Genomic DNA, 56,918 nt, shown 5'->3' with positions numbered 1-56,918 from the left:
TATTTCTGCGTGAAGTTCTTCATGGTCTGCTCGGCGAGCGCATAGTCCTTGCGCTGCATGTAGCCGATGCCGAGGTCGAACTCGTCGCGCGGCGTCGCCGAGGGCGGCAGGGTGGTCAGGCCGGCGCCGCCGGCCGGCGGATAGCCGGGCTGCGCGGCCGGGGGAGCGGCCTGCTGCTGATAACGCGGGCCGGTATTGGCGAGATCGAGCGGCTCGCCGGCGCCGCGGCCACCGGGTGCTCCCGACGGCATCGGCTGCGGGCCGCCGCCAAGCGCGCGCGGCGCACCCGGCGCGTTCGGGTTCTGGTTCGGATCGAAGGCATCGCCGCGGCGACGGGTGCCGGGGGCGCCGGGCGCCGGCTGTTCCTGAACGATCGGCGCAGAAGCGGCGCTCTGCGGCTGCTCGTAATTCGGCTGCACGGCCTGCTGCTGAGGCTGCTGGCGATAGCCGGGCGCGACCTGGCCTGGTCCGACCTGGGCGGGCGGCATCGCCGCGACGTTGGGCGCCTGTCCGGGCGCACCTTGGGCGCCGCCCTCGAGCGCCCGCAGCCGCTCTTCGAGCTGGCGGTTGCGGTATTGCAGCTCTTCGTTCTGGCCAGTGAGCTGGCGCAGTTGGTTCTCCAGCCGCTCGATCCGCATCTCGGGGTCGGCATCATCCGACTGCGCAAAGACTGACTGCGCAGTTGCGGGCGAGCACAAAGAGAGCAGCGCGACGGTTGCCACGGTGCCGGTAATTGCCTTGAATTTCGATGACATCTTGCCCTGACGACAAAAGCGACGTGGCACACGGCGGACCATTCGCCGCGCCACATAATGAGGAAGGGAGTACGCCAAAACCGTGACTTGAACCAAGGGGTTTTAGGTCACGGTTTGCTGAAACGAAACCGGCGCCCGAGAGGGCGCCGGCATAATCGGTTCTGGAAGATGAACGGCGCCTGACTGAGCGTCAGTATCTCGGCGTCAGGAGCTCGCGTTCAGCACGGTGACGGCGCGACGGTTCTGCGACCAACAGGAGATGTCGTTACAGACGGCGACCGGCCGCTCCTTGCCGTAGGAGATCGTGCGCATGCGATTCGGATCGATGCCGCGCGAGGCCAGGAACGAACGCACCGACTGGGCTCTCCGGGCGCCGAGCGCGATGTTGTATTCGCGGGTGCCGCGCTCGTCGGCGTGGCCTTCGACGGTGAAGCTGTAGCGCGGATAGGTCTGCAGCCACTGCGCCTGCTTCTCCAGGGTCACGATCGCCTGCGGGGTCAGATCGGTCTGGTCGCTTTCGAAGAACACGCGGTCACCCACGTTGACGACGAAATCCTGCTGACTGCCAGGCGTTGCCGCATTGGCCATCGCATCCGTCGCAGCATTCTTGTTGGCGCAGGCGCCCATCGACAGCGCGACGGCGAGCACCGCGACCAGCTTCAATCCCTGGAGGATACGCATAGGATGTTTCATTCCGGAGCCTCCACGCTCACGTTAGTCCACTGCTGTCCGGTCTACAGGGGGTTGGTTAAGCGAACGTTCCGTCAACCTTGACGGAACCTTGCCTCAGCCGATCAAATGCCCCCAACCAGCGAAAAGCACCCGTCATGGTTAATGGGTTGTAAATGTGGCGCGAGGGTGAAGGCAAGTCGCGCCGGCCGGCAAAAACGCCGGCTTTCGCCGGAATTTTGGGCCCAGGGCGTGATGCGTGGCGACGCGTGACGGGTAAAGGGCCGAGCCCAGACTCAAACCTGGAGCCGCGTCAACGCCACCGCCGACTTTAGGCGTGCGCGGCATCCGCCACGAGCACCGGCCGCTGCGGCACCTGGCGCTGGCCGCCGCGCCCGAACAGCATCCGCCGCTCGAAGGCAGTCGACCGCATGATCGGATAACGCTCGAACACCTTCTTGCGGAAGGTCGGGAAGTCCGCGGCCATCAGTCCGAACGGCTTGGTGAGGCCGGGAACCAGGCGGGGCTCGGCGATCGTCTCGTGCAGGAACACCCGCCGGTAAAAGGCCTGATGCTCGGGACGCACGATGGCGAGGCCGAGATCGGCATTGAAATGCTCGCAGGCCATGTAAGCGAGACGCGTCGTCAGATAGGGCAATTCCGGAACCCGCTTGACCTGGTCGGGATCGGCGACGAAGCGGGTCGGGTCGATCATGACCTCGCCGCGATCGAGCCGCGGCAGCAGGATGTCGGGGAAGACATCGGCCGAGGTGGACTCGCGCCATTCCGAACTCAGCACGCTGATGCGCACCGAGCTGCAGAGCTCACCATGAAGATAGACGCCGAAGGTCCACGCGTTCGGCAGCTCGTCGTAGCGGTCGGTCACCCGCGCATCGGCCGAGGGCTTGACCGCGCCCTCCCGCAGATAGGCGCGGTAGCGGAGATTGTAGATCTCCTCCTTCTCCGCGACGGTTTCCGCAAGATGATAATCGACGTCGGTCAGAAGCTCCGCTCCCCGTCCAACAGCCGAAATGACAGATCTGGCTGAGGACTGCATTCCAACTCCTTACCCACACTCACGTCGCGAAATCAGAGGCAATTCCCGCAAGACAACTTGCGCGCGCGCCATGATTTATTAACACCTTCTTAACAAGTATGCAAAGCAATCGAAGGGTTAGGGTTAACCTCCGTAGCACTACGGTACCCTGCAACAGCCTGAAATGTTGGGACGTTTCGAGAAACGGACTTAAGCGAAGGAGCGCGAGCTGGCGACGTGGAGCTGGCCTTCACCGCGCCGTCCATGCGAGGCGTTGAGCAGCTGGCGCATCCGCACGGCGGGCACCGGACGGCTGAACAGATAGCCTTGCGCCTCGGAGACGGTGCCGTCGGCGCTGATCAGATCGAGCTGCTCGTTGGTCTCGATGCCCTCGACCACGACGGCCATGCCGAGATCGGCGGACAGCCGCGCCACGCCGCGCAACAGCGTCAGCGGGCGGTCGGTGTCGATGCCTTCGAGGAAGGAGCGGTCGATCTTCACCTTCTGCATCGGGAAATTGTGCAGATAGCTGAGGCTGGAATAGCCGGTGCCGAAATCGTCGAGCGAGATGCGCACGCCGAGCGCATGCAATTGCGACAGGATGTCGTGGGTCAGTTGGGTGTTGCGCAGCAGCGAGGACTCGGTGATCTCGATCTCCAGCCGATGCGCCGGCAGGCCCGACACCTCCAGCGCGTAGCGGATTTCGCTCAGCACGTCGCGCTGGTGGAATTGCTGCGGCGAGAAGTTGACGGCGACGCTGACGCCCTCCGGCCACTTCATGCATTCCATGCAGGCGCGGCGCAGGATCCAGCGGCCGAGATCGACGATCAGGCCCATGTCCTCGGCGACCGGGATGATGTCGATCGGCGAGACCGTGCCGCGCACCGGATGATTCCAGCGCAGCAGAGCTTCGCAAGTGGTGATCTTGCCGGACTTCAGATTGACCAGCGGCTGGTAGAACAGCTCGAATTCCTCGTTGGCGAGCGCCTTGCGCAGGTCGAGCTCGAGGATGCGGCGGGCCTCAACGGTCGCCGCCATCTCGTCGCGGAAGAAGCAGAACGTGCCGCGGCCGTCGGCCTTGGCGCGGTACAGCGCCATGTCGGCGTTCTTGAGCAGCGTATCGGCACTGGCATCGCCCGGCGAGGTCAGTGCGATGCCGACGCTGGCGCCGATCTCGACCAAATGATTGTCGATGCGGTAGCGCTCGCTCAGCCGCTCGACGATGCGGCGGGCCAGCGCGGCGGCGTCCTCGGGCGAGGAGATGTTCTGCTGGAACACGACGAATTCGTCGCCGCCGAAGCGGGCGACGAAATCTTCGGGGCGCAGCATCTCGCGCAGACGGTTGGCGACGGCGCACAGCAGCTGGTCACCGCAGGGATGACCGAGCGTGTCGTTGACCTGCTTGAACTGGTCGAGGTCGACGAAGAGCAGCGCGGAGAGCCGCTCGGCATGATGCGAATTCTTCAGCAGCCGCTCGATCTCGTCGTGAAAGCTGACCCGGTTGGGCAGCGCGGTGAGCTCGTCATAACGGGCGAGATGGCTGATGCGGGCTTCCGCATTGGTGCGTTCGGTGATGTCTTCCAGCAGCAGCACCGTGCCGCCGCCGGTCATCGGCTGGAACGTCCAGGCCAGGGTGCGGCCGCGCGAGGAATCCGGATCGGCGGTGACGATCTCGCAGATCCGCGCATGCTCGATCTCGGCCAGGATGTGGTTGCCGCTCTCCGTCGAGATCGACCCGGCGGACACGCAGGCCGCCGCGATATCGGCGGCCGTGGCGCCGCGCTTGACGAGGTCCTCGGGCAAGCCCATCAGCTCGCCGAAACGGTGGTTCATCACCGCAAGGCGGCCGTCGGCGCGGAACATGCACAGGCCGTGCGGCATGTTGTTGAGCGCGGTGTCGAACTGGCTCGCCAGCGCGGATTCGCGGAAGCTCGAGGTCAGCGCCTTGACGAAGATCGCATGCAGACTGAGGTTGATGTTCTTGAGCCCGATGAAGAAGAACACCAGCAGGATGGCAAGACCGATGTGGTAGAAGCCGCCGTGCAGCAGCAAGGCGAGCGACATCGGACCGCAGGCCAGTGCGACGTGCCACTGGATCACCCGGGGCTGCCCGTAATTGCGGGCGGCGCCGCCCGCAGTGTAGCCGATGCCGATCGCGACACAGAGCATGTCGGCGACCGGATCGTTGTTGTTGTAGATGACGACGAAGGCCCACACACCGAGCACCGCCGCATAACTCAGCGCGCCGATCCAGTAACGCGGCTCCAGGTGCTTGGCCTCTTCGAATGACAGCACCTGGGTGCGGTTTTCATATCCGCGCATCTGGAACGCGCGCGCGGTGCCGATAGCGATCAGCAGAAAGGCGAGCGGCCACAGCCAGACATCGCCCGTCTTCAACGCAGTCATCACCGCGGCCACGGCCGCGGAGGCCGAGCCGAAGAAGATCGCCCAGAAATTCTGCACCATGGAGTTGATGAGAGCGGCGTAGAGTATCGGCTCCAGCTCGTCTCGATCACTCTGCTTCTGGTCGGCCAGTTGCATTGGCTTGTTACGCGTCCTGTTTGGCGCGTAGTCTTACCCAGCCCAGATGAAGTCTTTCTGAGGGAACATCGTTAAAGTCGAGTTGTTTTTCGGTATCAGCGAACCAATTTCCGCTTAAATATCAAGCAACTAGGCAAGCCTTGCCGGGCACAAGGTGAAGGAAGGCTTGCTTTGCGCAGAAAAGTCGAAAAAATCGGCGCGTTTTTCGACAACATCGCGCGTCTGAACGCGCGATGTTTTAGCGCTCTCTTGTCAACCCGCCGTCGAGGATAGCAGCGGCGACCATGCCGGGTCTGAGGCGAAGCCGGGCGTCGGCACCTTGAGCTCGTTGCGGCCCGAGATGTCGACGCTGTACAGCGACGGCCCGCCATTGCCGCCGGGATCGCGGAAGAACATCAGCACGCGGCCGTTCGGCGAGAAGGTCGGGCCTTCATTGTGGAAGCCGGAGGTCAATAGCCGCTCGCCGGAGCCGTCCGGCTTCATGACGCCGATCGAGAACTGCCCACCGCCCTGCCTGGTGAAGGCGATGTAATCGCCCTTCGGCGACCACACCGGGGTCGAATAGCTGGCGTTGGTATCGTCCTTGGAGAAGGAGATCCGCTGCGCCTGTCCGCCGCCCGCGGCCATCACATAGATCTGCGACCTGCCGCCGCGATCGGACTCGAAGCAGATGCGGGTGCCGTCCGGCGAGTAAGACGGAGACGTGTCGATCGCCGGGGTGTCGGTAAGGCGCGTGGTCGAGCGCGAGCGCAGATCCATCACGAACAGGTTGGAATTTCCGCCCTGCTGCAGGCTCATGATGACGCGCTGGCCGTCCGGCGAGAAGCGCGGCGCAAAGGTCATTCCCGGGAAGTTGCCGACGATCTCGCGCTGGCCGGTCTCGATGTTGAACAGATAGACCTTCGGATCGCCCTGGCCGAACTCCATATAGGTGATCTCTTGCGAGTTCGGCGAGAAGCGCGGCGTCAGCACGAGATCGGAGCCGCGGGTCAGGTAGCGCACATTGGCGCCGTCCTGATCCATCATCGCGAGCCGCTTGACGCGGCGCTCCTTCGGGCCGCTTTCGTCCACGAACACCACGCGGCTGTCGAAATAGCCCTTCTCGCCGGTCATCCGCTCGTAGATCTGGTCGGAGATGATGTGGGCGATGCGGCGCCAATATTCCGGCGAGGTGAAATATTGCTGGCCGGCGAGCTGCTGGCCGGAGACCACGTCCCACAACCGGAATTCGGCCTTGAGCCGTCCGTCTGACTGCCGCGTCATGCGGCCGGTGACGAGGGCCTGCGCGTTAATGGTCTTCCAGTTCTGGAACTGCGGAGCGACGTCGATGTTGCTGATGCGCTCGATGAAGGCGGCCTGATCGATCGGCGCGAACAGGCCCGAGCGTTTCAGATTGTTGGTGATGACTTGCGTGACGCCGTTGCCGACGTCGCCGTCGGACGGCGAGCCCGGCACAAAGCCGGTGATCGCGATCGGGATAGGCTGAAACTCAGTCGGGTCGATACGAATTCGCGGCTGGGCCTGCGCGAAGGCTTGTCCGCCCCCGAGCATCGCGAGCGTCGATCCGGTCAGGGTCATGAAGCGGCGGCGGTTCATCGATCGGACGTCATTCATTGCAAAATTCTTTTGTTCGGATGTCACAACATATCTTTCAGGCCGAAAGTCATCGGAATGAGCTTCCAGCTCTCGTACTGCTGCTTCGGCATGAACGCGTAGACCTGACACTGCACGATGGCGCGCCTGGCGCTCTCCGCCACCGCCTGGGCGATCGACCGCGACGGCCCCCTCACCGCGACCACGATGGGTTCGGACGCCAGCGATCCGTCGATCTTCATGGGAATGTCGATGTCGGCTTCGTACTGGTCGGCGTCCTGCCCGTTATAGGTCGGCGTGAAGCAGCGCTTGACCGCGGCCTGGAACGCACCGCGCCAGGTCGCAATGTTGTTGGCGGCAGTGCCGGTCGCCGATCCCAGCGAGGCCGACGCGTTCAGCGCCGTTCCCGTGAGCTCGTGCCGGGTCGCGGCACGCTTGTCGAGGTCGCGCTGGATCTGCGCGGGATCGAAGCTGCGCTCCTTGGGCTTGGGCTGTTGCTGCGGCTGCACCGCCGCAACCTTTTGCTCCACGGGCTTGGGCGGCGGCTTCTTGGTCTCCAGCTTCTTCTGCAACTCGGCGATCGGATCTTCCTTGGCCGGATCAGGCTTCTTTTCCTGCGGCTTCGGCTCTTCCTTCGGCTTCGCCTCGGCGACAGGCTTCGGCGGCTCGGGCTTCTTCTCCACCGGCTTCTCGACCGGCTTCGGCGGCGGCTCCGGCTGCGAATTGGTCTTGATCAGCTCTTTCTTCTCGGTGACCTTGCCGACGGCGTCTTCCTCCGGCTTGGGCTCGGCGATCTTCTCGACCTTGGGCTTGGGCTCTTCCTTCTTGCCGGTCTTCTGCCCGGCCATCATCTTCGCGAGCTGATCGGTCGAGATGATGTCGATCGGGAGTGACTCTTCCGGCGCGACGTAGGCCTTGCTGCTAAAGGTGACCAGCCCCCATCCCAGCACGAGGACATGCAGGGCAATCGACGCAACGAGTGTCTTGTCGACCTTCACCTTCACGGCCTACCCCTGATCCGCTTCCGTGACGAGGGCGAGCTTCTTGAACCCGGCGCCGGACAACTGGCCCATCACCCTGGCCACCGTGCCGTAATCCGCCTTCTTGTCGGCGCGCAGATAGATGCGTTCCTCGAGCCCGCCGCGCGCGTCGGTGATCGCCTTCAGCTTGGGCACCAGCTCGTTGATCGCGATCTCGGCGTCGTTGATGAACACCTTGCCCTTGATGTCGATCGACATCTGGATCGGCTTCTGGTCGTTGTTTTCGAGGCTCTTGGCCTGGGTCTGCGGCAGGTCGAGCGGCACGCCGACAGTCAGCATCGGCGCCGACACCATGAAAATGATGAGCAGCACCAGCATCACGTCGACCATCGGCGTGACATTGATCTCGGCCACGACGGGCTTGCGCCGGCCACGGCGCCCGCCGCCTCCGGACGAACTCGCAACGTTCATCGCCATGATCGCGTGCCCAAATTGCCCTTCACACTATACATGCCGCCCGTCAGCCCCGCTCGTCGATCTGACGCGACAGGATGGCGGAAAATTCATCAGCGAAGCCTTCGAGCCGCTGGGCCTGCCGGTTCACCTCGGAAGTGAACTTATTGTAGAAAATAGTGGCAGGAATGGCGGCGATAAGGCCGACCGCGGTCGCAAACAGCGCCTCCGCGATGCCCGGCGCCACCACCGCCAGAGAGGTATTTTTCGACGCCGCGATCGACTGGAAGCTCGACATGATGCCCCAGACGGTGCCGAACAGGCCGACGAAGGGGCCGGCGGAGCCGACGGTCGCAAGCACCAGCAGGCGGCGTTCCAGCCGCTCGACCTCGCGGGCGATCGAGACGTTCATGACCTTGTCGATGCGCATCTGAAGGCCGGCGACCGAGCGGGCCTGGTTCTCGAACGAGCGCTTCCACTCGCGCATCGCCGCCACGAAACAGGCCGCCATCGAATGCGTCGGCTTGGCCGAGAGGGTGCGATAGAGCTCCTCGATCGATTCGCCGGACCAGAACGCCTGCTCGAAACGGTCCATCGAGCGGCGGGTACGGGCAAACAGGAAAATCTTGTCGATGGCGATCGCCCAGACCCAAACCGAGCAGGACAGAAGTCCCAGCATCACCGCTTTCACGATCCAGTGAGCCTGCCAGAACAGCGCGATCAGCGACACGTCCGCGGAAGCGGCAACCGGAAGGGCTGACTGAGCCACGTCGGCCGGATTCATAAGCAGTATCCTCTCAAGGCGATCGTTACCCGATGTGCCGGCCAGCAAATGGCTGCCGGTTCCCCCAATGGCCGCGCTAGAACCGGCGCGGCCGGCAAGCCCGCTCAAAGCCTTGTCTTTCTGGGTGCAGGGGCTCGTCCAAAGCCGGCCGTCTGCTTTCCCTGCCAAGATGTCAAAACTATGGGCCTTTGGCCCCGGGCCTTGACGGGCCCCGACTTCGGGCTTTGGGCGCGACTGTCCGCCCTTACCAGAGCCCGGCGTTGGTTAATGCGAGGTTACCGCAGGCGAATTTGGCTGCGGGAAAGGTAGGCGACGCAGGCAGTTGGATCGGCTTGTGTCCCGGACACCTGGTCCCGAGGAACCACCCCTCGCCCGAAAAATTGTCCCAAAAATCACTTTCCGCGAGGTGTTGCCATGTCCATCAACCCCAAGACGACCGCCGCCATCGGCGATCACCCGCTCCACCCCATGCTCATCCCGTTCCCGGTCGCATGTCTGGTCGGCGCGCCCATCGCCGATCTGGCCTTCATCGGAACCGGCGACAATTTCTGGGCCAGAGCCGCGATGTGGCTGATCGGGGCTGGCATCGTCATGGCGCTCGTCGCGGCCGTGGCCGGCTTTACGGACTTCTTCAGCGAGCCCCGCATCCGCCGCCTCAACGATGCCTGGTACCACATGGTCGGCAATCTCGCGGCGGTCGTGCTGGCCTTGATCAATTTCTACCTGCGCTACGCGCAAGGCGCCGAGGCTGCGATCAAGCCGTGGGGCGTGGTGCTCTCCCTGATCGTGGTCGGCATCCTCCTGTTCACGGGATGGAAGGGCTGGGAGATGGTCTATCGTCATCACGTCGCGGTGCTGGATGCGCCGGGCCAGACCAGCGCGGAACCGGTCACGCCCCAGCATGGCGGCGAGAGCCATCGTCGCGCCGCCTGAGGCAACGGGATGTCGCCGGGAGCAGATCTCGGCGACCATGCCTTCGCTGCTGATCAGGTCGCGCCCCCGCCGCATCTCATGACGTGACGGCGCCTCAGGCCGCGGAAGCGGGTTCGGGGCAGTTGGTCAGACGCGCGGGATTGCCGATTGCCGTGCAGCCGGCGGGCACGTCACTGATCACGACCGTCCCGGCGCCGATCTTGGCGAAATCGCCGATCTCGATGTCGCCGAGGATGGTCGCGCCGGCGCCGATGAAGACGCCGCGGCCGATACGCGGCGAGCGTGTCGGCAGCTCGCTGCTGCGGCCGATGCTGACATTCTGGAGGATGGTGACGTCGTCGCCGATCACCACATTGGCGCCGATCACGATGCCGGTGGCGTGGTCGAGATACACGGACGAGCCGATGCTGGCTGCCGGGTGAATGCTGACCTGCAAGAGGTTTGACGCCTCGTTCTGAAACAGCAGCGCCGCATCGCGATGGTCATGACGCCAGAGCCAGTTCGAGACGCGCCAGGCTTGCAGCGCGACATAGCCCTTGAAATGCAGCAGCGGCGCCAGCGGGCCGGCAATGGCGGGATCGCTATGCACGATCACCTGCAGATCGCGGCCGGCCGCTTCGATCAATTCCGGCGCGCCACGAAAGGCGTCGATAGAAAAGGCCGTGAAGCGTGCCTGCCCGGCGGCGTTGCCACCAAGCCTGCGCCCGATCAGATCGGCCAGAGCCGCGGCGAAACTATCATGCGCCAGCACTGCATCGGCAAGCGACTGGCCGAAGACGGGATCGGATGCGCAGGCGCGCTCCGCCTCCGCGCGTATATTCTGCCAGAGGCGATCATTCGTTGCGGTCGCAGCTGCCATCAAGGCCGCCTCCGGTGCTTTGGTGCTTCCTTCACGTGTCGAATATAGGCCGCGGACAACCCGCGCGCCACGCGGTGGCCGCCGTGACTACCTGAGCACCATGCCGCAGCTCCCCGTGAGGCTACGAGCTTGCATGCCAGCCATCCGCGCCCATATAGTCAGTCGGTTTTCGGCCGAAGCCCGCGGTGGTCCATCATCCGCGGGTTTTTCGTACCCGGCAGCCGCCGACGCGAATTCCTGATCCCCTCAACCGAGGTTACGCTGACATATGACGCCCAACGCGCCCGCCGACGACCACCACGACGACGTCATGTACCCCTCCGCAATACCGTTCGTGCTGGTCCATCTCGGCTGCTTTGCGGCGATCTGGTCAGGCGTCACGTGGCAGGCCGTCGCGATCTGTGGGGCGCTGTATGTCGTGCGGATGTTTGCGATCGGGGCGGGCTATCACCGCTACTTCTCGCATCGGGCTTTCGCCACCGGCCGCGTGTTTCAGTTCATCCTGGCCTGCCTTGCGCAAAGCACCGCGCAGAAGAGCGTGTTGTGGTGGGCGGCCAAGCATCGGCATCATCATCTGCATTCCGACACCGAACTGGATGTGCATTCGCCGCGTCAGCGCGGTTTCCTGTACAGCCATCTCGGCTGGATCTTTTACCGGGAGCACGATGGGACTGATCTCGTGAAAGTCGGCGATCTCACGGTCTTTCCCGAGCTGATGTGGCTGCATCGGCTGGAGCTGCTGCCGGCCTTCGTGCTTGCAGCGCTCTGCTTCCTGGCGGCGGGCTGGTCGGGTCTGATCGTCGGCTTCCTGTGGAGCACGGTGCTGGTCTATCACGCGACCTTCTGCATCAACTCGCTGGCCCATGTGCACGGACGCAAGCGCTACGTGACGGGCGATGATTCCCGCAACAACTGGCTGCTGGCGCTGCTCACTATGGGCGAGGGCTGGCACAACAATCACCACGCCTATCAGAGCAGCGTGCGGCAGGGTTTTCGCTGGTGGGAGATCGACGTCACCTATTACGTGCTGAAGGTGTTGTCCTGGTTCGGAATCGTCTGGAACATGAAGGCGCCGCCTGAACAGGTGCTGCGCAACGAGCAGCCGCTGGGCGCCCGCGTCATCAATCGGGCCGCCCGCGAGCTTGCCGGGCGGTTCGACGCGCCGAAGCTTGCACATGCGATCTCTTCGGCGCTGCACCGCGCCGACCCGACCCAGCTGCAGCTGCCGACGCTGCACGACATCCTCAACCGCGCGCATGACGGCGTCGACGCGCTGACCCACCTGCATCTGCCGAAGATACCGACCCGCGAGGAGTTTCTCGCCGAGGCCAAGGCGATGTTCGCGCGAACGCGATCGCTCAACGAGATCGTGGATCACGCCTACGAACACTTCCTGGCTTCGGTTCACGCGCAGCTCGCCACCGCGCGCTGAAGCTGGCGGTCATGCGATGCAGCCCGGCGCGAGTCATGGCGCCGGGCTGCCTCCGTCGCGCGCGCGGCAGGTGAAAGAATCGCGCCGATCCCTAGAGTTCGATCTTCAACCGTTTTGCCGTCTGCGGTCCTACCTGTCCGTCGACAATGAGTCCTTTGGTCGCCTGAAACGCTGCGACCGCCGCCACCGTCAGGTCATTGTATTCACCGTCGATCGGCCCCGGATTGAATCCCAGCTCTTTCAAAGCGCGTTGAATGTCCCGAATGACGGACGCCTTCATGTTCGGCTGCCCAAGCGCATACAGCAGGCTCGGCTCAGCCAGGTCGAGTGCTCCACCCGCCGCCCCATACGTAAAGTTCGGCAGCAAGACGCCGGTATCCCAATTCCGGCCCGACACCTTGCCGCGACGAACGCCATAGGCGGTGCCCATCGCCTCCACGGTGCCGCCCTCGCCGTCACAAACGACGATGTGCCCCATCATGCCCGGTCCGGGCGGATAGCGGAGAAGAATGCCTCCCACCGTTGAGGCTGCCTGCCGCCACGGCACGCGCTTTCCAAGTTTTTGTGAATCGCTCTTCCAGGCGCCGGTATAGGCCTCAACCGTTGCCGGATTGCCGTTATTGTCGACGCATCCGTACAGGAATCCACCGACCTGATACACCAACCAGGACATGAACTCCGCGCAGTCCCATGGACCGTGCCAGTTCTTGTTGTTCTTGGGAACGCAGACATTGACGTATTTCTCGCCGATGCGGGACTCGGCCAGCTTCAGCATCTTTTCGCCGTCGGTCATGCTCAATTCCTTCTGCGTAATAAGACTTGCTAAAATTCGACCCTCAATAATCGAGACATCTATTTGCGAAGCTCCGGCGACCTTCGCGCGTCAAAGGCGGCACGCTCTTAGGGGCGCTCTGAAGCCGTCCGGGAATTCAGGCGGAGATTCAACGCCGCCTGCGTCACCACGCCTGCATTTCCATCGACCGGGATTTTGGCGCGGTTTTGAAACCACTCGACCGCCTGCGCGGTGGCGGGACCATATCGTCCATCCACGACAAGCGCCGGCTCAGCCCCGAGATCGTTCAGGGCTTCCTGAAGCTCGCGCGTTTCATCCGACGTGGTTGCGGCTTTCCAGGCCACCTGGTTCGCGCCGCTCTTGCCTATTGCGCTCCACACGACCTCGAAGAGCTCCGTGCGACCGCTCAGGCCGTTGTAGCCACCGTTGATGAGCCGCGTGATTGTGCGGATATCGTTCCGATCCGCGTACGCGTTCAGGCCTCCCTCATTCCATTCGTGCAGGGCGGGAAGCAAAGCCGCTTCGGGTGAGACAATCAGATCCGGGTTATTGTAGAAGTCCACGCCTGCGAGTTTGCCCATGCGCAGGTAGTTGGCGCCGCCCGTCGTCTGCAACAGGCCGCCGCCGCGATATTTGTATCCGTCTCCTTGCTTGGTATTGCCGAGCTCCTTCGCCTTCTTCGGATTACCCAGTCCATAGACGCGCTCGGCCAAGGCACGATCATTGTTGAGATATTGATCGACCTCTTCGGGCCGGATGGCCGCGCTATGATGGCCGATGCCGAAAATCTCGAGAAGTCGCGCCGTGGTTTTGTATTTGAGGCTCTCGAACAGAACCGTACCGCGGCCGGTCTCATATAACGCCTGAGCGAGGAAGTGCGCGATGCGAAGCGGAGTGTTGATCTTGAAGCGGTCGAAGATTTCGTCGCCGTCTTCAAAAGCCTTGAGGTAATTGGGATAGCAGCGAGGGGCTACCTTCCGAACGATCGTTACGATCCGCACGAAAATACTCCCTAATATTCAGCCAAATATCATCGATTGAAAACGTACTTAGATTATGCATAGCACCCTTTGGTTGCAAGAGGAGATTCGATTTCGGGACAGGCCGCATCGCCGCAACCCGGCGGCATTTTGCAGCAACGTCCGGTTTAGTGACTGTCAGTTGCTACTGCCATCAATTGCAACCCGCATCTCGCGACAGGGCTAGGCGCGGCACGACGAGCAATGCGAACAACGATGGCGTCGAAGCCGGCCGATGCCTGCTCTCGCGCACGCGAGAGATCGAAGCAGATCCCAAAAACCAAACCGCCCGCCTGCGGGTTGCGCAGACGGGCGGCTCGGGGCCATCAGGACTTTGGGGGCATGCGCCTGAAGGCTTTGAGAGGTGTCAGCCTTGAAGGTCAGCCCTGCTGCTGGTCGGTCGGCGGCGGGGTCGGACGCGTCTTGTGCTGCGCCATGAACTGGTCGAACTCTTCCTTGTCCTTGGCGTGACGCAGACGGTCGAGGAAGTTCTTGAACTCGACCTGCTCCTCCTCGAGCCGCTGCAGCGTCTCGGTGCGGTACTCGTCGAAGGCGCGGTTGCCGGAGGACGGGGGGCCGAAGCCAAAGCCGAAGCCGCGGCGCTCCATGCGGCCGCGCATGCGGTCCATCTTGTACTGCATCTTTTCCATCTTGTTCTGCCAGCGATCTTGGTGGCTCCAGCACGACATTCTTCTGCTCCCGAGTGTGAAAAAGAGAAGGGCAAGTCCGATCGGCCACCAGATGATGAAGCCGAGGATGGTCACGGCGATCCAGCCGGGATGCCAGGGCGTATCGAGCATGCGGGGACGTTCGTACTGTTGGTATTGGTCCGAAGGGCCGCGCCAGCGATTAACGTCAGCGGTGTAGGCCATTTCCCATCTCCATCACGGCACCAGCGCCGTTGTGAATGTAAATAACATTTACATAGCTAGACCATCCCGCGATTTTGTCAAGCTGGCCGCCAGACACGCCCGCGTGATTATTTTGCGCAATTTTATTTCGGCTTGCCCCAAGGACCACCAGGTGTGCCGCCGGGCGGCACGCCTGAACCGGAGGGCGCCTCCGGGGGCACCGGCGGCGGCTCGGCGCCCTTGCCTGCAGGACGGCGGTCGGTCGGGAAGCCGAGGCCGCGCAGATAGATCAGCACCTCGGCCTCGAGCAGTTCGTCCGGCGACATCGGCAGTTTTCGTCGCGCGGCGTCGCCACGGGAGAAGAGCGAGGCCACGCCGTGCGCCATCGACCAGATGTGCAGCGCCATCATCATCGCCGGCGGCCGCGGCGTACCCGGCGGCGTCAGCGCCGCGAGCCGCTCGGCTGCAGCGCGAATGATGTTGAAGGCGCGTTCGCTGGCGGCCTGAAGTGCGGGATTGGCGTCGACTGGCACGCCCGATTCGAACATCGCGTTGTAGAACGCGGGCTCCTCACGGGCGAAGGCGAGATAGGCTTTGCCGACGCGCTCGAACGCGGTGACCGTGTCGGGACGCCCGTCGTCCCAGGCCGCGGTCAGGCGCTGCTCGAACTGCTCGAAGCCGCGCTGGGCAATCGAGGACAACAGCTCGTCACGGTCCCGGAAATGCCGATAAGGCGCCGCTGCGCTGACGCCGGCCATGCGTGCGGCATCGGCGAAGGTGAAGCCGGCCGCGCCCTTCTCGGCGATCAGCCCGAGAGCGGCCTGCAACAGGGCTTCCTTCAGATTTCCGTGGTGATAGCCGCGCTCGGCGCGGCGCTGCTCCTTGCGCCAGCTCATGTGAACGATCTTTACATGAGCCGGCGGTGAAGGTCACTAGCAGGAATCGGGCGTGATTAACCCCGTACTTTCACGGGCGATGCCGGGCCGAAGCGACGGCATCGCACCCGGAATTCGCCTCGTCCGCAGCTACATCTGCGGAATCGGCAGCACGGGCATGACCTCGATCGCCTCGCCCGGGAAGATCGCAAAATGCGGATGGTTCTCGAACAATTTTGCAGCTTCCTCCTGCGAGGCGGCCCGCACCACCGTGAAGCCGGTCAGCGCATTGCTGATCTCGGCAATGCCGCGTCCGTCGATCCGGCGGGTCTTGCCGAGCGGGCCGCCCATCTCGACGATGACGTCCTTGTGCTTCTCGACCCAGCCGTGCCAGGCGGCCATGCCCTCGCGCTCTTTTGCCTTCCGTTCCGCCTCGGGCATCGCATGCCAGGCCTTCATCTTTTCGCCGCTCATGCTGCCGAGATAGACGGCGAGGAATTTATGTTCGGTGCTCATCGGTTCTCTCCTTGCTGATTGACTGACGACAGACGCGATTTCATCGCGATCGCTGTGGCTACCTCTTCAGGTCGCCGAAACCGGCCGCGGCCTCCTGCACGTCGGGCGGAAAGTCGCTCATCTCCTGGACTTGCCGGATCTCGATGATCTCATTGGCCGAAGCCGGACACTTCTTCGCCCAGGCAATCGCCTCGGCGCGCGAGGCGACCTCGATCATCCAATAGCCGCCAAGGACTTCCTTGGCTTCGGTGAATGGGCCGTCGGTCACGACAGGCTCGCCGGTCGCAAACGAAACCCGCGCGCCCATCGACGGCGGATGCAGGCCATCGAGCGTGATCAGCACGCCCGCGTCCTTCAGCGCCTCGTTGTAGCGCATCATCGCCGCGACGCGCTCGGGATCGAGCTGGACGTCCGGCGGCGCGGCCTCGTAGCCGAGCGGGATCATCAACATCATGAATCGCATGGGTCGTATCCTGCCTTCTGCGGTGGTTCCGGGATGCGCCGTGAGGCGCAGGCCCGCTCGCCTTCAAGACGAACGAACTCTCACGGAACCGACACGCCCGCGGAAATAATCTGGAGGGGCCCGGCCCTAGCGCGGCTGGGGCAGGAAACGACCGTCCTGGCGGGCTGCTCCGAAATAGACCTCGATCCGGCGAACCTTGCCCCCGGCCAGGGTGAAGAACTCGGTGTTACGGAAGCTCCTGCCGTCCGTTGCCTGGCAGCGATAGGTGACGAAGGCCTCGTCGCCACGGACGAAGATACGCTCGATCTCGTGACGCGCGATCCAGCCGGTATCCCTCCAGCAGCGTTCGAAATAGGTCGGCTTGTCGAGTTCGTCGTCGAACGGGCTGGTGAAACGGAAATCGTCGGCGAGCGCATCGCTCACTTGTTGCCGGTCGTTGGCGAGGTAGGCGGCGAACAGGCTCCGAATCATGCGCTCATTGTCGTCAGGCATCGATCGTCTCCGTAGTGGCATCCCGATGAAAGACGGTTCGCGATTGTCCAAGCCGACAACGAACAGACCCGGCCTGCGGCAACACGCCGCGAAAATGATGCCTGCGCAGTTCCGTAAAAATACCGCCCGTCTATGAACTGCTCCGTGCACATGAAGCGAGAACGCTCGCAAGTTGAAATAGATGATCCAAGCAAGTGAGAACGCGGACCCGTCGCGGTTTTTCGCCAAGGTTTACAGATGCTCAAGAAGAGCATGCAACTTTTGGTCTCAGCGGAGCACTACGATCATGCTCCCGATTATCACCGGAATATTGCGGGGCTCACGTGTTCAATTTCCAGGGCAAGAAGGTCAGGCACGCCATCGCGGAGGTCGAGGCGCTCGATCGCTCGCAGGCCGTGATTGAATTCGATCTCGACGGCACCATCCTCGACGCCAACGAAAACCTTCTCAAGATGAGCGGCTACACGCTTGCCGAGATCAAGGGAAAGCATCACAGCATCTTCGTCAGCCCGGCCGAGCGCGAGAGCGCTCGCTACCGCGATTTTTGGGCCAGCCTGAACCGCGGTGAGTTCCAGACCACGCAATACCGGCGCTACGGCAAGAACGGCAAGGAGGTCTGGGTCCACGCCTCCTACGCGCCGCTGCGCGACGAGAGCGGCAAGGTGGTCAGCTTCATCAAGTTCGCCACCGACATCACGGCCTACAAGATGAGGGCCATGGAGGAGGCCGGTAAGCTCGCCGCGATCAGCCGTGCGCAGGCCGTGATCGAGTTCAACATGGACGGCACTATCGTCACCGCCAATGAGAACTTCCTCAAGGCGATGGGCTACTCGCTCGACGAGATCAAGGGCAAGCACCACAGCATGTTCGTGACACCGGAGGATCGCGCGAGCTCGGCCTATTCCGATTTCTGGGCGCGGCTGAACCGCGGCCAGTTCGAGGCGGCCGAATACAAGCGGCTCGGCAAGGGGGCTAAGGAAATCTGGATCCTCGCGACCTACAACCCGATCCTCGACGAGATGGGCAGGCCGCTCAAGGTGGTGAAGTTCGCCACCGACGTCACCGCGCAGAAGATGAAGGCGGCCGACAATGACGGCCAGCTCGCCGCGATCCAGAAGTCGCAGGCGGTGATCGAGTTCAACATGGACGGCACGATCCGCACCGCCAACGAGAATTTCCTGAAGGCGATGGGTTATTCGCTGGCCGAGATCAAGGGCCAGCACCATTCCATGTTCGTCGAGCCGAACGAGAAGAATTCGGCCGCCTACCGCCAGTTCTGGGAAGCGCTCAATCGCGGCGAATACCAGGCCGCCGAATACAAGCGCATCGCCAAGGGGGGCCGCGAGATCTGGATCCAGGCGTCCTACAACCCGATCTTCGATCTCAACGGCAAGCCGTACAAGGTGGTGAAATACGCTACCGACATCACCGCGCAGGCGATCGGCCGCAAGAAGGCCGACAACGCGCGCGGGATGATCGAGGCGGTCGCCGCCGGCAGCGAGCAGATGAGCGCATCGATCCGCGAAATCTCCGAGACCATGACGAAGTCGCGCGAGACGTCCAAGGTCGCGACCACAAGGGTCGAGTCCGCCGACCTCCAGGCCCAGAAGCTGACGGCCGCCGCACAGGCCATGAGCGGCATCGTCGAGATGATCTCGGGCATCACCAGCCAGATCAATCTGCTCGCGCTCAACGCCACGATTGAATCGGCCCGCGCCGGCGAAGCGGGACGCGGCTTTGCGGTGGTCGCCTCCGAGGTGAAGAACCTCGCGAGCCAGGCCAAGCAGGCGACCGACACGATCACGTCCGAAATCGACGCGCTGAACACCATCTCCGGCGACGTCGCGAGCTCCCTGACCGCGATCAAGGCCGCGATCGCAGGCGTCAACGAGTTCATCGCCTCCACCGCAGCCGCGGTCGAGGAGCAGAGCATCGTGACCGCGGACATGTCGGCCAACATGCAGCGTGCCTCGGCGGAGCTGGCGTAAGGACGACTTCCCCTCCATGTTCGTCATCCTTCGAGGGCCGCGAAGAAGCGGCCGCCTCGGGTGACGGATTTGGCATTTTGCCAGCTGTACGCAGCCCTCGCCTGCCCCTTCCTCGTCAGCACAAAAGCGCAGTAAAAGGAGCCGGCACTCCCGCGCCCATATGCTACTCGAGGACAAATCTCCCATGCCGCAAGCCCCGCAAAAAATCGCCCTCGTCACCGGAGCCGCCCGCGGCATCGGGCTTGCGACCGCGAAGAAGTTCCTGGCCGAGGGTTGGCGCGTGGCGCTGCTCGATATCGAGGGCGAGTTGCTCGGCCGCGCCGTCACGGAGATCGGTCAGGACGAGGCGACGCTGGCGCTGACCTGCGACGTTTCGGACGCCGCCGCGGTGAGCGATGCAATGGAGGCGGTCGAGCGCCGGTTCGGCCGGCTGGATGCACTGGTCAACAATGCCGGCATCGCGGTGTTCGCACCGCTGATGGAGACGTCCGAGACCGAATGGCGCCGCGTGCTCGAGGTCAATCTCACCGGCCCGTTCCTCTGCACCAAGGCCGCGGTTCCCTTGATGCGCGAGGGCCATGGCGGCGCCATCGTCAACATCACCTCGATCTCGGCGGTGCGCGCCTCGACGCTGCGCTCGGCCTACGGCACCAGCAAGGCCGGGCTCGCGCACCTGACCAAGCAGCTCGCTGTCGAACTCGCCTCCCTCAACATCCGCGTCAACGCGGTCGCGCCGGGACCGGTCGACACCGCGATGGCGAAGCAGGTGCACACCAAGGAGATCCGCGCCGACTATCACGACGCCATTCCGCTCAACCGCTACGGCCTGGAGGAGGAGCTTGCGGAAGCGATCTACTTCCTGTGCTCGGCAAATGCGAGCTACATCACCGGCCAAATTTTGGCCGTTGATGGCGGCTTCGATGCGGCAGGTATCGGCCTGCCCACGCTGCGCGGCCAGCGCCGCAACGGATAGGTCCGGAAATTGTAGGGTGGGTTAGCACTGCCGCTGCGCGGGCCGCTGGGCGTAACCCACCCTACGGAACCGATTTAGGTGGAGACTTCATGCGACGCATCTCTTTGCTCAACGCCCTGATGCTTGCATTCGCGCTGCTCGCCACCGCGCCCGCGTCCGCTGAAATCCGCATCATCCAGTCTCCGGGCGGACAGGTCGGGCCGTTCCTCGATTTGTTCGAGAAGGTGCGCGAGAGCGGCGAGCGCGTGGTGATCGATGGTCCCTGCCTATCGGCTTGTACCCTGGTGCTGAGCATCGTGCCGGGCGAGCGCATCTGCGTCACCAAGCGCGCCGTGCTCGGCTTCCATGCGGCACGTTCGGTCGACCGGCGCGGGCGCTTTTATGCCGAGCCGGAAGCATCGGTCGCGGTGCTTGCCGCCTATCCCGGCCCAGTGCGCGACTGGATCAGCCGCCGTGGCGGCCTCACCTCGCGGCTACTCTTGCTCAAGGGGCGCGATCTCGCCGCGATCTATCCGCGCTGTCGCTGACGAATGTGGCAGCCGCCACGCATGTGACGTGAATGAGTTCTGTGAACCGCGTCACGTCACATCAAAGGCATTTGGCTTGGCCGGCCCGAGGCCACACGGCAGGTTCCCTGTGCTCGCACCCAATGTGCGCACCGGGGTCTCCACGCCATCACGCTTTGGCTGCCGTCAGTAAAGAGTCTGGATCACCGGCCCCAGCTTCATGCTGACGCAGATAAGCATCCCCCACAGGGCAAAATTGATCTGTAGCGCCGCCGCCATCGGTCGCTCCCCTTCCAAGTGACGTCCACCCCAGCTTTTTAGATTTTGTGAGTCACCAATAGCGATTCTGACGTGCAGATTACAGCCCAATATTGCGTCAATTGTTGTGCGATGCAGTCCGCATGGTTTCACGAAGCGGCCTCACTGCTCCCGCAAAGTGATGCGAATCGTGCGTTCATTCCTCGGCCACGCCGGCCAATCGTTTGCCTTAAGTTCCATTTGACCGACGCGATGCAAGTTTCCCGTGCGGAAGCTTGCGCACTGCGCATCGAACTTTGGGTCCGGCATGATACGACGCGGCTTCATCTTGCTTACTTTCTGCACAGCGCTGCTTGGATGTGCAGTCGCACCGGCGCAGGAGCGTCGCCCGATCGCATGGGATGGCCTCGGCCAGGACCCCAACAAAGGCTCGAACCGCCCGCATGTCGCGAAACGGCGCGCGACGAACCCCGCGCCCGCGGCAGCTGATCCCAATCAGGAACGGGAACGAGTGCTCGGTACCTTGCGGCCATACTCGGAGGCGTGGTGGGCGATCCATGACGAGATCGAAGCCGAGAACGACAAGCAGCTCGGCACCAAGCTCGTGATCTGCCCTCGCTGCGTTCAGTCGCCGCAGCAAAGCGAGGACGCGACCGGATCGATCCGTTGAGCGAGCTCACGACCGATCCGGGTTTGACGCGATAAATCCAGGCGTCCCTCTCCCGCGACAGTGCAGATAGGGGATTGCGGGATTGCGGCTCAACAGATCATGCAGGCGGTCGCGCCTGTCACATCCCTTCGGCCGGGCAGTTCACCATCCAGGGGATGCCGAACTTGTCGACGCACATGCCAAAGCCCTTGGCCCAGAACGTCTTGCTGAACGGCATGGTGACGCTGCCGCCCTCGGCGAGCGCGTTGAACTTACGCTCGCCATCTGCGGGGTCCTTGACAGTGAGCGAGATCGAGAAGCCCTGCGGCTTGTGAAAGTGCTCGGCCGGCGCATCGGAGGCCATCAATATGCTGCCGTCGGGCAACGACATCCGCGCATGCATGATCATCTTCTCGCGGCCGGGCGCGGCGGGCATGTCCGGCGGCGCGTCCGATGACCGCATCATGGCGTCGATCTTGCCGCCCAGGACCTTGGCGTAGAAGTTGAACGCAGCTTCGCAGGTGTCCTGATAGAACAGATAAGCGTTGAGCATCGTTTCTCTCCTCTTCGTTTGCAGTGAGGCTTATTACTTCTCCGTCAGCTTCTTCAGGCTGGCGAGGCCGGCATCGAAATCCTTGCCGATCATGCTGTCCATGTTGATGAACACCTGCATGATCTTGGACATGAACGGAGCCGGACCGTACATCGCCCATGTGACCAGAGTGGCATCGCCTTGCGGCACAAAGGTGAACTCGGCGGTGTTGTGACCTTCGAACGGCCGCTCGAAATCGAGCTTGATGCGAAGCTTGGACGGCCCGGTCGCCTCGAGGATCTCCATGCGGCCGGCGCCGACATTGTTGTTGCCGTCCCAGGCATAGGTCGCGCCCTTGCCTCCCTCAGATCCACCGAAGGTGCGCTTCATGGCGGGATCGCGGGTCTCATAGGGCGACCAGTTGGTCCAGCGGCGGAAATCGGCGACCTGCGGATAGATCGCACCGGCTGGCGCCTTCACCGCGAGGCTCCGCTCGACGCGGAAGGTGTCAGGTTTTGTCAGGGCAAAGGCGAGGACGCCCGCAAGTGCGGCGGCGAGCAGGATGGCGATAATGGCAACGGCTTTCAGCATCAGGAGCTCCGTGGATACGGGCTTAGGACGAACGGGAACGGGGGAGGCCGACAATTGAAGACGAAATTATTCTGCCGTCATTCCGGGGCACACCCGAAGGGTGAACTATGGTGCGCTATTGCGCACCTGAGAATCTCGAGATTCCCCGGTGCGCAAGTGCGCACCTGAGGTCTGGTCCTTCGGACCATCCCGGAATGACGCGTGCGGCGTCACTTCACTTTCGCGCCCTGCCGCGCGCCGGACTTCGGCTGGCTGTCCCGGATCAGGCGGTCGATGTGCATGCGGATGTGGGCCGCCTCTGCGGACGTGTTGGCAAGCGCGATGGCGCGGTCGAAGGCGACACGCGCCTCGTCGTTGCGGCCGAGCTGCATCAGGAAGGCGCCGCGCACGCCGTAGAAATGGAAGTAGTTGGCAAGCTTCGGCGCAAGCGGCTCGATCAGATCGAGCGCGGCTTGCGGCCCTTGCACCTTGGAGACCGCGACCGCACGGTTGAGCGTCACCACGGGAGACGGCTGCACGACTTCAAGCGCGCCATAGAGCAGGTCGATCTGCGCCCAGTCGGTCTCCTCCGGCGTCGGCGCGCGGGCATGCAGCGCGGCGATTGCGGCCTGGATCTGATAGGGCCCGCTGCGGCGATGCCGCATTGCCTTGTCGATCAGCGCCAGCCCTTCCGCGATCATGGTGCTGTTCCAAAGCGAACGGTCCTGGTCGTCCAACAGGATCAGCGAGCCGTCGGCGGCAAAGCGCGCGGCACTGCGTGCATGCTGCAGCAAGATGAGCGCCGTGAGCCCCATGATCTCCGGCTCGCTCGGAAACAGCCTGAGCAGCAGGCGCCCCAGCCGGATCGCCTCCTCGCAGAGTGGCTTGCGGATCTCCGCGGTGTCGCCGCTCGCCGAATAGCCCTCGTTGAAGATCAAATAGATCATCGCCGCGACACCGGCGAGCCGCTCGGAGCGCTCGATTGCGCCGGGCGCTTCGAACGGCGTCCCGGCTTCGGCGACCTTCGCCTTGGCACGGGTGATGCGCTGCTCCATCGCCGCGTCCGAAACCAGGAAGGCGCGCGCGATCTGCTTCACGGTGAGGCCCGAGACGATGCGCAGCGCCAGCGCGATCTGCTGCGTCGCCGGCAATTGCGGATGGCAGCAGATGAACATCAACCGCAGGATGTCGTCGCGGTAGTGCGAGCCGTCCAGCCGCTCGGCCAGCGCGCCTTCGGCGTCGTCGAGATCGGAGATCGCCTGATCGTCCTCCGGCAGCGGCTGCTGCTTGCGGGTCCGGCGCACCTCGTCGATGGCGGCATTGCGGCCGACCATGATCAGCCAGGCCGCAGGATCGCGCGGCGGCCCGTTCTGCGGCCAGGACTTGAGCGCGCGCAGGGAGGCGTTCTGGAACGCCTCCTCGGCGGTGTCGAGATCGCGGAAATAACGCAGCAACGCGCCGACCGCCTGGGGTCGCGCCGAGGTCAGCGCGGTCTCGATCCAGCCGGTGTCGGTCTCGCTCACGTTAGGTTTCCTCCGGGCCGGAACACGCCGACGGGACGCACCTCATAGGCGCCGCCGGGATTGGCAGCGCCAAGGTCGCGGGCGACGTCGAGCGCCTCATCGAGATTCTTGCAATCGACGATGTAGAAGCCGAGCAGCTGCTCCTTGGTCTCGGCATAGGGGCCGTCCAGCACCAGCGGCGGATCTTCCTTGCGCAAGGTCGCAGCTGCCGTGGTCGGCAGCAGCCGCGCGACCGGCCCGAGCCGGCCCTGCTGGGTGAGCTTCTCCTGCACCACGGCGAGCTTCTTCATCACGGCCTCGTCCTGCTCCTTGCTCCAGGAGCCGACGAAGTCCTCATCGTGATAGCAAAGGATGGCATAAAGCATAGGCGACACTTTCCTCGTCTGTTCTAAAGACGCGCCAATATGCCCCGCCCCGACAGGACTGCGCAAAAAATTTGCGAGAAAAATCCGGCAGATCGTGCCAAGGAGGGCGTTCGTAAGCGGAACCCGACGAGGCACTTCGAATGACCAAGGGCACACTGGCCGTCCTGATCAACAGCACGCAGCAGAACTGGTTGCCGGAGCGCTGGAAGGCCCGGTTTGATGCTGTCTGCGGCGGCCGCCGTGTGGTGCTGCTGCCGGATTCCACGCTCGATCCCGCCGAGGTGCACTATGCCACGGTGTGGAAGCCGGTGCCCGGCGATCTCGGCGCCTTTCCCAATCTGCGGGCGATCTTCAATCTCGGCGCCGGCGTCGATGCGCTGATGGCGGACAAGAGCCTGCCCGATGTGCCGCTGGTCCGGGTCGCCGTACCCGACCTGACCGGCCGCATGACTGAATATGTCGTGCTGCACGTGCTGATGCATCACCGCCAGGAGCTCTATTTGCGGGACTCGCAGCGGGCAAAACGTTGGGAGCCGAAATATCAATGGCCTGCGAGCGCGGTCACGGTTGGGGTCATGGGGCTTGGCACGTTAGGAGCGGACGCGGCCGACGTGCTGCGCCGGCTCGGCTTCCGCGTCGCCGGCTGGAGCCGCAGCCCGCGCACGATCGACGGCGTCGAATGCTTCCATGGCACCGCCGGCATGGATGCCTTCCTGCGCAAGACCGACATCCTGGTCTGCCTGCTGCCGCTGACGCCCGACACGCACGGCATCCTCAACCGCGACGTCTTCACCAAGCTCAACCGCAACAGCCCGCTCGGCGCGCCGGTGCTGATCAATGCCGGCCGCGGGGGCTTGCAGAACGAGGCCGACATCCTCGCCTGCCTTGATGACGGCACGCTGGGCGCCGCCTCGCTCGATGTCTTCGTGCAGGAGCCGCAGCCTGCGGACAGCCGGTTCTGGACCCATCCCAAGATGGTGCTGACGCCGCACAACGCAGCCGACACCGACGCGGACGCGATCTCGGCCTATGTCGCCGAGCAGATCGCACGGTTCGAGGCCGGCGGCGCGCTGGAGAACGTGGTGGACCGGGCCAGGGGGTATTAGGCACTCGGGATTTTGCGAACGCTGGCGCCTCATGTTCAGTGTCGTCCCCGCGCACGCGGGGACGACAGCTGTGCTCTTGGCCGGCACCCCGCTCCCCCACAACCACAGCGCTCCGCCGGTATCCCGTTCACCCTCTCTTAGCGAGAAGTTGATAAGCGTTGTTAACCAACGCTCAAACAACGAGTCGAACATGCGCGCGAGCCTCGGCCTCAGGATGCGGATCACGGTTGCCCTCGCGGTGACGGCGGCGGCAACCGCCCTGTTTGCGGTGCTCGGGGCGATGTGGATCATCGCGGGGATCATCGACCGCGCCGACCAGCGCGAGCTGCAGAGCCATTATGATGCCCTTCAGTCGCGCATCGCCGAGGAATCGCACCGGGCCGCCGCCATGAGCACGGTCGTGGCCGCGATGCCGGCGACGCAGGATGCGATGGCCAAGCAGGACCGCAACGCCCTGATAGCCCTGTTCGGGCCGGTCTTTGCCGCGACCAAATCGGAATACGGTGTCGAGCAGTTCCAGTTCCATGTGGCGCCGGCGACCTCGTTCCTGCGCGTGCACCAGCCCGCCAAGTTCGGCGACGACCTCAGCGGATTCCGCAAGACCGTCGTCGTCGCCAACCAGGATCGCAAGGTCGTGGTCGGCCTCGAAGGCGGCGTCGCCGGGCTCGGCATCCGCGGCGTGGTGCCGATCGCGCAAGCCGGCAAGCACCTCGGCTCGGTCGAATTCGGCCTGACCTTCGGCCAGTCCTTCCTCGACGATTTCAAGACCAACCGCCATGTCGACGTCGCCTTCCACCTCGCCGACGGCTCGGGCTTCAAGCTGTTCGGCGGCACGCTGAAGGGCAAGAGCTTCTTCGACGCGGCCGATTACGGCCGCGCTACCACAGGCAGCTTCACGGTGAAGCGGGCCAAGCTCGACAACACGCCGGTGGCAGCGCTGCTCGGACCGATCAAGGATTTTTCCGGAAAGCCGCTCGGCGCCGTCGAGCTGGTGATGGACAATGCCGATTACGAGGCCTCGGCCGACCGTGCCTGGATGCTCGCGATCGCGATCGCCGCGATCGGGCTCGTACTTGCCGCCATCGTCGGCTATCTCATCGCCCGCAGCATCTCGCGTCCGATCCTCTCCATCACGTCCGTCATGCGCGAGCTCGCAGACGGCCGGACCGACGTCACCATCCCCGCCAGCAAGGCGAATGACGAAGTCGGGGCGATGGTGAAGGCGGTCGCGGTGTTCCGCGACAACGCCGTCAACTTTGGCAAGCTTCAGGCCGAGCAGCTGGAAGCCAAGGCGCAGTCCGAAGCGGAGAAGCGGCGCGCCTTCGCCGCGCTTGCCGACAATTTCGAGGCCAGCATCCGCGACGTCGTCACCACGGTGTCCGCGGCTGCGGTCGAGATGGAGCATACGGCGCGCTCGATGTCGGCCATCGTCGAGCAGTCCCGACAGCAGACGCGCGCGGTGTCGTCGGCCTCGACACTGGCCTCGGAGAATGTGCAGACCGTCGCGGCGGCGGCGGAAGAACTGTCCTCGTCGATGACCGAGATCAGCCGGCGCCTCGCCCACGCGACCGAAGTGGTGGGCAAGGCCGCGAGCGACGGACGGCGCTCGAACGAGCGCGTGCAGAGCCTGGCGGACGCGGCGCAGAAGATCGGTGACGTCGTCTCCTTCATCAACGGCATCGCGGGCCAGACCAATTTGCTGGCGCTGAACGCGACGATCGAAGCGGCGCGCGCGGGCGAAGCCGGCCGCGGCTTTGCCGTGGTCGCCTCCGAGGTCAAGGCACTGGCGACGCAGACGGCGAAGGCGACCGAGGAGATCGGGGCGCAGGTCAACGCCGTGCAGGGCGAGACATCAGGCGCTGTGGACGGCATCCAGTCGATCTGCGCGACGATCCAGCAGGTCGACGAAATCTCCGCCGCGATCGCCGCAGCCGTCGGCCAGCAGGGCACGGCGACGCAGGAGATCGCACAGAACGTCCAGCAGGCGGCCGCCCGCACCGGCGAGGTCTCGCAGAACATCTCCGGTGTCACTGCCGGCATCGCCGCAACGGGCACGGCGGCGGAGGAAGTGCTGGGTTCGGCGATCGAGCTGTCGAAGCAGTCGCAGCGACTGCGGGACGAGGTGGATCGCTTCCTCGCGCAGATTCGCGCGGCGTAGCTCGACGGGATCGCGCCACATCCCGGCTCGTCTCCGCGAAGGCGGGGACGACAGCTAGGGCTTGGCCCCCACCATCACATCGATCGCGCCCTTCACGATCGCCTCCAGCTCCTTGCGCGACACGCGCGCGCGCGAGCGGATGGCGATGGTGTGGACTGTGGCTGATGCGACCTGTGCCAGCACGACCGGATCGGCGCTCTCCGGCAGCTCGCCGTTCTCCTTGGCGCGGCGGAAGCAGTTTGCAAAAGCCTTGTCGAGCTCGGTGAGACCGTCGAGCACCATGGCGCGAATCTCGGGATCGCCAACGGCTTCTGACGCCGCGGTCACCACCGTAAAGCAGCCGCGCGGACCGGTCTCGCCCGAGAGATAGATGTTCAGCGCGGAGGCGAAGATGCGTTCCAGCCGCTGGCGCACCGGCATCTCCTCGCGGAAGATCGCGGCCATGGAAGCCCGCGCGTCCTCGCGGTAGCGCTGATAGCTCTTGATGTAGAGCTCCCGCTTGTCGCCGAAGGCGCCGTAGAGACTCGGGCGGTTCATTCCGGTCGCTTCGCTCAAATCATCGAGCGAGGTCGCGGCAAAACCCTGCCTGCGGAACAGGTCGAGCGCCTTGCCGAGTGCAACGTCGGGCTCGTAGGCGCGCGGACGGCCGCGGCGCTTAGGTTGGCCGCGGCGCTCGGGTTCACTGGCAGCAGCTGGCGGCTTCGATTTTTGTACCATTTCGCAAATTAATCCTTGACCGATCCCATATTATGCAAGATGGTACAAAAATCAATCTGGCCAGGTTGAGCGAAACCTAAAGAATTGCCCAAGGAGGCTACAGATGGATCTCTATTTCTCGCCGCTCGCCTGTTCGATGGCAACCCGCGTCGCGCTGTATGAAGCCGGTGCCGAGGCGAACTATCTCGAGGTCGACCCGCCGACCAAGACCGTGCTGAGCGATGGCTCCGACTTCCGCGCCGTCAATCCGATCGGCCTGGTGCCGACGCTGCGCACCGACGAGGGCGTGGTTCTGACCGAGAACGCGGCGATCCTGCAATATGTTGCCGACCGCTTCCCGCAATCCGGGCTGGGCGCCGCGGCAGGCATCGATCGCACGCGCCTGCATCAATGGCTCTGCTTCATCGGCACCGAGCTTCATAAGGGCCTCTTCATCCCGCTGCTCGACCGCAAGGCGCCGCAGGAGACCAAGGCCTATGCCCTCGAGAAGAACCTGTCGCGGCTCGACTATCTCGACAACTACTTGAAGGGGCGCGACTACCTGCTCGACCATTTCAGCGTCGCCGACGCCTATCTGGTCACGGTCATCAACTGGACCATGGCGACGCCGCCGATCGAGCTCGCGAAATGGCCGAACGTGAAGGCCTATTACGAGCGTCTGCGCCAGCGGCCGTCGGTTGCGAAGGCGGTTGCGGAAGAGTTCGAGCTGTACAAGGCCGAGCTCGCGCGCAAGAAGGCGGCGGCGTAGGCTGGGCCGAACACCCCTTCGCTCTTGCTCGCGCAAGACGTCCCGGTCGACAAGCCGGGACGACGTTTGGCGCGCCTCTCTCGTGTCGAACGCTATTGCGCAGAGCCGGGACCCAGAAGGCTACACACTTCGCTGATGCATGGGCCCCGGCTCTGCATCGCACCGCAACCGTCGATGCTTCGCATCGCCGGCGGCGCTGCGCTGCGTCCGGGGCACGAGACCGTTGTTTGGCGATGGTCCGTAGGCTGGGTAGAGCGAAGCGAAACCCATCAACGCTTGTTCCACGTTGAAACATGATGGGTTTCGCAAGGGCTCTACCCATCCTACGACGTCGTTTCATCTGCACATACCTTCGCGTTCTCGCGGCTTGTTTCGCCCGAGCTTTGCTGGCTTCTTCCGCCCTCTTCGAAAGCAAGGGCGCAGGGAAGGCCGGGCGCCGGCTGGCACCCGAAGTCCCGCGTGTGCGAGAGAACGCGCACGGGGTGGACGACAGGTGATGCCGGTCGCCCGGCCTTCCCTGCGCGATGGTTTTCACGGTGTCCTTCGTGCTCTCCCCGGGGAGCGATGCACTATTGCCCCCGTCGCCTTGCGGATGTGTGATGCGCGCGCCGGTTGGCCGCCACATCTCCGCAGGACTTGACGCACAGACCCCGGGCGTCAGGACCACACGACTTCTCCGTCCGCGCACATCCTCGCTGGGTTCTCCACGGCTGGCGTGCGCTCGCCGTCGAGGCCATTCGAAGATGCTGTCAGCGCCGTGTCGTATCGCGCCTGCCGCTGCTCACGGGATCTCCGCCCTGCAACCAACATTGCGCGCCGACGCCGTCGCGGCCACCGCATCCCGGCCCGCGCTTCGTGACGATCGCGAAACACCCCTTGTGGCGAGCGGGATGCTTCGGCTTGTACGGCAAAACCGAAGTTCTGTAAATTCGAATATTTTTGCAGGGAGCTCTCGACCCAGCGCTGGCGTGTTTTGGCCGTCGGGCAACACAACGGATGGTAGGCGGGGCGGGCGGCCCTGAGACACTCGGCGCCGTGGACGTCGTTTTGCCGGGCGCGCGGCCGCCTTCCGGAAAGGCTGAGGGTTCTGTGGGGAAGCAGGAGCCCACGTCAAGATTCTGCACGCAAGAGTTGCGCGAAACGCAAATCGCGCGATAGGATGCTCGCAGCCGAAGATTATCGGCCAAATTGCTGGCGGCGAAGTCTCCAGAGACTCGCTGCGCCATATATTCATTGCAACCAGAGGATTTTCACCATGAAGCGGGGTATCATTCACATCTGGTCTTGCGCAGCGGTTGGCGCTGCGCTGTTTTCCGTCGGCGAGGCGCGGGCCGCCTGCGATCCGCCGAGGGACATGAGGGACTGCGCCCGCATTCCGAAAGAAGTATTCGCGCAAGAGAATCCTGCCCTCCCCGAGCCACCGTTCCTTGTCGTCTATCCGGGCACGGCGAACCAACTCGCGCTAACTCATTTCGATCTCTTCCGATCCCCGGATTCCGTGCCGGCAAGCAACGGATGCAGCCCGCTGAACCAGAGCGCATGCGCCACGGTGTCGTCGGCGGATTTGACGAAGAGCACAGTGGCAAAGAAATCCACTCCCTTCGTGGTGCGATTCCAGAACGGCCGGTCCTTGCTCGCTGCCCCCGTAGCCGCCGCTCGCTAAGCGTTACCAACCCCGGTCCGCGAGCGGAGACACACGGTGCCGAGTCTCACCCGCGCAGCGACGATGCTGCGAGCCCTTCTGAACGCCGTGGCCCCGCTGCGGTATATTCCCTATGGCCTGCGGGATGTGTTCGTCTGCCTCAGGGTCCTGCTCATCCCCGCCTGCCTGAGCGGATTTGCATCGCTCGTTCTGTTCCTGCCGGATCAGACGCGCGACTATTATCGCTTGGTCGTCGAGAATCTTGCCGAGCAGATCGGCGTCACGCGGTGTGCCGCCGTCGCCGACGCAGTCTTGCCCATCGTATTTCTGCTCGGCATGGCCGCGTGCCTGACATTCAGCACCATGGTGCTCCTGGTCGATCGAAACCGGCCAAGCCTGTACCGCACGGCCTCTGCCCGCTATATTGTTCCATTCCTGCCAATCTTGTTCGGGACACTTCCACTCGTTGCCGCCATCGCGGGCTTTGCGGCCGGCGCAGACGCAATCAATCTTAGAGTCGAAACGACATCAATCGATCAGATCAATGCATTCGGGGATCACGACTTCGCCGATCAGCTGAAGAAGCTCTTTGACTGGGCCAAGCGGGGCGACTGGTACTTCCGATTGGGGCTATGGATTCTAGGCGCCGTCACCCTGCTGTTCTTTCTGAGGAGCGTTTTTGTCGTGCGCCTCAGCCGCCGGCTCGCTGCACCTCAAAAGGTGAGGCTCCGACATATCGCATATCGGACCTTCGCCGCCTCGCTCATATTGTCTCTCGTCGCGATCGTCCTGATCGCTGCATTTCCAGTGCCTATCGGTCAAACCTTGGGGTCGATCTCCATATTTGCGATCTTCATTGGCTGTCTTACGCTGAATGCTACGGGCTTGAGCATATGGTCCCGGCGTCTCGACTTTCCCATTATTCCGACACTGCTCGCCGTGGCGGCCCTCCTGGCGTGGACCGACATCAACGACGATCACGAGCTGCGCCGCATCGACAAGAGCGGCAGGAAGGTCAGTTCCTCCGCCACGCCTACGGCTCGTCCTTCGGGCGACGTCGAAGGCGAATTCGAGAAATGGTTTGACCTGCGGCCCGACAAGAAGAACCCCGAGTTCAGTGGGGAACAAGGCTATCCGGTCTACATCGTCGCCGCGCAGGGCGGCGGCATCTACGCGGCCGCGCAGGCCGTGCAATTCCTGACCAAGCTGCACACGACCTGCGAGCGGTTCGCCCAGCATCTGTTCGCGATCAGCGGCGTGTCCGGAGGCAGCGTCGGTGCCGCGTTCTATGCCGCGATGACCGAGGAGTTCAAGCCGACGACGCTACAGTGCCGCAGCATTGCGGAAATCGGGAGCAGCGGTCCCCGCAGCCCGGAAATGCGCGAGGCGCAGCAATCCGCATTTGAGCTCGTGCGCAACGATTACGACTTCCTGTCGCCGCTGGTCGCTTCGGCCCTCTTTCCCGATTTCGCACAACGTTTCTTCTGGCCGGCCAATCCAGCCTTGTCACGGGCCCGCGCCCTCGAAGGATCGATCGAGGCCGCGTGGGCGGATGTCGCAACCCGAAACTTCGGCGGCACCGGCCGGGATGCTCTGAAGAGCGGGGTGCTGGCGTCCTGGAATCCAGCGGGCCTCAAACCGGCTCTCTTCTTCAACACGACCGAAGTCGCGTCCGGACGGCGCCGCGTCATCGCGCCGTTCGGCTTCGACAAGGACTTTCGGACTGACGCGCAATTATTGCCCCTGAGCGAGGACTATGACATTCCGCTGAGCGTTGCGGCAGTCGCCAGTGCGCGCTTTCCCTGGCTGACGCCGGCGGCCTGGTTTTGGGACAGCGGGTCGACGGCAACTCCACCAGCCAAGAGCGACATCACGAGATTTCATGTCGTCGACGGCGGATATTTCGAGAATTCCGGCGTAACCACCGCGGTCGAGATCATCAATCGTCTTCAGCGTCGGGCGGACACATGCTGCAAACAGGCCCGCTTCCATCTCATCGTTCTGACATCGGGCGAGTACAGCAAGGGCAGCTCCAGCGCGTTCAGCGAGGCTGTATCTCCGGTGGTCGCACTGTTCAACAGCCGAACGGCACGAACCTATTCGACCGTCGATCTGGCGACGCGGGATCTCGGCGTCATCAAACGTGATGCCACGGACGTGCGGGGACGAATCAGTCGGGTGCAACGAGTCGATTTCGGCGACTACGTGATACCGCTGCCTCTCGGCTGGCGCCTATCGAAAATGTCGGCGTCCGAGATATTCTTCCTGACGGGCCGCGCAGCACACTGCGTACCCGACGAGAACTTTTTGCAGAAATCAAAGGTCATGGGGTTCGGCCCAGGCGATTGCGTGCAACGGTTGATCCTGCATCAGCTCCGGGGTGATGACCTCGACACCGCGCTCAAGGAGGCACAGGCAAACCATCCGCAGGTCAAGCCATAGAGCAGACGGTCTCGGGCTGACGGCTGCATCCGCCATTGAGCGATCTACCCGTACAGCACCCGCGGCAGCACCGTGACGATGCCCGGCCACAGCGTCAGCAGCAGCACGAAGCCGATCATGATCATCAGGTACGGCAACGTGACACGCGCGATGTAGCCGAGGCCGTCCTCGGTGAGCCCCTGGATGACGAACAGGTTGAAGCCGACGGGCGGCGTGATCTGCGCCATCTCGACCGCGAGCACGAGGAAGATGCCGAACCAGATCTCGTCGAATCCCGCCCCCTTCACGATGGGCAGCACGATCGGCAAAGTCATCACGATCATCGAGAAGCCGTCGAGGAAGCAGCCAAGGATCAGGTAGAAGACGATCAACACCACGATCAGCATGAAGGGCGACAGGCCGAGCCCCTTGACGAAGGCGGCGACGGCTTGAGGGATGCCGAGGAAGGCCGCGGCATTGCCGAGGATCGAGGCGCCGAGCACGATCAGCGCGATCATCGAGCAGGTCACGACCGAGCCGATCAGCACGTCGCGCATCACCTGCTGCGACATCGAGCCCTGCGCCCATGCCACCAGCGCTGCGCCGAGCACGCCGACGGCGGCGGCTTCCGACGGCGTCGCGAGCCCGCCATACATCGAGCCGAGCACGCAGGCGATCAGGAACAGCGCCGGCGCGAGGTCCTTCAGCGCGGCGAAGCGCTCGCTCCAGGGCACCTGCGAAAGCTTCGCTTCCGTCTCCGGCACCATCGCGGGCTTGAGGCTCGTATGCAGCATCACCCAGCCCATGAAGGTTGCAGCGAGCAGCAGGCCGGGCAGCACGCCGGCGGTGAACAGTTTCAGGATCGAGACGTCGCCGAGCACGCCGTAGATGATCATGATGTTGGACGGCGGGATCAGGAAGCCGAGCGTGCCGGCGCCCGCGAGCGAGCCGATCGCGATGTCGCGCGAATAGCCGCGGCGCAGCAGCTCGTTGAGCGACATGCGGCCGATCACCTGCGTGGTCGCGGCCGACGAGCCGGAGATCGCCGCGAAGATGGTGCAGCCGATCACGTTGACATGCAGCAATCGACCGGGCAGCAACCCCGCCCAGGGCGCCAGCCCCTGAAACAGCGAGCGCGACAGACGGGTGCGAAACAGCAGCTCCCCCATCAGGATGAAGAGCGGCAGCGCCAGCAGCTCCTGCGTAGTCAGGATGTTCCAGGCATATTGCGGCAACAGCTTGTCGAGCGGGATCGAGCGGAACATCGCGAGCAGAAGCGTCGCGGTGAGCGCGAGAGTGAGGCCAATCCACACGCCGCAGGCCAGCAGCGCAAACAGGATCGCGAACAGGGCGACAACTTCGATGGTCATGCGATCTTGAATCCGGGAGCGAGCAGAGCTGTCATTCGACGGGCGAGGCCTTCATGCGATGATCCTCCAGCGGCAGGCCGAGCACGGCCTGGATCGCGCGTGCCAGGAATTGCAGCGTGAGCAGCAGCATGCCGAAGGTGACGACGGCTTCCGGAAACCACAGCGGCGTATCGCTGGAGGTCGAGACCTGGCCGCGCGTGTACGCGGCAAAGGCGAACTTCGCCATGGCCGAGGTCAGGAACGCCATGAAGGCGAAGCCGGCGGCCGCCGAGAGAATCTCGAGCGCGCGCTGCACCGGCACTGGTGCATTCTTGAGCAGCAGCACGACGCGGATGTGGCCGCCGACACGCAGGGTCATGGCGGCGCCGAAGGTGAAGGAGGCCGCCATCAGATAAGACGAGTACTCCCAGGCAATCGAGATCGTCGGCGGGAAGAACGACAGGAAATTCGAGAGGAAGCGCGTTGCGACCTCGCACAGCATCAGCAGCGTCAGCGTCAACAGACAACCGCCGCCGATCCAGCCGTCGAGACGGCCGAGCCGATCGATGCCATCGAGCAGGATGCGCAGCGGCACTGGTGCCGCTGCATTGAGGCTTTGCGGTGCTTCGGGCGAAACGCTCACCACGATCCCGCCCTCAGCCGCGCTTCATGTCGGCGAGATAGGCCCGCACCGGCTTGTCGGCCGCCGGCACGCGCTTGAGGAAGGCATCCAGCTGCGGTGCGGTCTTGGCCCGGATATCCGTCATCATCGCGTCCGAGACCGGCACCACCTCCATGCCGCCCTCCTTGAGGCGGTTGAGGCTGTCGACATCGGCCTTGAGCGAGTTCGCCCAGAAGCCCGGCTCCATCTTAGCGGCGATATCCGCCACGAGCTTCTGCTGATCGGCGCCGAGCGCCTTCCAGGAATCCAGATTGACGGTGAGCATCTGCGACGACCAGACATGGTTGGTCGGGTAGACATATTTCAGGAATTCCCAGAACTTGCCGTCGACGCCCGACACCGATGAGGTGGAGACGCCGGCCACCGCGCCGGAGGCGAGCGCGGGAATCGTTTCGCCCCAGGGGATCATCACGGCGGCCATGCCGATCGCATTCAGCATATCGACCGCATTCTTGTCGGGCACGCGGATCTTGATGTTCTTCAGACCCTCTACGTCGGCGACCTTTGCCTTGAGGTGCAGATACTGCGTCGGCCACGGCACGATGTAGAGGATCTTCTGGTTGTTGCGCGCCGCGATCTTCTCGTACTCCGGCCGCACATATTTGTGCAGCACCTTCAACTCGTCCACCGAGCCGCAGAGGAAGGGGATGCTCTCGACGCCCATGAAGGGCTCGTCGCCGACCTGCTGGATGTTGAGGACGTCGGCGAGCGGCACCAGGCCGTCGCGCACGGCGCGCAAATGCTCCGGGCCCTTGAAGCCGAGCTGGCCGCCGGCCTTCACGGTGATCGCGACCGAGCCGCCGGTCTGCTTCTTCACCTCCTCGGCGAAGGCCATCGCATTCTGAGTGTGGAAATTGCCGTCGGGCCAGACCGTCGACATGTCCCAGCTCGTCGTTGCCGCCCGCGCGCGGGTCGAGATGTGGCCGGCGGCGAGCAGCGTCGCTGCGCCCGCGGTGAAGTTCCGTCGCGTGATCATTGCTCCCCCTCCATTTACAAGCGCACTGACTTCAGCGCGCGTACCCATAAACTGCAGCAGCATTGGCGGCGGACACGAGGCCGCTTTCGATGTCGTCCCTGACCGCCGCGCGATCGCGCGTCGTGGGAGCACCGATGCCGGCGCCGCCGGGCGTCAGCACCACCAGCCGGTCGTCCGGCGGCACCTGCTGAAATCCTTTTCCACGCAGCTTTTTTCCGGACTTGAGGCCGACATAGCCGGCCTCGCCGTTCTTGCCACCATCGCGTCCCCGCGGCGGATGATCGATGCGGTCGAATGCCGCCAGGATGTCGAAGGGCGCATCGACGCCGCTGCCGACCTCGATGATCTGGCCGAGGCCGCCGCGGGTGCGCCCTGCCCCGCCGGAATCCGGACGCAGCTCCTTGCGCCAGAAGATCAGCGGCGTCTGCGTCTCCGCGATCTCGACCGGCGTGCCGCGCACGCCGCTGGGATAGGCGGTGGCCGACAGCCCATCCTTGCCGAAGCGCGCACCGGTGCCGCCATTGGAGGTCACCGCCATCGAGAATCCGTAATTGCCGCCGACGCCGGAGCGGGTCTGGCCGCGGACGTTGAGATTCCACAGGCAGGAGGTGCCTTCCGCGGGCACACGCTCGGGAATGATCTGGCGCAGGCAGCCGAACACCACGTCGGGCAGCATCTGGCCGATGATGTGGCGCGAGGCGACCGGCGCGGGCTTGGGCGCATTGAGGATCGCGCCTGCGGGCGCCGATACCGTCAGCGGCGACAGCGAGCCGGCATTGTTCGGGATCTGCGACGCCACGACGCAGCCGAGCCCGAACACGGTGTAGGCGGTGGTGTAGGACAAGGGCACGTTGATGCCGAACTTCGAGGCTGCGGAGGTGCCGTCGAAATCGACATGGATGCCCGCATCCGAGATCGTCAGCGTCGCCGCCAGCGTCACCGGGGCATCATAGCCGTCGACCACCATGGTGTTGCGCCAGCTGCCCTTCGGCAGCTTGGCGATCTCGGCGAGTACGGCCTCGCGGGAGCGATCGCAGATGTAGTCGCCGAGTTCGTCGAGCGTATCGATACCGAACTCGGTCATCATCTCGACCAGGCGCTCGCAGCCGACGTCGTTGCAGCCGGCCAGCGAATAGGTGTCGCCCTCGGTATCGATCGGCAGCCGCGTGTTGGTGCGGATCATCGCCATCAGCGTCTCGTTGACGACGCCCTGGTCGATCAGCTTCAGCATGGGGATGTAGAGCCCCTCCATGAACACGTCGGTGGCGTCGGGGCCGAAGCCGATGCCGCCGATGTCCATCAGGTGGCTGGTGCAGGAGAACAGCGCGACCGGCTTGCCATCCTTGAAGCAGGGCGTGGTGACGACGAAGTCGTTGAGATGACCGGTGCCCATCCAGGGATCGTTGGTGATGTAGGCATCGCCCTCCTTCATCGTCTCGATCGGGAAGTGGTTGATGAAGTGCTTGACCGATTCCGCCATGGAATTGACGTGACCGGGCGTGCCCGTCACCGCCTGCGCCAGCATCCGCCCCTTGAGGTCGAACACGCCGGCCGAGAGGTCGCCGCATTCGCGCACGATCGGGCTGAAGGCGGTGCGGAGCAGCACCTGCGCCTGCTCCTCGACCACGGCGATCAGCCGGTGCCACATGATCTGAAGGTCGATCAGGCTCGCGCCATTTGCCTTGCTCATGATCAGGCCGCCTTTCGTTCCATGACGATGCTGCCGGCACCGTCGATATGGGCGTCAAAACTGGTGGAGACGAAGGTGGAGGTCTCGTCCTCCGCAATCACGGCCGGGCCAGCGATGGTCGCGCCCGGCGCCATGTCCTCGCGGCGATAGAGCGGGATCTCGATCACCTCGCCGGCGCGGCCGTCGAAGAATTTGCGGCTGCCGATAGCCTTGCCGGCAGGCTTGCGCGTGACGGCGGCAACGGTGGACGGATTGCGCGCCTCGGTGGTCGCAAGCACCGACCAGCTCAACACCTCGATGGCAGCGCCCGGAATCGACCGCTCGAACATCGCGGAATAGTCCGCCTCGAACTTCTGGCGCAGGCCGGCGAGATCGGCCCCCGTCAGCCGCCGGTTCGGCAGCTCGACCGAGATCTCATGGCCCTGGCCGACATAGCGCATGAAAGCGGCACGTCGCTCGCGCACCGGCGCACCGGCAGCGCCAGGCTCGACCAGCGCACGCGCCTCGGTCACCATCTCCTGCAGGAGATCCGACACAGCTTCAGTGTCGAAATCATCGAGCCGGACATGGCGGCTGCGCACCAGCTCATAGGCGATCGGTGCCGCGAGGAAACCGACGGCCGAGCCGACGCCGGCATTGGAGGGCACGATCACCCGGGAGACGCCGATCTTCTCGGCAACGCGCGCCGCATGCAGCGGTGCGGCACCGCCAAAGGCGATCAGCGTGTGCTGGCCGACAATCTCGCCGCGCTCGACCGCATGGACACGCGCCGCACTTGCCATGTTCTCGCAGACGACCTCGTGCACGGCATAGGCCGCGGTCTCTGCCGACAGGCCGAGCGGCTCGCCGACGCTGCTCAGCAGAGCCTTTTTCGAAAGCTCCGGATCAAGCTTGATCGTGCCACCGGCGAAAGCAGCGGGATCGATCATGCCGAGCGCGACGTCAGCATCGGTCACGGCCGGACGCTGGCCGCCGCGGCCATAGCAGGCCGGGCCCGGCTCGGACGACGCACTCTCGGGCCCGACGGTGACGCGCTTCATCGCGTCGACATGGGCGATCGAGCCGCCGCCGGCGCCGATCTCGACCATCTCGATCACGGGAATGCGCACCGGCAGGCCGGAGCCTTTGAGGAAACGCGCGGCGCGATCGACCTCGAACACGCGCGAGGTCTCGGGCTGATATTTTTCGATCAGGCAAATCTTTGCCGTGGTGCCGCCCATGTCGAAGGACAGCACCTTGCTCTCGCCGAGCCGTGCCGCGATCTGCGCCGCGAAGATTGCGCCGCCGGCAGGCCCGGATTCGACGAGACGCACCGGAAAGCGCCGTGCCGTCTCGATCGAGGTGACGCCGCCACCTGACGTGACGAGATAAATGGCGCCGCGGAACTGCTCGACCTGCAAGGCGTCGGCCATGCGGGCGAGATAGCCGTCGATCAGGGGTTGCACATAGGCGTTGGCGACCGCTGTCGATGTGCGTTCATACTCGCGAATCTCCGGGCAAACGGCCGAAGACACGGTCACGGAGATATCAGGCATCTCCTCGGCCAGGATCGCGGCCGCACGGCGCTCGTGCTCGGGGTTGGCGTAGGAGTGCAGGAAGGCGATCGCGACGCTCTGGACACTCAACTCACGCAATTTCGGCGCGAGTGCACGCACCGACGCTTCGTCGAGCGGGAGACGGACGGCGCCGTGGGCGTCGACGCGCTCGGGCACGGTGAAACGCAGGCTGCGCGGCGCCAGCGGCCTCGGCTTGTCGATTCCGAGATCATATTGATCGTAGCGGCTTTCGGTGCCGATATCGAGCACGTCGCGAAAGCCCTCGGTCGCGATCAGGGCCGTCTTGGCACCGCGGCGCTCGATGATGGCGTTGGTCGCCAGCGTGGTGCCGTGAATGAAGACGTCGATGTCGCTGATATGGGCGCGCGCATCGGCGAGAATGAGACGCATCCCGTCCAGCACGGCCTGTTCGGGACGCTGCGGCGTCGTCAGCAGCTTGCGCGTCTTGCGATCCTGCCCCACGTCCAGCACGATGTCGGTGAACGTACCACCGATATCGACGGCAAGCCGCACCTCGGCTCCCTCAAGCATTCCAAATTCTCCGCGCTGATCGTCAAGACTGGGGTCGAAAGCGCAGCAATTTCCATGCCATGGACGACGAGGACAACGCCGCGCCCGGCCATTCTGCTTGGCACCTATGCAATAGGCAAGACGTGTTCGGCGTTGGCGCGATCAGAGCAGGAATGCAAGCGCCGCCTCGCAGCGCTCCTCGACCTTCAGCGTCAGGAGATCGTCGGCGCGGGTGCGGCCGAGATTGACCGCCGCAATCGGAATATTGCGCTGCGCGGCAGCCTGTACGAAGCGGAATCCGGAATAGACCATCAGCGACGAGCCGACGACGAGCATGGCGTCGGCCTGCGCCAGATGATCCTGCGCGGTGGCAACGATGTCGCGGGGCACGTTCTCGCCGAAGAACACGACGTCGGGCTTGAGGATGCCGCCGCAGGCTTCGCAAGGAGGCACCTGGAAGGACGAAAAATCCTCGTGCTCCAGATCAGCGTCGCCATCGGGTGCATCGGCCGCATCGAGCGTCAGCCACGCCGCATTCGCGCGACCAAGCGCGTGCTGAAACTCATCGCGCGGCGTCTTGCGGCCGCAGCCCATGCAGCGAACCAGGTCGAGCCGGCCGTGCAGGTCGATCACCTGGCGGTGGCCGGCCGACTGATGCAGCCGGTCGACGTTCTGAGTCAGCAGCATCTCGCACCGGCCGTTCGCCTCGAGCCGGGCCAGTGCACGATGCGCATCGTTCGGCCGCGCCTGGCCGAACCGCCGCCAGCCGATCAGGCTGCGCGCCCAATAGCGCCGCCGCGTATGCTCGTCCGAGATGAAGGATTGGAAGTTGACCGGCTGGGTCCGCTTCCAGTTGCCGTTGCTGTCGCGATAGTCGGGAATGCCCGAATTGGTGCTGCAGCCGGCGCCGGTCAGCACGAACAGCTTTTCGTGCCGGCCGACGAAATCCTGGAGCGGGGAGCTTGCCAGTGGAGCGTTTGCCATGGCGCAGATGTAGTCTGCGCGGGCGGGTTTTGCCAGATCATCGCAGTCCGCAGCGCGTAGCGACCCGGATGGGCGGCTATCGCGGGGACCGGCGCCCCGTGAGATCGAGCGGGCGCACTTTCTCTTGTCCGGCAATGCGGGCGGCTTGCTGCAGCGTCAGTCGGAATTCATCCCGCTTCTCGTGCACCGAGGCTATCGCATTCCCGACCGCAACTCCGAGGCCGACCAGTGCCGCTTCGGAAAGCTGCAGGCTTGCCTCGATGGTTTCCGGCACCGCATCGGTTGCGCCGATCGCATAGAGGTGGCGGGCATGGTCGGCGTCCCGCGCACGTGAAACGATCAGCACATCCGGCCGCACCGCCCGGATCCGCTCGACGACAGCATCGATCGCCGGCCGCGACTGGATGGTGATGATCACACCGGTCGTCTGCATCAGGCCGCAAGCCTCGAGGAAACCGAGCTCTGTCGCATCGCCAAAATAGACCTTGTGACCGTCGCGGCGGTCGCGCGCCACGGCGACTGCCTCGTGATCGACCGCGATGTAGTTCAGGCCGTGGCTGGTGAGCAGCGAACAGACGACTTTTCCAACACGGCCGTAGCCGACCACGATGGCCTGCGCCTGATCGCCGGGCGGCCGAACCGCCAGTTCGGGATCGGGCGAGCGCTCAGGACCCAGCTTCGCGGCCAGTCGGCGTCCGAGCATGCTCAAGAGCGGCGTCAAGGCCATCGTCACGGCGGTGACGGCGACGGCAAAGCTCGACACACGCGGCTCGATCAAGCCGCCGGCCACCGCCATCCCGATGCTGACGAACGCAAATTCACCGACGGGACCCAGCAGGAAGCCGATCTCGATCGCCGTCGCCCAGGAGAGCTTGAAGAGCCGGCCGAGGAGGATGAGCACGATCGCCTTGCCGACGAGAATGCCGATGACCGCGGCCAGCAGCCAACCAGGCTCGCGCATGAACACGCGGAAGTCGATGGCCATGCCGACGGTGAAGAAGAAGATGCCCAGCAGCAGGCCCTTGAACGGCTCGACGGTGGCCTCAATGGCCTTGCCATACTCCGTTTCCGCCAGCATCAGTCCCGCAACGAATGCTCCGAGCGCCATCGACAGGCCTGCCTGGTGCGCGGCAATCCCTGCGCCGACGATGACGAACAAGGTCGCGGCAACAAACAGCTCCGTCGAATGGGTGCCCGCAACCATCTGGAAGAGCGGACGCATCAGCAGCCGTCCGAGCAGAGTGAGGACAGCGACCGCCAGCGCGGCCTTCAGGATCGCACTGGAGATGTGCGTCAGGACGGAGCCGCCACTCCCCGCGCCGAGCACCGAGACGAAAACCAGAATGGGAACGACTGCGAGGTCCTGGGCCAGCAGCACCGAGAAGCTGGCGCGACCGGCAGTGGTCGCAAGTCGTCTCTCGGTGGACAAAAGCTCGAGCACGATCGCCGTCGAGGACAACGCAAGGCTCGCGCCCAGGATGACGGCCGTATCCGAGCTCTGCCCGGAGAGAAGCGTCACGCCGAAAATCATGGCGGACGTCGCCAGCACCTGCAGGCCGCCAAGCCCGAACACCAGGCGTCGCATCGTGACGAGCCGCCTGAAAGACAGTTCGAGCCCGATCAGAAACAGCAGGAATACGATGCCGAGATTGGCGATACCCTCGACGTTCTGCGCGTCCGCTACGGTGACCCAGTACAGGAACGGCAGTTCCCGAACGAGCGAGCCGAGCCCGAGCGGACCGAGCATGGCGCCGGCGCCGAGATAGCCCAGCACGGGATTGATGCCCCAATGGCGGACGATCGGCACCACGACACCGGCCGTGCCGAGGACCACCAGCGCGTCGCTGTAAGCATTGATGTTGATGGTTGTGGTCACGAGCCCTTCATGTGTCGACGCTTGCCAATAGCGGCAGCGTCGTCCACGGTCGATAGCACACGGCGCCGCAGACCCCTACCCGGCCCGACCGCCATCCTCACAGTCCCCAAACTGAGGTCAACTCGCCCAGTTCTCGCGAAACTCGGGGAATAGCGTCAGACCTCCGCAGGCGTAGAGGGTCTGCCCCGTGATGTAGCTCGCATCATCGGAAGCGAGGAAAGCGAACACGGCGGCGATCTCCTCCGGCGTGCCGACACGCCTCATCGGAATGTGGCTGGTGACGACGCCGCGCTTTTCGGGATCGCCGGTCCAGGCCGCGTTGATCGGCGTGTCGATCGCGCCAGGCCCGACCGCGTTGACGCGAATGCCGCGGCCGGCGAACTCCAGCGCCAGCGTGCGCGTCAGATTGGCCATGCCGCCCTTGCTGATCGAATAAGCGAGATAGCCGGGCTTCGGGATGATCTGGTGCACGCTGGAGCAGTTGATGATGGAGCCCCCTCCCCCGCGCGCCACGAAATGCGCGAGCGCCTTCTGGGCGCAGAGCACGGCACCGTTCAGGTTGACGTCGATGATCCGGTGATAGGTCTCGATGTCGAGCGCCTCGCTCGGCGACTCCTTTTGGAAGCCGGCGTTGTTGACGAGACAATCGAGACGCTTCCAGCGCGAAAGGATCGCCTCGAACATCGCAGCAATCTCTTGCCCGTCGCCGACATTGGCCTTGACGATGCGATGATCGGGCGCGCCGTGGCCGCGATCGCTCGAAGCGGCCCGCGCGAGCGCGAGCGTCTCCTCCGCCCGCTCATCGTGCTCGAAATAATTGATGGCGACGGTTGCGCCTTCCTGGGCGAGCCGGATGGCGACGGCGCGACCGATGCCTTGCGAGGCGCCAGTCACCAGGGCGTATTGGCCAACGAGGCGCGAGGGAAAGGAGGTCGAGCGATCGGTTTGCGGCATGGGTTCTCTCCGGGATGTCTCATCATCGACGGACGGCGCGTTTTGTTCCATCCCCTTTCGTGCATCGCTGGGATTCATTCCGCGCGCCGCGCCAGCGGCGAGGTCAGGATCTGGTAGAGGATGATGGCGCCAAAAGTTGCGGTGCCGATCCCGCCGATCGTGAACGCGCCGAATTTGAGCGTGAGGTCGCCCGCTCCGGCGGTCAGCGCCACGGCGACGGTGATCAGGTTTGCAGGATTGGCGAAGTCGACCTTGTTCTCGACCCAGATCCGGCCGGCCATCGCCGCAATCAACCCGAACAGCACGATCGAGAGGCCGCCGATGACAGGCCCCGGGATCGACAGGATCAGCGCGCCGAACTTCGGCGAGAAGCCGAGCAGGATCGACACGATGGCGGCGAAGGCGAACAGCAATGTCGAATAGACCTTCGTCGCCGCCATCACGCCGATATTCTCGGCATAGGTGGTGACGCCGGTGCCGCCGCCGCAGGCCGCGACGATGGTAGCCAAGCTGTCGGCGAACAGGGCGCGGCCGAGATAGGCATCGAGACTCCGGCCCGTCATGGCGCCGACGGCCTTGATGTGACCGAGGTTCTCGGCGACGAGAATGATCGCAACCGGCGCGATCAGAAAGATCGCATCGGCCTGGAATGTCGGCGTGGTGAAGCTCGGCATGCCGAGCCACGGCGCGGCCGAAAGCTGAGTGAAGTCGATCGGCTTGCCGAAACCGAGGCCGTTGGCGAACAGCAGGTATAAGAGATATCCGCCGATCGCGCCGAGGATGATCGGCAGGCGGCGCCACAGGCCTGGCGCCGCAACGGCCACCACGCCGATGATCAGAACCGTCGCCAATCCGATCCAGGTATCGAACGTGCCGGCGCTCACCGCCTTGACCGCCACGGGCGCGAGGTTGAGGCCGATCGCCGCGACCACGGCGCCGGTGACGGCCGGCGGCAGCAGCCGCTCGACCCAGCCGACCCCCGACCACATCACGATCAGCGCGATCACGCCATAGAGCACCCCGGCGCCAACGATGCCGCCGAGCGCAACCGACAAGTTCGGGTTCGAACCCTGCCCGGCATAGCCCGTGGCGGCGATGACGACGGCGATGAACGCGAAGCTCGAGCCGAGATAGCTCGGCACGCGCCCGGCGACGATGACGAAGAAGATCAGCGTGCCGATGCCGGAGAACAGGACGGCGACATTGGGATCGAACCCCATCAGCAGCGGCGCGATGATCGTCGAGCCGGACATGGCGACGCAATGCTGGAGACCGGAGACGATCGTCTGGCCCCATGACAGCCGCTCCTCCGGCATGATCACGCCCGAGGTCTTCAACGTCCAACGCGGGAAATAGCCTTGCTGTTGCCGGCCGGCGCCTGATGAAGTCGACATGTTCCCCCCAGTTGCGGTGCAGCGACCGATCTTTCGTGCGAACAGACAAAAATGTGATTGTCGCTTCTGCGGCGACCATCACATGATGCAAGCCATGCAAGATCGAAATCACGCAAAATCAATGCGTTCCGGGGCCACTCTATGACACAAGTCGCGATCCAGCCAGCCATCCATCGCCGGCAACAGCCCTGGTACAAGATCCTCTACGTGCAGGTGCTGATCGCGATCGCACTCGGCGTACTCATCGGCTATTTCTACCCCGACCTCGGCAAGGCCTTGAAGCCGCTCGGCGACGGCTTCATCGCGCTGATCAAGATGATGATCGCGCCGGTGATCTTCTGCACCGTCGTGCACGGCATCTCATCGATGGGCGACCTCAAGCGCGTCGGCCGGGTCGGGCTGAAGTCGCTGATCTATTTCGAGACGGTCTCGACCGTCGCGCTCGCGGTCGGCCTCCTGGTCGGCGAGATTCTGCAGCCCGGGCACGGCTTCAATATCGATCCCGCCACGATCGATCCGAAATCGGTGGCCACCTACGTCACCAAAGCCAAGGAAGAAGGCATCGTCGCCCATCTGATGGCGATCATCCCCGACAGCTATTTGGGCGCGATCGCGCGCGGCGACCTTTTGCAGGTGCTGCTGATCTCGATCCTGTCCGGCTTCGCCATCGCCTTCCTCGGCAAAGCCGGCGAGCCCATTGCGGACGCGATCGACAAGGCCGCGAAGATGTTCTTCGGCATCATCCGCATCATCGTGCGCGTCGCCCCGATCGGCGCCTTCGGCGCGATGGCGTTCACGGTCGGCGCCTACGGCCTCGGCTCGCTGATCAATCTCGCCGCCCTGATCGGCACGTTCTATCTCACCAGCATGCTGTTCGTGCTCGTGGTGTTAGGGGCGATCGCGCGGCTCGCCGGCTTCTCGATCCTCCGCTTCATCGCCTACATCAAGGACGAGCTGCTGATCGTGCTCGGCACGTCGTCCTCCGAGACGGTGCTGCCGCAGATGATCCAGAAGATGGAGCATCTTGGCGCCTCGCGCTCCGTGGTCGGCCTCGTGATTCCGACCGGCTACAGCTTCAACCTCGACGGCACCAACATCTACATGACGCTCGCAACGCTGTTTCTGGCGCAGGCGACCAACACGCATCTGACCATCTGGCAGGAGCTCGGCATTTTGGGCATCGCCATGATCACCTCGAAGGGCGCCTCGGGCGTGACCGGCGCCGGCTTCATCACGCTCGCCGCGACACTATCGATCGTGCCTGACATCCCGATCCAGTCGATCGCGATCCTGGTCGGCATCGACAAGTTCATGAGCGAATGCCGCGCGCTGACCAATCTGATCGGCAACGGCGTCGCCTGCGTCGTCATCAGCATCTCCGAAGGCGAGCTCGACCGCGAGGCGCTGCACGAGACCATGGCCCATCCGCTCGAGATCGGCGAAGCGCTGGAGCCGGGCGGGAGTGCAGCATCGTAGGTTGCAAACCAGCCGGCTCAGCGCGATTCCGACGCGGTAGTTTCCCGGAGTGGTCAATTGCTGCGGGACGCGTCACAACAGTTGCGTTGGGATCACGGATTGATACTCATTTTTTCTACCCGACGCGCTGGGGGCAGGGCGTCGGGTTTTTGAAAATCACTGCCATATCAGGACTGCCGGGCGGGATCAGACGATCCCGCCGTGAGTGCGCAGCACCTTGGCGGCGAGGTCGAGCCGCCGCGTGACCCCAATCGCCTGCAGGAACGCTTCGTCATGACTGACGACGAGCAGTGCGCCGTCATAGGCCCTCAAGCCTGCTTCGACCGCTTCGATAGACTCGATGTCGAGATGATTGGTCGGCTCATCCAGGATCAGCAGCGACGGCGGCGACGACCCGCCCAGCACGCAAGCGAGGCCCGCGCGAAACATTTGCCCGCCGCTCAGGCTTCCGGCTGCCTGCAAGGCGGCATCGGCGCGAAACATGAACCGCGCCAGCGCGGCATGGCATTCGTTCGCTCCCGCCTTCGGATTGAGACGCCCAAAATTCTGAAGGACGGAGATCGAGGGAACGAGCAGGCTGACCTTCTGGTCGAACAGCGCGAAATCCGGCCTGACCCGCACGGTGCCCGAGAGCGGACGCAGCTCGCCGGCGATGAGTTTCAGCAGCGTCGTCTTGCCGGAGCCGTTGGGCCCGACCAGCGCGATCCGCTCCGGACCGACGACGGCGAATGAGAGATCGCGCAGGACCGGTTGCTCCGGCCGATAGCCGGCGCTGACGCCGTCGAGCCTGAGCAACTCCCTGCCCGCCGGCAGGCCGCTCGCGGGCAGCTTGACCGAGAGTGGCTGAAGAATCTCGATGCGCCGGCGTGCCGTATCGACGGCTTGAAGCGCTTCCGCGCGCAGCCGCTCGGCGATTTGTGCGGTCTTGCCGCCGGTATCCTCGCTACGATCCTTGCGCGCCCCCGCCAGGATGCGCGGCATGTCGCCCTTGGCGCGCTTCTTCCTGCCGCCGCTGTCCTTGCGCGCTTTCTTCTCCGCGGCCTCCTGCGCCTTGCCGTCGATCTCGGATAGCCGCCTCTCGGCATGCGCGAGGTCGTGCCTGACGGCGGCGAGCTCGACGGCCTTCTGTTCGCGGTAACGGCTCCAATTGCCGCCGTATCGCGTGGCTCCGAGCGACGTCAGCTCGACAATCGCATCCATCGTGTCGAGCAGGCGCCGATCGTGGCTGACGACGATCGCACCACCGCGCCAGGCGGCGAGGAGATCGATCACCGCCTTGCGGCCGTCGCTATCCAGATTGTTGGTGGGCTCGTCCAGCAGCAGGAAGTCCGGCTCGGCAAAGACCAATGCGGCGAGGCGAACCCGCGTGATCTGGCCGCCGGACAGGCGTGACAGCTCGGTGTCGGGAGCGAGATCAAACCCGAGACGTGCAAGCGCAGCCTGTAAGCGTACTTCGAGAGTCCAATCGACCTCGGCGAGGTCGTCGGCCGAGGCTTCTCCCCGCTCGGCCCGGCGAAGCAGCGCGAGCTGACCTCGCGCCTCAAACAGATCGGCCACCGTCGCACCCGCAAGGAGCTGGACATCCTGGCGCAGCAACCCCACGGTTCCGTTGACGACGACGCGCCCCGCCTGGAAAAGTTGCTCCCCGGAGATCGACGCGAGCAGCGTGGTCTTCCCGACGCCATTGCGGCCGACGAGGCCGGTCCGCTCGGCGCCGAACGTCAGATCGGTGTTGGAGAAGAGAGAGCGGCCGTCAGGCGTGGACAGCGACAGATTCGACAGGATGATGGAAGCAGGCATGGAATTCCCCGTGAGCAAGGCGGATGGGCTTTGCGGTCGGGGTAAAATCCATGGCTGCGAAGGTCCTTATCGGGGGACTCCTTAACTAGTCCCATCGAAGCGCGAGATCAAGGCGCGGATCGAAGGGACGACGGCGCGGGAAGCGCCGACGTCCCTCGTCGGCCTATCGCGTTCAGCCCTTGAGCGCGGTAACCACCACCTCGATCAGCGCGCCGCCGCCGAGATCGGCGACGCCGACCGTGGCGCGGGTCGGCAGATTGTCACCGAAGAATTCGGTCCAGGCCGCGTCCATCTCCTTCTTCTTGGAGAGATCCGTGACGAAGATCGAGGCGCTGACGACGCGGCTCTTGTCGGTGCCGGCTTCCTTCAGATAACCGGCGATCTTGCCGAGGATGTTGCGGGTCTGGTCACCCATCGAGACCGAGGTGTCGTCGGCAATGGTGCCGCCGAGGAAGACGAAGCCGTTGGCCTCGACGGCCCGGTGCATGATGGGCGTGCGGATGCTGCGGGTGATGCTCATGATGTCCTCTTGTTGCTAGAGCGTAGTGGGATGGAAGCGGTCGATGCCGAGATCACCGACGCGGGTCTGGGTGCCGCCGTTGACGATCAGCTCCGCCATCACGGCGCCGGCGCCGGGGCCGAGCTGAAAGCCGTGCAACGAGAAGCCGAACTGGTGATAGAGCCCCTTGTGACGGCTGCTCGGTCCGAACACGGGAATATCGTCCTTCATCTTCGCTTCGATCCCGGCCCAGGCACGGACGATGGTGGCGCTGCGCATCACCGGGAACAGCTCGAACACGGTGCGTGCGCTGGTCGCGAGGCTCTTCCAGTCCAGCACCGTCTCGTTGCGGTCCTGATAAGGCGTTGCCAGATGGCCGCCCCCGATCAGCACGGTGCCGTTGGAGAATTGCTTGAAGGAGAGTTTTCGTCCGCGCAAGATCACGACGGGGTCGATGAAGTGCGGCACGCGCGAGGTGATCATCAGCATCGGCGCCACGGTCTCGACCGGCACGGGCTCGCCGAGTGCGGCCGCGATCTTGCCGGCCCAGGCGCCGGCAGCGTTGACCAGCACCGGCGCGGCAAAGGTTTCAGTGCCGACGTCGACATGCCAGAGCCCATCGCTGTACCGGATGTTGCTGGCGGCGACGCCCTCGCGCACGGTCGCGCCGAGCTGTTCGGCCTTGCGGCGGAATGCCGTCGTCGTCTGCGCCGGATTGGCGGCGCCGTCACGGCGCGAGACCACGCCGCCGGGGCAGCTTTCAGCCACCGCCGGCACCAGCCGGCGCAATTCAGTCGCGTCGATCAGCTCTTCGTGGGTGAAGCCGAGCGCATTGAGTTCGGCCACGCGCGTACGGCAGACCGCGAGCTCCTCTTCGTTTTCCGCGACCAGCACCTGGCCGTGGCTCTCGAAACTGCAATCGTCGTCGAGGAGATCCTTGATTTTCTCCCAGATTCCCATCGAGCGGATCGAGAGCGGAATCTCGGGGATGTGCCGCGCGAGCTGGCGGACGCCGCCGGCATTGACGCCGGAGGCGTGGCGTCCGGCATAATCCTTCTCAATCAACACCGGTTGAAGGCCGGCGAGGCACAGATGCAACGCGGTAGAGCATCCGTGGATGCCGCCGCCGACGACGATCGCATCCACGCACCTTGTCATCCGCGCACCACCGCTTTGATATCGGCCTCGCTCTTCGGAACCGCCGCGAGCTCGGCAAGCGTGATCGGCTTCACCGGCGCGCGCAGCCGGTAATAGCCGATCTCCTGCGGGCTCTTGGCCCGTGCCTGCGCCATCAGCTCGGTGACGGTGAGACCGCAGAGCCGGCCCTGGCACGGGCCCATGCCGGTGCGGCGATAGGCTTTCAGCTGATTGGGTCCGGTTGCACCGATGGCGACCGCGTCGAGAATGTCCTTTGCCGAGACCTCTTCGCAGCGGCAGACGATGGTGTCGCCGGAGGGAATACGGAACTGCGGCGCTGGGCGGAACAGCGTGTCGAGGAAGACGCGGCCGCGCTCGGCCTTGGCAAGATCGGCCCGCAACGCTGCCATCGACGGAAGTTTTGCGGCAGCCGCGGGTGCCAACGCTTCGACTGCCGCGCGCGCCGCGATGCGGCCGCGCACCACGGCGGCATTGGCACCACCGATGCCGGCGCCGTCGCCGGCGATCGCGATGCCGACGACCGATGAGCTGCCGCTGGCATCCAGCACCGGCGACCAGCACAGTTGCAGATCGTCCCAGCGATGCTCGACACCTGCGGACATCGCGAGATTAACGTTGGGCACGACACCCTGATGCAACAGCAGCAAATCCGCGGCAATGGTCTCGCGCTTGCCGCCCGCAACATAGCTCACGCTGGCGAGCTGGCCCTCGCCGGCCGCCGAGAGCTCGGTGACGCCGGAGACGACCTGCACCTTGGCCTTCACCTCGCGCATCATCGCGAGGCCCTTGGCGAAATAGGGCGAGGTCAGGAAGGCGAAGGCGTGCGGCAGCGCCGCGAAGTAATTGCCGCGCTCGGTGGTGTCGAGGATGCGGTCGATGCGGCCGCCGAGGCGCAGGATTTGCGCGGCGAGCAGCCAAAGCAGCGGCCCCTGCCCTGCGATGACAGTGCGGCCATCAGGCACCAGCGCCGATGATTTCAGCATCGTCTGCGCCGCACCCGCGGTCATCACGCCCGGCAGCGTCCAGCCGGGAATCGGAAACGGCCGCTCCAGTGCGCCGGTCGCGAGGATCACGCGCTGCGCCTTGACGAAGGCGGACGCGCCGCCGACCGAGACGGCGATCTCGAGGTTGCGGTCGAGGCTCCAGACTGTGGCACGATGGATGACCTCGGCGCTGGTCGCACGCAGCGACTTCACGAGATCGGCACCGACCCAATAATCGGCGCCGAGTTGATTGCGATCGGTTACCGGCGTGGACGCGATGGCGCGGAACACCTGGCCGCCCGGGCCGATGTTCTCGTCGAGCAGCAACGTCGAGAGGCCAGCGTCGGCCGATGTCGCAGCGGCGGCAAGGCCCGCGGGTCCGGCGCCGATCACCACGACGTCATAGGCTTCGCGCTTGGGAGCCACAGTCATTTTCCGATCTCCCGCTTGCCCTTCTGAATTTCGATCTGCATGCCCTCGGCGACGGGCACGAGGCAGCCTTGGCGGTTGCCGACGCCGTCGATGGTGACGAGGCAGTCGAAGCACACGCCCATCATGCAATAGGGCAGACGCGGCGCGCCGCTCACGGCGGTGGAACGCCGTGCGTCCAAGCCGGAGGCCAGCAGCGCGGCAGAGACGGTGTCGCCCTGGCGCGCCGCCACGGCAACGCCGTCGACGAAGATCTCGACCTGCGGTCGCTTGTCCTGTTCGGATCGTCTAAACATGGGGATGCCTCTAGGCTCCTTCAGAAATCTCTAATAGCCGCTGTTGTTCGCAGCGCCCGCGTCGCCGAACCGGCTGGCGGAGAACGCACCGACCAGCTCCGGCTCGAGCGCGCCTTGTGCGACCATGCGCGCGATCTCGAAGGCGTGGTTGGAGGCCAGCGTCACGCCGGAATGGCAGCAGGCGACGAACGCGCCGGGATGCGTCTTCGACTGGTCGTAGATCGGAAAGCCGTCCTGCGGCATGACGCGGATGCCGGCCCAGCTCCTGACCACGTTGAGCCGCGACAGATGCGGGAACATCCGCTGGGCGCGATCGGTCATCACCGCGCTGATCGAATGCTTCAGCGCACGATCATCCAGCTCGTCCTCCTTGCTGTCGCCGATCATCACCGTGCCCTCGTCGGTCTGGCGGATCGTGGTCAGCGGATGCGGCAGGAACGGCATGGTGCGCTCGGTCACCACGATCTGGCCGCGCGTCGGGCCCATCGGCGCATAGAGGCCGACCATCGGCGCCAGCATCTGATTGGCATTGCCGGCGGCGAGCACGATCTTGGCCGCGCGCAGCTCGCCCTTCGGCGTGGTCAGGCGGAATTCGCCGCCGCTCTTGCTGATCGCCGAGACCGGTCGCTCCGGAAAATAATCGATGCCGAATGCCTTGAAGCCGGTGTGGAAGGCGCGGAACGTGCGCAGCGAATTGACGTGGCCGTCGAGCGGGCAATAGCTGCCGCCGGAAACCTCCGACCCGATCAGCGGCAGCGACTTCTTCACCTCGGATGCGGAGAGCATCTCCATCTTGTAGTCGGCAGCACCGGCCTGATTGTGCATGCGCTTGACCAGCTCGGTACGCTGGCCGAACTCCTCTTCACCAAGGGTGAGATGAAAACCGCCATTCTGCTGAAGCGAAACATCAAGGCCGGTCTGTTGCTTCAGCTCGGAAGCAAGCCGAGCCCACGCCTGCGACGCCTGCACGGTCCACACCGTATAGGCGGGCATGCCGAGTCCCTTGCTCTGGACCCAGACCAGCGCAAAGTTCGCACGCGAGGCGCGCTTGGTGATGTCGCCTTCGTCGAGCACGGCAACGGACTTGCCGAGCCGGCCGAGGCCCCAGGCAATGGCGGAGCCGAGCAATCCGCCGCCGACCACGGCGACGTCGTAATCCGTTCGCATAAGTTCTCCTATCGCCCCGTATCGCCGCCCTTGCCGGCGAGCACACGGTCGAGCCCGTAGAAGCGGTCGAGCAGAATGAGAGCGGTCATGGTAACAGCGATCACGCAGGCCGAGACCGACGTCACCAGCGGATCGATGTTGTCCTGGATATAAAGGAACATGCGCACCGGCAGCGTCTCGGTGCCGGGTGCTGCAAGGAAGACGGTCATGGTGAGATCGTCGAAGGACTGGATGAAGGCGAGCGCCCAGCCGCTGATGACGCCGGGCAGGATCAGCGGCAGGGTCACGCGGCGAAACAGCGTCCAGCCGCCGGCCCCGAGCGAAACCGCGGCTATCTCGACGGTGCGGTCCATGCCTGTCGCGGCCGCAAGCGTCAGCCGCAGCGCGAACGGAAACACGATAATGACATGTGCGATGATCAGCGCGGCAAAACTACCACCGAGGCCGGCCGAGGTGAAGAAGCGCAGGAAAGCGATACCGAGCACGACATGCGGGATCATCAGCGGCGAGAGGAACAGCGCGGCCAGCGCATCGCGGCCGCGGAATCGATAGCGCGCGATCGCCAGTGCCGCCGGCACCGCGAACAGGAGCGCCACGAACGATGACAGCGCGCCGAGGCCAAGGCTGACCCAGAAGGCGTGGATGAATTCGGGATAGTTCGCGATCGTCCTGAACCAGCGCAGCGAAAAGCCGTTGGTCGGCAGCGACAGGAAGCCCTCGGGCGTGAACGCGACGAGACAGACCACCAGGATCGGCGCCACCATGACGATGACGAAGAAGGTATGGAAGATCAGCGCCAGCGGGCCGTTCCGTCTCATCGGAACACCTCGGCATAGCGGCGCTCAATCAACGCGTTGCTGCCGACGACGATCAGCACCAGCGCGACCAGTAGGAGCGTCGCGACCGCCGCGCCTAGCGGCCAGTTCAACGTGTTGAGGAACTCGTCATAGGCGAGCGTCGCTGCGACCTTGAGCCGGCGGCCGCCGATGATCGCGGGCGTCGCAAACGCGCTGGCCGAGAGCGAAAACACGATGATCGCACCCGACAGCACGCCCGGCATGATCTGCGGCATGACGATGCGGCGGATGATGGTGGCGGGACCCGCGCCGAGCGACATCGCGGCATTCTCGATCTGCGGATCAAGCCGCTGCAGCGCAGCCCACACCGAGAGCACCATGAACGGCATCATTACATGGGCGAGCGCGATGATCATGCCCGTCTCGGTAAACATGAAGGGAATGGGGGAACGCATCACCCCGAGCGACATCAGCAGCTTGTTGACGAGGCCGTTGTTGCCGCCGAACAGCAGCGCCCAGCCCAGCGTGCGCGCCACCACAGAGATCAAGAGCGGCCCGAGAATGACCAGCAGGAAGAAGCTCTTCCAGCGGCCGCTCATGCGGTTGAGGATGTAGGCTTCGGGCGCCCCGAGTAGCGCGGTGAGCAGCGTGGTCAGGATCGCGATCCGAAAGGTCCGCCAGAACATCTCGGCGTAATAGGGATCGGTCGCGATCTCGTGCCAGTTCTTGAGGATGAAGACCGGCTCGATGCCCTTGTACTGGCCCCAATCGTGGAATGACAGCATCACCGTCATCGCCAGCGGAATCAGCAGCACGCCGACGAACAGCATCAGGGCGGGCGCCGTCAGCGCCCAGGGCGCACGCGCGCTGCGCTCCTCGGCGGCCGCGCTCATGCGACAGCCCTCGCGCGCACGCTCATGTCCTCGGGTCGCCAGGTCAGGCGAACCGTCTCGCCCTCGGCCGGCTGCGCCTTGCCGTCATTCTGGCGGATCACGATCGCCGGACCGCATTCGCTGTCGCATTGGAACAGCCAGTGATTGCCCTGGAAGATGCGCGTGACGATTTTTGCGCTGAGGCCGGCATCGCCGAAGCCGATTCTTTCAGGGCGAATGCTGACCGTGACGGCGCCGCTGAGGCCCGCCGGCGCCGGCGCACTCCAGGAGCCCGCCGTCACCCGCGCTGGCGTGGCGGTCCGATCGACCACCGCGGCAAAATCGTTGGTCTTGCCGAGGAATTGCGAGACGAAGGCCGAGGCCGGCTTCTCGTAGGTCTCCTGCGGCGTCCCGATCTGCTCGATCTTGCCCTGGCTCATCACCACGATGCGATCGGACAGCGACATCGCCTCGTTCTGGTCATGGGTGACGAGGATCGTGGTGGTGCCGATGGTGCGCTGAATTTGACGCAGCTCGATCTGCATCTCCTCGCGCAGCTTGGCGTCAAGGTTTGACAGCGGCTCGTCGAGCAGCAGCACGCTCGGCTTGATCACCAGCGCGCGGGCGAGTGCCACGCGCTGCTGCTGGCCGCCGGACATGCGGCGGGGATGACGGTCCTCAAAGCCGGCAAGGCCGACCATCGCGAGCGCGGCACGAACGCGCTCGGCTCTTTCAGTGCGCGGCACGTTGCGCATCTCGAGACCGAAGGCGACATTCTCCGCCGCCGTCATGTGCGGAAACAGCGCGTAGCTCTGGAACACGATACCGAGCCCGCGCTTGGCCGGATGGATCGCGGTCAGGTCCTTGCCCTCGAGGCGGATGGCGCCGCGGGTGGGATCAAGGAAGCCCGCGATCATCTGCAGGGTCGTGGTCTTGCCGCAGCCGGAGGGGCCGAGGAAGGAGATGAACTCCCCCTTCCCGACCGACAGACTGAAGTCGTCGACCACAGTCTGCGCCCCGAATTGCTTGGCGACCCGATCGAGCTCGAGATAGGCCATACGCTGTCTCCGCTGCGACGATCAGATCAACGCTCGACCTCGCGATTCCAGCGCTTGGTCCACTCCTCGCGCTTCTCGTTGATGACGGTCCAGTCCGGATTATAGAGCTTGGCCGCACGCTCGCCGATCGGCGCCATCTTGCCGAGCTCGGGCGGGATCACCAGCGACTTCAGCACCGGGCCGTAGCCGTAATCCTTCAGCATCACGAGCTGGATCTTGGGGTCGAGCAGCATCTTGACGAAGCTTGATGCCAGCGGCGAGGCGTTGGGCTTGGTGATCGGGCACGCCGTCGTCAGCAGCGTTGCGGCACCTTCCTTCGGGTAGACGAAGTCGACGGGGAAGCCGGTGTTGGCAAAGCTCTGCACGCGGCCGGTGCCCCACACTGCGATCACGGCCTGGCCGGACTGGAACAGCTCGGTCATCTTGCCCGGCGACGGCTCGTAAGCGAGCACGTTCGGATTGATCTGTTCCTTGAAGATCTTGAAGCCGGAATCGACATTGGTCTCGCCGCCGCCGTTCATCTTCGATAGCATCACCAGGGCTTCGAGACCGTAGGTGTTGTTGATCGGCGGGATCACCAGCTGTTTTGCGTATTTCGTGTCCTTCAGGTCATTCCACGAGGTCGGCGGCGCCCAGCCTTTCTCCTTGAACACCTTGGTGTTGTACATCAGCCCGGTCGCGACGATGCCGATCGCGACGGCGCGATCGTCCTTGAAGCGCGCGGTGTCGTAGAGATCGGCGGGCAGACCCTCGAGCTTGCCGCAGAAGCCGAGCTGGATCGCCTGGTACATCGGGCCGTCATCGACGATGGCAACGTCGATCTGCTGGTTGCCTTTCTGCGCCTGGAGTTTTGCCAGCGTGTCGGTGGAGTTGCCGGCAACGTATTCGACCTTGACGCCGTTCTCCTTCTCGAAGGCGGGGATCACCTCGTCGCGGATCGTCTTCTCGAACGAACCGCCATAGCCGGCGACGTAGAGCGTCTTTTGCTGGGCCGAAGCGACTGAGGGGGCGGCAATGAGCGCTGCGATGCTGACCGCGGTCAGAAGGCGAAAAGTCTTCATGTGGACCGATCTCCATACCGGAATGAGGTGACGTGCCGACGAGTCTCGCTGGCTGAAGCCTCTTCCGCATTTCCTTCCGCGCAATCCCGTCTCCAAGCAGGCTCCGGCGCCCATTCGGCGGGTTTTGGCGCGATCTGGAGGCTTGAACCCC

Annotated in this window: 52 protein-coding genes (1 of these 52 only partly in view); 12 read left to right on the top strand and 40 right to left on the bottom strand. The window is 64.4% G+C overall.

Annotated features, from left to right (window positions below; all coding sequences use genetic code 11):
• From ybgF to tolQ, 8 genes are all read right to left on the bottom strand, one after another.
• Positions 1-755, bottom strand: partial view of a tol-pal system protein YbgF gene (gene ybgF / locus RAD10_RS07305; protein ID WP_461616892.1) — the 5' portion only. It extends 286 nt beyond the left edge of the window; only the first 755 of its 1,041 coding nucleotides appear in the window; it begins with the start codon at positions 753-755; its stop codon lies off the left edge, out of view.
• Between the two features lie 204 nt (positions 756-959).
• On the bottom strand, positions 960-1,448 hold the full coding sequence (gene pal / locus RAD10_RS07300) for a peptidoglycan-associated lipoprotein Pal (protein ID WP_018317777.1): 489 nt from the start codon (positions 1,446-1,448) through the stop codon (positions 960-962).
• A gap of 307 nt (positions 1,449-1,755) precedes the next feature.
• On the bottom strand, positions 1,756-2,481 hold the full coding sequence (locus RAD10_RS07295; protein WP_461616891.1) for an N-acyl amino acid synthase FeeM domain-containing protein: 726 nt from the start codon (positions 2,479-2,481) through the stop codon (positions 1,756-1,758).
• A 189-nt stretch (positions 2,482-2,670) separates the two neighbouring features.
• Positions 2,671-5,001: a putative bifunctional diguanylate cyclase/phosphodiesterase gene (locus RAD10_RS07290; RefSeq protein ID WP_461616890.1), complete on the bottom strand. Its 2,331-nt coding sequence runs from the start codon at positions 4,999-5,001 to the stop codon at positions 2,671-2,673.
• A 252-nt stretch (positions 5,002-5,253) separates the two neighbouring features.
• A complete protein-coding gene (gene tolB, locus RAD10_RS07285) occupies positions 5,254-6,597 on the bottom strand; it encodes a Tol-Pal system beta propeller repeat protein TolB (protein ID WP_461617066.1) in 1,344 nt (447 codons plus the stop codon).
• Between the two features lie 41 nt (positions 6,598-6,638).
• Positions 6,639-7,598 (bottom strand): hypothetical protein, encoded by a 960-nt coding sequence (locus RAD10_RS07280; RefSeq protein ID WP_028140321.1) that lies wholly within the window; start codon positions 7,596-7,598, stop codon positions 6,639-6,641.
• 3 nt (positions 7,599-7,601) lie between these two features.
• On the bottom strand, positions 7,602-8,051 hold the full coding sequence (tolR, locus tag RAD10_RS07275; protein WP_018317772.1) for a protein TolR: 450 nt from the start codon (positions 8,049-8,051) through the stop codon (positions 7,602-7,604).
• 43 nt (positions 8,052-8,094) lie between these two features.
• Positions 8,095-8,811, bottom strand: coding sequence for a protein TolQ (gene tolQ / locus RAD10_RS07270; RefSeq protein ID WP_018317771.1), 717 nt, complete (start codon positions 8,809-8,811; stop codon positions 8,095-8,097).
• Positions 8,812-9,225: 414 nt separating this feature from the next.
• On the opposite strand from tolQ, the gene RAD10_RS07265 reads away from it, so the two are divergent.
• Positions 9,226-9,744 carry a DUF2231 domain-containing protein gene (locus tag RAD10_RS07265; protein ID WP_461616889.1) on the top strand — a complete coding sequence of 173 codons (519 nt, stop codon included), beginning with the start codon at positions 9,226-9,228 and terminating at the stop codon, positions 9,742-9,744.
• A 94-nt stretch (positions 9,745-9,838) separates the two neighbouring features.
• Here the strand turns inward: RAD10_RS07265 and RAD10_RS07260 are convergent, their stop codons facing one another.
• Positions 9,839-10,603: a serine O-acetyltransferase gene (locus RAD10_RS07260; RefSeq protein ID WP_461616888.1), complete on the bottom strand. Its 765-nt coding sequence runs from the start codon at positions 10,601-10,603 to the stop codon at positions 9,839-9,841.
• Between the two features lie 268 nt (positions 10,604-10,871).
• Here RAD10_RS07260 and RAD10_RS07255 point away from each other — a divergent pair, with 268 nt between their 5' ends.
• Positions 10,872-12,035, top strand: a complete 1,164-nt coding sequence (locus tag RAD10_RS07255) for an acyl-CoA desaturase (protein ID WP_461616887.1) — start codon at positions 10,872-10,874, stop codon at positions 12,033-12,035.
• A 91-nt stretch (positions 12,036-12,126) separates the two neighbouring features.
• Here RAD10_RS07255 and RAD10_RS07250 read toward each other — a convergent pair whose 3' ends face one another.
• The 7 genes from RAD10_RS07250 to RAD10_RS07220 form a co-directional block, all read right to left on the bottom strand.
• Positions 12,127-12,828 (bottom strand): peptidoglycan-binding domain-containing protein, encoded by a 702-nt coding sequence (locus RAD10_RS07250; protein WP_461616886.1) that lies wholly within the window; start codon positions 12,826-12,828, stop codon positions 12,127-12,129.
• Positions 12,829-12,935: 107 nt separating this feature from the next.
• Positions 12,936-13,829 (bottom strand): peptidoglycan-binding protein, encoded by an 894-nt coding sequence (locus RAD10_RS07245; protein ID WP_461616885.1) that lies wholly within the window; start codon positions 13,827-13,829, stop codon positions 12,936-12,938.
• 398 nt (positions 13,830-14,227) lie between these two features.
• Entirely contained in the window at positions 14,228-14,719 is a 492-nt protein-coding gene (locus RAD10_RS07240) for a DUF2852 domain-containing protein (RefSeq protein ID WP_018317763.1), read from the bottom strand.
• 122 nt (positions 14,720-14,841) lie between these two features.
• Entirely contained in the window at positions 14,842-15,594 is a 753-nt protein-coding gene (locus RAD10_RS07235) for a TetR/AcrR family transcriptional regulator (RefSeq protein ID WP_461616884.1), read from the bottom strand.
• A gap of 129 nt (positions 15,595-15,723) precedes the next feature.
• A complete protein-coding gene (locus tag RAD10_RS07230) occupies positions 15,724-16,089 on the bottom strand; it encodes a YciI family protein (protein WP_091956421.1) in 366 nt (121 codons plus the stop codon).
• A 58-nt stretch (positions 16,090-16,147) separates the two neighbouring features.
• Complete coding sequence (locus RAD10_RS07225) at positions 16,148-16,552, bottom strand: YciI family protein (protein WP_091956420.1); 405 nt, start codon at positions 16,550-16,552, stop codon at positions 16,148-16,150.
• 126 nt (positions 16,553-16,678) lie between these two features.
• Entirely contained in the window at positions 16,679-17,044 is a 366-nt protein-coding gene (locus RAD10_RS07220; RefSeq protein WP_461616883.1) for a nuclear transport factor 2 family protein, read from the bottom strand.
• A 323-nt stretch (positions 17,045-17,367) separates the two neighbouring features.
• On the opposite strand from RAD10_RS07220, the gene RAD10_RS07215 reads away from it, so the two are divergent.
• From RAD10_RS07215 to RAD10_RS07200, 4 genes are all read left to right on the top strand, one after another.
• A complete protein-coding gene (locus RAD10_RS07215; protein WP_461616882.1) occupies positions 17,368-19,032 on the top strand; it encodes a methyl-accepting chemotaxis protein in 1,665 nt (554 codons plus the stop codon).
• 184 nt (positions 19,033-19,216) lie between these two features.
• Positions 19,217-20,005, top strand: a complete 789-nt coding sequence (locus RAD10_RS07210) for an SDR family NAD(P)-dependent oxidoreductase (protein WP_461616881.1) — start codon at positions 19,217-19,219, stop codon at positions 20,003-20,005.
• Positions 20,006-20,094: 89 nt separating this feature from the next.
• Positions 20,095-20,532: a hypothetical protein gene (locus RAD10_RS07205; RefSeq protein ID WP_018317756.1), complete on the top strand. Its 438-nt coding sequence runs from the start codon at positions 20,095-20,097 to the stop codon at positions 20,530-20,532.
• A 544-nt stretch (positions 20,533-21,076) separates the two neighbouring features.
• Positions 21,077-21,439 (top strand): hypothetical protein, encoded by a 363-nt coding sequence (locus tag RAD10_RS07200; RefSeq protein ID WP_461616880.1) that lies wholly within the window; start codon positions 21,077-21,079, stop codon positions 21,437-21,439.
• Between the two features lie 118 nt (positions 21,440-21,557).
• On the opposite strand, the gene RAD10_RS07195 is transcribed toward RAD10_RS07200, so the two are convergent.
• The 4 genes from RAD10_RS07195 to RAD10_RS07180 form a co-directional block, all read right to left on the bottom strand.
• The gene (locus RAD10_RS07195; RefSeq protein WP_461616879.1) at positions 21,558-21,971 is read right to left on the bottom strand and encodes a VOC family protein; all 414 of its coding nucleotides are present in this window, start codon (positions 21,969-21,971) and stop codon (positions 21,558-21,560) included.
• Positions 21,972-22,004: 33 nt separating this feature from the next.
• Positions 22,005-22,541: an SRPBCC family protein gene (locus tag RAD10_RS07190; RefSeq protein ID WP_461616878.1), complete on the bottom strand. Its 537-nt coding sequence runs from the start codon at positions 22,539-22,541 to the stop codon at positions 22,005-22,007.
• Between the two features lie 209 nt (positions 22,542-22,750).
• The gene (locus RAD10_RS07185) at positions 22,751-24,043 is read right to left on the bottom strand and encodes an RNA polymerase sigma factor (RefSeq protein WP_461616877.1); all 1,293 of its coding nucleotides are present in this window, start codon (positions 24,041-24,043) and stop codon (positions 22,751-22,753) included.
• Positions 24,040-24,408 carry a YciI family protein gene (locus RAD10_RS07180; RefSeq protein WP_028140339.1) on the bottom strand — a complete coding sequence of 123 codons (369 nt, stop codon included), beginning with the start codon at positions 24,406-24,408 and terminating at the stop codon, positions 24,040-24,042. Before RAD10_RS07180 ends, RAD10_RS07185 begins: the two co-directional genes overlap by 4 nt.
• A 140-nt stretch (positions 24,409-24,548) precedes the next feature.
• On the opposite strand from RAD10_RS07180, the gene RAD10_RS07175 reads away from it, so the two are divergent.
• Together RAD10_RS07175 and RAD10_RS07170 are read left to right on the top strand one after the other, a co-directional pair.
• The gene (locus RAD10_RS07175; protein WP_461616876.1) at positions 24,549-25,514 is read left to right on the top strand and encodes a 2-hydroxyacid dehydrogenase; all 966 of its coding nucleotides are present in this window, start codon (positions 24,549-24,551) and stop codon (positions 25,512-25,514) included.
• A gap of 190 nt (positions 25,515-25,704) precedes the next feature.
• A complete protein-coding gene (locus RAD10_RS07170; protein ID WP_461616875.1) occupies positions 25,705-27,672 on the top strand; it encodes a methyl-accepting chemotaxis protein in 1,968 nt (655 codons plus the stop codon).
• 54 nt (positions 27,673-27,726) lie between these two features.
• Here the strand turns inward: RAD10_RS07170 and RAD10_RS07165 are convergent, their stop codons facing one another.
• On the bottom strand, positions 27,727-28,389 hold the full coding sequence (locus tag RAD10_RS07165) for a TetR/AcrR family transcriptional regulator (protein WP_461616874.1): 663 nt from the start codon (positions 28,387-28,389) through the stop codon (positions 27,727-27,729).
• Between the two features lie 103 nt (positions 28,390-28,492).
• Here RAD10_RS07165 and RAD10_RS07160 point away from each other — a divergent pair, with 103 nt between their 5' ends.
• From RAD10_RS07160 to RAD10_RS07150, 3 genes are all read left to right on the top strand, one after another.
• Complete coding sequence (locus tag RAD10_RS07160; protein ID WP_461616873.1) at positions 28,493-29,137, top strand: glutathione binding-like protein; 645 nt, start codon at positions 28,493-28,495, stop codon at positions 29,135-29,137.
• A gap of 1,255 nt (positions 29,138-30,392) precedes the next feature.
• Positions 30,393-30,800, top strand: a complete 408-nt coding sequence (locus RAD10_RS07155) for a hypothetical protein (RefSeq protein ID WP_461616872.1) — start codon at positions 30,393-30,395, stop codon at positions 30,798-30,800.
• 36 nt (positions 30,801-30,836) lie between these two features.
• Positions 30,837-33,221, top strand: coding sequence for a patatin-like phospholipase family protein (locus RAD10_RS07150; RefSeq protein ID WP_461616871.1), 2,385 nt, complete (start codon positions 30,837-30,839; stop codon positions 33,219-33,221).
• A gap of 44 nt (positions 33,222-33,265) precedes the next feature.
• Here the strand turns inward: RAD10_RS07150 and RAD10_RS07145 are convergent, their stop codons facing one another.
• From RAD10_RS07145 to RAD10_RS07105, 9 genes are all read right to left on the bottom strand, one after another.
• Complete coding sequence (locus RAD10_RS07145) at positions 33,266-34,570, bottom strand: TRAP transporter large permease (RefSeq protein WP_461616870.1); 1,305 nt, start codon at positions 34,568-34,570, stop codon at positions 33,266-33,268.
• 31 nt (positions 34,571-34,601) lie between these two features.
• Positions 34,602-35,195 carry a TRAP transporter small permease subunit gene (locus tag RAD10_RS07140; RefSeq protein ID WP_461616869.1) on the bottom strand — a complete coding sequence of 198 codons (594 nt, stop codon included), beginning with the start codon at positions 35,193-35,195 and terminating at the stop codon, positions 34,602-34,604.
• Between the two features lie 10 nt (positions 35,196-35,205).
• Positions 35,206-36,207 carry a TRAP transporter substrate-binding protein gene (locus RAD10_RS07135; protein ID WP_461616868.1) on the bottom strand — a complete coding sequence of 334 codons (1,002 nt, stop codon included), beginning with the start codon at positions 36,205-36,207 and terminating at the stop codon, positions 35,206-35,208.
• 31 nt (positions 36,208-36,238) lie between these two features.
• On the bottom strand, positions 36,239-37,897 hold the full coding sequence (locus RAD10_RS07130) for a hydantoinase B/oxoprolinase family protein (protein ID WP_461616867.1): 1,659 nt from the start codon (positions 37,895-37,897) through the stop codon (positions 36,239-36,241).
• Positions 37,898-37,899: 2 nt separating this feature from the next.
• Positions 37,900-39,984, bottom strand: a complete 2,085-nt coding sequence (locus RAD10_RS07125; protein WP_461616866.1) for a hydantoinase/oxoprolinase family protein — start codon at positions 39,982-39,984, stop codon at positions 37,900-37,902.
• Positions 39,985-40,125: 141 nt separating this feature from the next.
• Positions 40,126-40,947 (bottom strand): NAD-dependent protein deacetylase, encoded by an 822-nt coding sequence (locus tag RAD10_RS07120; RefSeq protein ID WP_461616865.1) that lies wholly within the window; start codon positions 40,945-40,947, stop codon positions 40,126-40,128.
• Between the two features lie 76 nt (positions 40,948-41,023).
• Positions 41,024-42,823 (bottom strand): cation:proton antiporter domain-containing protein, encoded by a 1,800-nt coding sequence (locus tag RAD10_RS07115; RefSeq protein WP_461616864.1) that lies wholly within the window; start codon positions 42,821-42,823, stop codon positions 41,024-41,026.
• A 117-nt stretch (positions 42,824-42,940) separates the two neighbouring features.
• Positions 42,941-43,777 carry an SDR family oxidoreductase gene (locus RAD10_RS07110; RefSeq protein ID WP_461616863.1) on the bottom strand — a complete coding sequence of 279 codons (837 nt, stop codon included), beginning with the start codon at positions 43,775-43,777 and terminating at the stop codon, positions 42,941-42,943.
• A gap of 74 nt (positions 43,778-43,851) precedes the next feature.
• Positions 43,852-45,171 (bottom strand): solute carrier family 23 protein, encoded by a 1,320-nt coding sequence (locus RAD10_RS07105; protein ID WP_461616862.1) that lies wholly within the window; start codon positions 45,169-45,171, stop codon positions 43,852-43,854.
• A 141-nt stretch (positions 45,172-45,312) separates the two neighbouring features.
• Here RAD10_RS07105 and RAD10_RS07100 point away from each other — a divergent pair, with 141 nt between their 5' ends.
• Positions 45,313-46,647, top strand: coding sequence for a dicarboxylate/amino acid:cation symporter (locus tag RAD10_RS07100; RefSeq protein WP_461616861.1), 1,335 nt, complete (start codon positions 45,313-45,315; stop codon positions 46,645-46,647).
• A 186-nt stretch (positions 46,648-46,833) separates the two neighbouring features.
• Here the strand turns inward: RAD10_RS07100 and RAD10_RS07095 are convergent, their stop codons facing one another.
• The 10 genes from RAD10_RS07095 to RAD10_RS07050 all read right to left on the bottom strand — a co-directional run bounded on the left by RAD10_RS07095 (position 46,834) and on the right by RAD10_RS07050 (position 56,767).
• Positions 46,834-48,447: an ABC-F family ATP-binding cassette domain-containing protein gene (locus RAD10_RS07095; RefSeq protein WP_461616860.1), complete on the bottom strand. Its 1,614-nt coding sequence runs from the start codon at positions 48,445-48,447 to the stop codon at positions 46,834-46,836.
• 172 nt (positions 48,448-48,619) lie between these two features.
• Positions 48,620-48,967: a RidA family protein gene (locus tag RAD10_RS07090; protein WP_025034068.1), complete on the bottom strand. Its 348-nt coding sequence runs from the start codon at positions 48,965-48,967 to the stop codon at positions 48,620-48,622.
• Between the two features lie 15 nt (positions 48,968-48,982).
• On the bottom strand, positions 48,983-50,104 hold the full coding sequence (locus RAD10_RS07085; RefSeq protein ID WP_461616859.1) for an NAD(P)/FAD-dependent oxidoreductase: 1,122 nt from the start codon (positions 50,102-50,104) through the stop codon (positions 48,983-48,985).
• Entirely contained in the window at positions 50,101-51,519 is a 1,419-nt protein-coding gene (locus RAD10_RS07080; RefSeq protein ID WP_461616858.1) for an FAD/NAD(P)-dependent oxidoreductase, read from the bottom strand. Before RAD10_RS07080 ends, RAD10_RS07085 begins: the two co-directional genes overlap by 4 nt.
• Positions 51,516-51,812: a (2Fe-2S)-binding protein gene (locus tag RAD10_RS07075; RefSeq protein ID WP_461616857.1), complete on the bottom strand. Its 297-nt coding sequence runs from the start codon at positions 51,810-51,812 to the stop codon at positions 51,516-51,518. Before RAD10_RS07075 ends, RAD10_RS07080 begins: the two co-directional genes overlap by 4 nt.
• Before the next feature lie 30 nt (positions 51,813-51,842).
• On the bottom strand, positions 51,843-52,979 hold the full coding sequence (locus RAD10_RS07070; protein WP_461616856.1) for an NAD(P)/FAD-dependent oxidoreductase: 1,137 nt from the start codon (positions 52,977-52,979) through the stop codon (positions 51,843-51,845).
• A gap of 8 nt (positions 52,980-52,987) precedes the next feature.
• On the bottom strand, positions 52,988-53,797 hold the full coding sequence (locus RAD10_RS07065; protein WP_018317729.1) for an ABC transporter permease: 810 nt from the start codon (positions 53,795-53,797) through the stop codon (positions 52,988-52,990).
• Positions 53,794-54,669, bottom strand: a complete 876-nt coding sequence (locus tag RAD10_RS07060) for an ABC transporter permease (RefSeq protein WP_461616855.1) — start codon at positions 54,667-54,669, stop codon at positions 53,794-53,796. Before RAD10_RS07060 ends, RAD10_RS07065 begins: the two co-directional genes overlap by 4 nt.
• Positions 54,666-55,706, bottom strand: coding sequence for an ABC transporter ATP-binding protein (locus RAD10_RS07055; RefSeq protein ID WP_461616854.1), 1,041 nt, complete (start codon positions 55,704-55,706; stop codon positions 54,666-54,668). Before RAD10_RS07055 ends, RAD10_RS07060 begins: the two co-directional genes overlap by 4 nt.
• A 26-nt stretch (positions 55,707-55,732) precedes the next feature.
• Positions 55,733-56,767 carry an ABC transporter substrate-binding protein gene (locus RAD10_RS07050; protein WP_461616853.1) on the bottom strand — a complete coding sequence of 345 codons (1,035 nt, stop codon included), beginning with the start codon at positions 56,765-56,767 and terminating at the stop codon, positions 55,733-55,735.
• Positions 56,768-56,918: the final 151 nt, after the last annotated feature.

Source organism: Bradyrhizobium sp. 23AC, from assembly GCF_054863025.1.
This window is presented reverse-complemented; position numbering and strand designations above follow the sequence as displayed.

What these genes read in the sequence shown, in the direction of transcription:
- pal (WP_018317777.1), bottom strand. Translation starts at nt 1,448, where the DNA reads ATGAAACATCCTATGCGTATCCTCCAGGGATTGAAGCTGGTCGCGGTG.
- RAD10_RS07295 (WP_461616891.1), bottom strand. Translation starts at nt 2,481, where the DNA reads ATGCAGTCCTCAGCCAGATCTGTCATTTCGGCTGTTGGACGGGGAGCG.
- RAD10_RS07290 (WP_461616890.1), bottom strand. Translation starts at nt 5,001, where the DNA reads ATGCAACTGGCCGACCAGAAGCAGAGTGATCGAGACGAGCTGGAGCCG.
- tolB (WP_461617066.1), bottom strand. Translation starts at nt 6,597, where the DNA reads ATGAACCGCCGCCGCTTCATGACCCTGACCGGATCGACGCTCGCGATG.
- tolR (WP_018317772.1), bottom strand. Translation starts at nt 8,051, where the DNA reads ATGGCGATGAACGTTGCGAGTTCGTCCGGAGGCGGCGGGCGCCGTGGC.
- tolQ (WP_018317771.1), bottom strand. Translation starts at nt 8,811, where the DNA reads ATGAATCCGGCCGACGTGGCTCAGTCAGCCCTTCCGGTTGCCGCTTCC.
- RAD10_RS07265 (WP_461616889.1), top strand. Translation starts at nt 9,226, where the DNA reads ATGTCCATCAACCCCAAGACGACCGCCGCCATCGGCGATCACCCGCTC.
- RAD10_RS07260 (WP_461616888.1), bottom strand. Translation starts at nt 10,603, where the DNA reads ATGGCAGCTGCGACCGCAACGAATGATCGCCTCTGGCAGAATATACGC.
- RAD10_RS07255 (WP_461616887.1), top strand. Translation starts at nt 10,872, where the DNA reads ATGACGCCCAACGCGCCCGCCGACGACCACCACGACGACGTCATGTAC.
- RAD10_RS07250 (WP_461616886.1), bottom strand. Translation starts at nt 12,828, where the DNA reads ATGACCGACGGCGAAAAGATGCTGAAGCTGGCCGAGTCCCGCATCGGC.
- RAD10_RS07240 (WP_018317763.1), bottom strand. Translation starts at nt 14,719, where the DNA reads ATGGCCTACACCGCTGACGTTAATCGCTGGCGCGGCCCTTCGGACCAA.
- RAD10_RS07235 (WP_461616884.1), bottom strand. Translation starts at nt 15,594, where the DNA reads ATGAGCTGGCGCAAGGAGCAGCGCCGCGCCGAGCGCGGCTATCACCAC.
- RAD10_RS07230 (WP_091956421.1), bottom strand. Translation starts at nt 16,089, where the DNA reads ATGAGCACCGAACATAAATTCCTCGCCGTCTATCTCGGCAGCATGAGC.
- RAD10_RS07225 (WP_091956420.1), bottom strand. Translation starts at nt 16,552, where the DNA reads ATGCGATTCATGATGTTGATGATCCCGCTCGGCTACGAGGCCGCGCCG.
- RAD10_RS07220 (WP_461616883.1), bottom strand. Translation starts at nt 17,044, where the DNA reads ATGCCTGACGACAATGAGCGCATGATTCGGAGCCTGTTCGCCGCCTAC.
- RAD10_RS07210 (WP_461616881.1), top strand. Translation starts at nt 19,217, where the DNA reads ATGCCGCAAGCCCCGCAAAAAATCGCCCTCGTCACCGGAGCCGCCCGC.
- RAD10_RS07205 (WP_018317756.1), top strand. Translation starts at nt 20,095, where the DNA reads ATGCGACGCATCTCTTTGCTCAACGCCCTGATGCTTGCATTCGCGCTG.
- RAD10_RS07200 (WP_461616880.1), top strand. Translation starts at nt 21,077, where the DNA reads ATGATACGACGCGGCTTCATCTTGCTTACTTTCTGCACAGCGCTGCTT.
- RAD10_RS07195 (WP_461616879.1), bottom strand. Translation starts at nt 21,971, where the DNA reads ATGCTCAACGCTTATCTGTTCTATCAGGACACCTGCGAAGCTGCGTTC.
- RAD10_RS07190 (WP_461616878.1), bottom strand. Translation starts at nt 22,541, where the DNA reads ATGCTGAAAGCCGTTGCCATTATCGCCATCCTGCTCGCCGCCGCACTT.
- RAD10_RS07180 (WP_028140339.1), bottom strand. Translation starts at nt 24,408, where the DNA reads ATGCTTTATGCCATCCTTTGCTATCACGATGAGGACTTCGTCGGCTCC.
- RAD10_RS07175 (WP_461616876.1), top strand. Translation starts at nt 24,549, where the DNA reads ATGACCAAGGGCACACTGGCCGTCCTGATCAACAGCACGCAGCAGAAC.
- RAD10_RS07170 (WP_461616875.1), top strand. Translation starts at nt 25,705, where the DNA reads ATGCGCGCGAGCCTCGGCCTCAGGATGCGGATCACGGTTGCCCTCGCG.
- RAD10_RS07165 (WP_461616874.1), bottom strand. Translation starts at nt 28,389, where the DNA reads ATGGTACAAAAATCGAAGCCGCCAGCTGCTGCCAGTGAACCCGAGCGC.
- RAD10_RS07160 (WP_461616873.1), top strand. Translation starts at nt 28,493, where the DNA reads ATGGATCTCTATTTCTCGCCGCTCGCCTGTTCGATGGCAACCCGCGTC.
- RAD10_RS07155 (WP_461616872.1), top strand. Translation starts at nt 30,393, where the DNA reads ATGAAGCGGGGTATCATTCACATCTGGTCTTGCGCAGCGGTTGGCGCT.
- RAD10_RS07145 (WP_461616870.1), bottom strand. Translation starts at nt 34,570, where the DNA reads ATGACCATCGAAGTTGTCGCCCTGTTCGCGATCCTGTTTGCGCTGCTG.
- RAD10_RS07135 (WP_461616868.1), bottom strand. Translation starts at nt 36,207, where the DNA reads ATGATCACGCGACGGAACTTCACCGCGGGCGCAGCGACGCTGCTCGCC.
- RAD10_RS07130 (WP_461616867.1), bottom strand. Translation starts at nt 37,897, where the DNA reads ATGAGCAAGGCAAATGGCGCGAGCCTGATCGACCTTCAGATCATGTGG.
- RAD10_RS07125 (WP_461616866.1), bottom strand. Translation starts at nt 39,984, where the DNA reads ATGCTTGAGGGAGCCGAGGTGCGGCTTGCCGTCGATATCGGTGGTACG.
- RAD10_RS07120 (WP_461616865.1), bottom strand. Translation starts at nt 40,947, where the DNA reads ATGGCAAACGCTCCACTGGCAAGCTCCCCGCTCCAGGATTTCGTCGGC.
- RAD10_RS07110 (WP_461616863.1), bottom strand. Translation starts at nt 43,777, where the DNA reads ATGCCGCAAACCGATCGCTCGACCTCCTTTCCCTCGCGCCTCGTTGGC.
- RAD10_RS07105 (WP_461616862.1), bottom strand. Translation starts at nt 45,171, where the DNA reads ATGTCGACTTCATCAGGCGCCGGCCGGCAACAGCAAGGCTATTTCCCG.
- RAD10_RS07100 (WP_461616861.1), top strand. Translation starts at nt 45,313, where the DNA reads ATGACACAAGTCGCGATCCAGCCAGCCATCCATCGCCGGCAACAGCCC.
- RAD10_RS07095 (WP_461616860.1), bottom strand. Translation starts at nt 48,447, where the DNA reads ATGCCTGCTTCCATCATCCTGTCGAATCTGTCGCTGTCCACGCCTGAC.
- RAD10_RS07090 (WP_025034068.1), bottom strand. Translation starts at nt 48,967, where the DNA reads ATGAGCATCACCCGCAGCATCCGCACGCCCATCATGCACCGGGCCGTC.
- RAD10_RS07085 (WP_461616859.1), bottom strand. Translation starts at nt 50,104, where the DNA reads ATGACAAGGTGCGTGGATGCGATCGTCGTCGGCGGCGGCATCCACGGA.
- RAD10_RS07080 (WP_461616858.1), bottom strand. Translation starts at nt 51,519, where the DNA reads ATGACTGTGGCTCCCAAGCGCGAAGCCTATGACGTCGTGGTGATCGGC.
- RAD10_RS07075 (WP_461616857.1), bottom strand. Translation starts at nt 51,812, where the DNA reads ATGTTTAGACGATCCGAACAGGACAAGCGACCGCAGGTCGAGATCTTC.
- RAD10_RS07070 (WP_461616856.1), bottom strand. Translation starts at nt 52,979, where the DNA reads ATGCGAACGGATTACGACGTCGCCGTGGTCGGCGGCGGATTGCTCGGC.
- RAD10_RS07065 (WP_018317729.1), bottom strand. Translation starts at nt 53,797, where the DNA reads ATGAGACGGAACGGCCCGCTGGCGCTGATCTTCCATACCTTCTTCGTC.
- RAD10_RS07060 (WP_461616855.1), bottom strand. Translation starts at nt 54,669, where the DNA reads ATGAGCGCGGCCGCCGAGGAGCGCAGCGCGCGTGCGCCCTGGGCGCTG.
- RAD10_RS07055 (WP_461616854.1), bottom strand. Translation starts at nt 55,706, where the DNA reads ATGGCCTATCTCGAGCTCGATCGGGTCGCCAAGCAATTCGGGGCGCAG.
- RAD10_RS07050 (WP_461616853.1), bottom strand. Translation starts at nt 56,767, where the DNA reads ATGAAGACTTTTCGCCTTCTGACCGCGGTCAGCATCGCAGCGCTCATT.